This is a genomic window from Burkholderia sp. KBS0801 (assembly GCF_005937855.2).
GTDB lineage: Bacteria > Pseudomonadota > Gammaproteobacteria > Burkholderiales > Burkholderiaceae > Burkholderia > Burkholderia ambifaria.
On the sequence record NZ_CP042179.1, the window covers coordinates 459703 to 513806 of the forward strand.

At 65.3% G+C, this 54104-nt stretch carries 65 protein-coding genes and 2 pseudogenes (2 of these 67 only partly in view); 31 read left to right on the forward strand and 36 right to left on the reverse strand.

Going from position 1 to position 54104, the window contains the following annotated elements:
• Positions 1 to 1147, forward strand: partial view of an ATP-dependent zinc metalloprotease FtsH gene (ftsH, locus tag FFI87_RS31525; RefSeq protein ID WP_138850418.1) — the 3' portion only. It extends 761 nt beyond the left edge of the window; 1147 of the gene's 1908 nt are visible here — the last part of the coding sequence; its start codon lies off the left edge, out of view; the stop codon is at positions 1145 to 1147.
• A gap of 55 nt (positions 1148 to 1202) precedes the next feature.
• On the opposite strand, the gene FFI87_RS31530 is transcribed toward ftsH, so the two are convergent.
• The gene (locus FFI87_RS31530) at positions 1203 to 2999 is read right to left on the reverse strand and encodes an adenosylcobalamin-dependent ribonucleoside-diphosphate reductase (protein WP_138850419.1); all 1797 of its coding nucleotides are present in this window, start codon (positions 2997 to 2999) and stop codon (positions 1203 to 1205) included.
• A 196-nt stretch (positions 3000 to 3195) separates the two neighbouring features.
• Between FFI87_RS31530 and FFI87_RS31535 the strand changes: the two genes are divergently transcribed.
• The 9 genes from FFI87_RS31535 to FFI87_RS31575 all read left to right on the forward strand — a co-directional run bounded on the left by FFI87_RS31535 (position 3196) and on the right by FFI87_RS31575 (position 11258).
• Complete coding sequence (locus FFI87_RS31535) at positions 3196 to 4131, forward strand: 1-phosphofructokinase family hexose kinase (RefSeq protein ID WP_138850420.1); 936 nt, start codon at positions 3196 to 3198, stop codon at positions 4129 to 4131.
• A 118-nt stretch (positions 4132 to 4249) separates the two neighbouring features.
• Entirely contained in the window at positions 4250 to 5041 is a 792-nt protein-coding gene (locus tag FFI87_RS31540) for a polysaccharide deacetylase family protein (protein ID WP_138850864.1), read from the forward strand.
• On the forward strand, positions 5038 to 6294 hold the full coding sequence (locus FFI87_RS31545; protein ID WP_012372538.1) for a putative glycoside hydrolase: 1257 nt from the start codon (positions 5038 to 5040) through the stop codon (positions 6292 to 6294). The genes FFI87_RS31540 and FFI87_RS31545 overlap by 4 nt, the downstream gene beginning before the upstream one ends.
• Before the next feature lie 45 nt (positions 6295 to 6339).
• Positions 6340 to 6528, forward strand: coding sequence for a hypothetical protein (locus tag FFI87_RS31550; protein ID WP_041490257.1), 189 nt, complete (start codon positions 6340 to 6342; stop codon positions 6526 to 6528).
• A 258-nt stretch (positions 6529 to 6786) separates the two neighbouring features.
• Entirely contained in the window at positions 6787 to 7263 is a 477-nt protein-coding gene (locus tag FFI87_RS31555; RefSeq protein ID WP_012372540.1) for a hypothetical protein, read from the forward strand.
• Positions 7264 to 7374: 111 nt separating this feature from the next.
• Positions 7375 to 9753, forward strand: a complete 2379-nt coding sequence (locus FFI87_RS31560) for an exo-beta-N-acetylmuramidase NamZ domain-containing protein (protein WP_409995134.1) — start codon at positions 7375 to 7377, stop codon at positions 9751 to 9753.
• A 24-nt stretch (positions 9754 to 9777) separates the two neighbouring features.
• Complete coding sequence (locus tag FFI87_RS31565) at positions 9778 to 10059, forward strand: Hsp20/alpha crystallin family protein (protein ID WP_261378673.1); 282 nt, start codon at positions 9778 to 9780, stop codon at positions 10057 to 10059.
• A gap of 80 nt (positions 10060 to 10139) precedes the next feature.
• Positions 10140 to 10400, forward strand: a complete 261-nt coding sequence (locus tag FFI87_RS31570) for a hypothetical protein (protein WP_138850422.1) — start codon at positions 10140 to 10142, stop codon at positions 10398 to 10400.
• A 165-nt stretch (positions 10401 to 10565) separates the two neighbouring features.
• Complete coding sequence (locus FFI87_RS31575; protein WP_012372543.1) at positions 10566 to 11258, forward strand: CBS domain-containing protein; 693 nt, start codon at positions 10566 to 10568, stop codon at positions 11256 to 11258.
• 949 nt (positions 11259 to 12207) lie between these two features.
• Here FFI87_RS31575 and FFI87_RS31585 read toward each other — a convergent pair.
• On the reverse strand, positions 12208 to 12702 hold the full coding sequence (locus FFI87_RS31585) for a CreA family protein (protein ID WP_050772577.1): 495 nt from the start codon (positions 12700 to 12702) through the stop codon (positions 12208 to 12210).
• Between the two features lie 276 nt (positions 12703 to 12978).
• On the opposite strand from FFI87_RS31585, the gene FFI87_RS31590 reads away from it, so the two are divergent.
• The 5 genes from FFI87_RS31590 to FFI87_RS31610 all read left to right on the forward strand — a co-directional run bounded on the left by FFI87_RS31590 (position 12979) and on the right by FFI87_RS31610 (position 16692).
• A complete protein-coding gene (locus FFI87_RS31590; protein ID WP_138850865.1) occupies positions 12979 to 13395 on the forward strand; it encodes a DUF1924 domain-containing protein in 417 nt (138 codons plus the stop codon).
• Between the two features lie 72 nt (positions 13396 to 13467).
• A complete protein-coding gene (locus FFI87_RS31595; RefSeq protein WP_244110470.1) occupies positions 13468 to 13914 on the forward strand; it encodes a diheme cytochrome c in 447 nt (148 codons plus the stop codon).
• Positions 13880 to 14617 (forward strand): cytochrome b/b6 domain-containing protein, encoded by a 738-nt coding sequence (locus tag FFI87_RS31600; RefSeq protein ID WP_138850424.1) that lies wholly within the window; start codon positions 13880 to 13882, stop codon positions 14615 to 14617. The genes FFI87_RS31595 and FFI87_RS31600 overlap by 35 nt, the downstream gene beginning before the upstream one ends.
• Before the next feature lie 24 nt (positions 14618 to 14641).
• Entirely contained in the window at positions 14642 to 15307 is a 666-nt protein-coding gene (locus FFI87_RS31605) for a response regulator (protein ID WP_012372549.1), read from the forward strand.
• The gene (locus FFI87_RS31610) at positions 15304 to 16692 is read left to right on the forward strand and encodes an ATP-binding protein (protein ID WP_138850425.1); all 1389 of its coding nucleotides are present in this window, start codon (positions 15304 to 15306) and stop codon (positions 16690 to 16692) included. The genes FFI87_RS31605 and FFI87_RS31610 overlap by 4 nt, the downstream gene beginning before the upstream one ends.
• 117 nt (positions 16693 to 16809) lie before the next feature.
• Here FFI87_RS31610 and FFI87_RS31615 read toward each other — a convergent pair whose 3' ends face one another.
• A complete protein-coding gene (locus tag FFI87_RS31615; RefSeq protein ID WP_138850426.1) occupies positions 16810 to 17202 on the reverse strand; it encodes a hypothetical protein in 393 nt (130 codons plus the stop codon).
• A gap of 210 nt (positions 17203 to 17412) precedes the next feature.
• Here FFI87_RS31615 and FFI87_RS31620 point away from each other — a divergent pair, with 210 nt between their 5' ends.
• Together FFI87_RS31620 and FFI87_RS31625 are read left to right on the forward strand one after the other, a co-directional pair.
• On the forward strand, positions 17413 to 17760 hold the full coding sequence (locus tag FFI87_RS31620) for a carboxymuconolactone decarboxylase family protein (RefSeq protein ID WP_138850866.1): 348 nt from the start codon (positions 17413 to 17415) through the stop codon (positions 17758 to 17760).
• Positions 17761 to 17801: 41 nt separating this feature from the next.
• Positions 17802 to 18755, forward strand: a complete 954-nt coding sequence (locus FFI87_RS31625; RefSeq protein ID WP_138850427.1) for a cation diffusion facilitator family transporter — start codon at positions 17802 to 17804, stop codon at positions 18753 to 18755.
• A gap of 50 nt (positions 18756 to 18805) precedes the next feature.
• On the opposite strand, the gene FFI87_RS31630 is transcribed toward FFI87_RS31625, so the two are convergent.
• Complete coding sequence (locus FFI87_RS31630; RefSeq protein ID WP_012372555.1) at positions 18806 to 19423, reverse strand: VTT domain-containing protein; 618 nt, start codon at positions 19421 to 19423, stop codon at positions 18806 to 18808.
• Between the two features lie 229 nt (positions 19424 to 19652).
• On the opposite strand from FFI87_RS31630, the gene FFI87_RS31635 reads away from it, so the two are divergent.
• Positions 19653 to 21944, forward strand: a complete 2292-nt coding sequence (locus FFI87_RS31635) for a heavy metal translocating P-type ATPase (RefSeq protein WP_138850428.1) — start codon at positions 19653 to 19655, stop codon at positions 21942 to 21944.
• 12 nt (positions 21945 to 21956) lie between these two features.
• On the opposite strand, the gene FFI87_RS31640 is transcribed toward FFI87_RS31635, so the two are convergent.
• Entirely contained in the window at positions 21957 to 22907 is a 951-nt protein-coding gene (locus tag FFI87_RS31640) for a universal stress protein (protein WP_138850867.1), read from the reverse strand.
• A 298-nt stretch (positions 22908 to 23205) separates the two neighbouring features.
• On the reverse strand, positions 23206 to 23790 hold the full coding sequence (locus FFI87_RS31645; protein WP_138850429.1) for a hemerythrin domain-containing protein: 585 nt from the start codon (positions 23788 to 23790) through the stop codon (positions 23206 to 23208).
• 61 nt (positions 23791 to 23851) lie between these two features.
• Here FFI87_RS31645 and FFI87_RS31650 point away from each other — a divergent pair, with 61 nt between their 5' ends.
• Positions 23852 to 24040: a hypothetical protein gene (locus FFI87_RS31650; RefSeq protein WP_138850430.1), complete on the forward strand. Its 189-nt coding sequence runs from the start codon at positions 23852 to 23854 to the stop codon at positions 24038 to 24040.
• A gap of 179 nt (positions 24041 to 24219) precedes the next feature.
• Positions 24220 to 24453 carry a hypothetical protein gene (locus FFI87_RS31655; protein ID WP_138850431.1) on the forward strand — a complete coding sequence of 78 codons (234 nt, stop codon included), beginning with the start codon at positions 24220 to 24222 and terminating at the stop codon, positions 24451 to 24453.
• A gap of 162 nt (positions 24454 to 24615) precedes the next feature.
• Here the strand turns inward: FFI87_RS31655 and FFI87_RS31660 are convergent, their stop codons facing one another.
• From FFI87_RS31660 to FFI87_RS31670, 3 genes and pseudogenes are all read right to left on the reverse strand, one after another.
• Positions 24616 to 25980, reverse strand: a complete 1365-nt coding sequence (locus FFI87_RS31660; RefSeq protein WP_138850432.1) for an MFS transporter — start codon at positions 25978 to 25980, stop codon at positions 24616 to 24618.
• Between the two features lie 393 nt (positions 25981 to 26373).
• Positions 26374 to 26526: pseudogene (locus FFI87_RS35300) on the reverse strand (ISNCY family transposase); the annotation flags it as partial.
• 173 nt (positions 26527 to 26699) lie between these two features.
• On the reverse strand, positions 26700 to 28190 hold the full coding sequence (locus tag FFI87_RS31670) for an ISNCY family transposase (protein ID WP_138847460.1): 1491 nt from the start codon (positions 28188 to 28190) through the stop codon (positions 26700 to 26702).
• A 267-nt stretch (positions 28191 to 28457) separates the two neighbouring features.
• Here FFI87_RS31670 and FFI87_RS31675 point away from each other — a divergent pair, with 267 nt between their 5' ends.
• Positions 28458 to 28694 (forward strand): hypothetical protein, encoded by a 237-nt coding sequence (locus FFI87_RS31675; RefSeq protein ID WP_138850433.1) that lies wholly within the window; start codon positions 28458 to 28460, stop codon positions 28692 to 28694.
• Between the two features lie 218 nt (positions 28695 to 28912).
• On the opposite strand, the gene FFI87_RS34655 is transcribed toward FFI87_RS31675, so the two are convergent.
• From FFI87_RS34655 to FFI87_RS31775, 21 genes are all read right to left on the reverse strand, one after another.
• Entirely contained in the window at positions 28913 to 29080 is a 168-nt protein-coding gene (locus FFI87_RS34655) for a hypothetical protein (protein ID WP_175739520.1), read from the reverse strand.
• On the reverse strand, positions 29077 to 29280 hold the full coding sequence (locus tag FFI87_RS31680; protein WP_138850434.1) for a hypothetical protein: 204 nt from the start codon (positions 29278 to 29280) through the stop codon (positions 29077 to 29079). The genes FFI87_RS34655 and FFI87_RS31680 overlap by 4 nt, the downstream gene beginning before the upstream one ends.
• A 29-nt stretch (positions 29281 to 29309) precedes the next feature.
• Positions 29310 to 29612, reverse strand: a complete 303-nt coding sequence (locus FFI87_RS31685; protein WP_138850435.1) for a hypothetical protein — start codon at positions 29610 to 29612, stop codon at positions 29310 to 29312.
• On the reverse strand, positions 29612 to 29887 hold the full coding sequence (locus FFI87_RS31690) for a hypothetical protein (protein ID WP_138850436.1): 276 nt from the start codon (positions 29885 to 29887) through the stop codon (positions 29612 to 29614). Before FFI87_RS31690 ends, FFI87_RS31685 begins: the two co-directional genes overlap by 1 nt.
• 3 nt (positions 29888 to 29890) lie before the next feature.
• On the reverse strand, positions 29891 to 30262 hold the full coding sequence (locus FFI87_RS31695) for a hypothetical protein (RefSeq protein WP_138850437.1): 372 nt from the start codon (positions 30260 to 30262) through the stop codon (positions 29891 to 29893).
• Positions 30259 to 30927, reverse strand: coding sequence for a glycoside hydrolase family 104 protein (locus FFI87_RS35115; RefSeq protein ID WP_244100699.1), 669 nt, complete (start codon positions 30925 to 30927; stop codon positions 30259 to 30261). Before FFI87_RS35115 ends, FFI87_RS31695 begins: the two co-directional genes overlap by 4 nt.
• Complete coding sequence (locus FFI87_RS31705) at positions 30924 to 31703, reverse strand: hypothetical protein (protein ID WP_138850438.1); 780 nt, start codon at positions 31701 to 31703, stop codon at positions 30924 to 30926. The genes FFI87_RS35115 and FFI87_RS31705 overlap by 4 nt, the downstream gene beginning before the upstream one ends.
• 1 nt (position 31704) lies before the next feature.
• The gene (locus FFI87_RS31710) at positions 31705 to 32271 is read right to left on the reverse strand and encodes a hypothetical protein (RefSeq protein WP_244100698.1); all 567 of its coding nucleotides are present in this window, start codon (positions 32269 to 32271) and stop codon (positions 31705 to 31707) included.
• A 32-nt stretch (positions 32272 to 32303) separates the two neighbouring features.
• Positions 32304 to 32726: a hypothetical protein gene (locus tag FFI87_RS31715; RefSeq protein ID WP_138850440.1), complete on the reverse strand. Its 423-nt coding sequence runs from the start codon at positions 32724 to 32726 to the stop codon at positions 32304 to 32306.
• A complete protein-coding gene (locus FFI87_RS31720) occupies positions 32723 to 33061 on the reverse strand; it encodes a hypothetical protein (protein WP_138850441.1) in 339 nt (112 codons plus the stop codon). The genes FFI87_RS31715 and FFI87_RS31720 overlap by 4 nt, the downstream gene beginning before the upstream one ends.
• 3 nt (positions 33062 to 33064) lie before the next feature.
• Positions 33065 to 33478, reverse strand: coding sequence for a hypothetical protein (locus FFI87_RS31725; RefSeq protein ID WP_138850442.1), 414 nt, complete (start codon positions 33476 to 33478; stop codon positions 33065 to 33067).
• A 74-nt stretch (positions 33479 to 33552) separates the two neighbouring features.
• A complete protein-coding gene (locus FFI87_RS31730) occupies positions 33553 to 34347 on the reverse strand; it encodes a major capsid protein P2 (RefSeq protein ID WP_138850443.1) in 795 nt (264 codons plus the stop codon).
• A 362-nt stretch (positions 34348 to 34709) separates the two neighbouring features.
• Positions 34710 to 35327: a type IV secretory system conjugative DNA transfer family protein gene (locus FFI87_RS31735; protein ID WP_261378674.1), complete on the reverse strand. Its 618-nt coding sequence runs from the start codon at positions 35325 to 35327 to the stop codon at positions 34710 to 34712.
• A gap of 29 nt (positions 35328 to 35356) precedes the next feature.
• Positions 35357 to 35863: a hypothetical protein gene (locus tag FFI87_RS31740; protein ID WP_138850445.1), complete on the reverse strand. Its 507-nt coding sequence runs from the start codon at positions 35861 to 35863 to the stop codon at positions 35357 to 35359.
• The gene (locus tag FFI87_RS31745) at positions 35860 to 36171 is read right to left on the reverse strand and encodes a hypothetical protein (protein WP_138850446.1); all 312 of its coding nucleotides are present in this window, start codon (positions 36169 to 36171) and stop codon (positions 35860 to 35862) included. The genes FFI87_RS31740 and FFI87_RS31745 overlap by 4 nt, the downstream gene beginning before the upstream one ends.
• A 17-nt stretch (positions 36172 to 36188) precedes the next feature.
• Positions 36189 to 36389, reverse strand: a complete 201-nt coding sequence (locus tag FFI87_RS31750; RefSeq protein WP_138850447.1) for a hypothetical protein — start codon at positions 36387 to 36389, stop codon at positions 36189 to 36191.
• Positions 36349 to 37959 (reverse strand): replication endonuclease, encoded by a 1611-nt coding sequence (locus tag FFI87_RS31755; RefSeq protein ID WP_186381779.1) that lies wholly within the window; start codon positions 37957 to 37959, stop codon positions 36349 to 36351. Before FFI87_RS31755 ends, FFI87_RS31750 begins: the two co-directional genes overlap by 41 nt.
• Before the next feature lie 170 nt (positions 37960 to 38129).
• Complete coding sequence (locus tag FFI87_RS31760) at positions 38130 to 38369, reverse strand: hypothetical protein (RefSeq protein ID WP_138850449.1); 240 nt, start codon at positions 38367 to 38369, stop codon at positions 38130 to 38132.
• A gap of 2 nt (positions 38370 to 38371) precedes the next feature.
• Positions 38372 to 38578, reverse strand: coding sequence for a hypothetical protein (locus tag FFI87_RS31765; RefSeq protein ID WP_138850450.1), 207 nt, complete (start codon positions 38576 to 38578; stop codon positions 38372 to 38374).
• A 2-nt stretch (positions 38579 to 38580) separates the two neighbouring features.
• A complete protein-coding gene (locus FFI87_RS31770; protein ID WP_138850451.1) occupies positions 38581 to 38841 on the reverse strand; it encodes a hypothetical protein in 261 nt (86 codons plus the stop codon).
• Positions 38842 to 38947: 106 nt separating this feature from the next.
• Entirely contained in the window at positions 38948 to 39133 is a 186-nt protein-coding gene (locus tag FFI87_RS31775; protein WP_138850452.1) for a hypothetical protein, read from the reverse strand.
• Positions 39134 to 39495: 362 nt separating this feature from the next.
• On the opposite strand from FFI87_RS31775, the gene FFI87_RS31780 reads away from it, so the two are divergent.
• From FFI87_RS31780 to FFI87_RS31790, 3 genes are all read left to right on the forward strand, one after another.
• Entirely contained in the window at positions 39496 to 39876 is a 381-nt protein-coding gene (locus FFI87_RS31780) for a DUF3693 domain-containing protein (protein ID WP_138850453.1), read from the forward strand.
• Between the two features lie 425 nt (positions 39877 to 40301).
• Positions 40302 to 41117: a DUF817 domain-containing protein gene (locus FFI87_RS31785; protein WP_012372561.1), complete on the forward strand. Its 816-nt coding sequence runs from the start codon at positions 40302 to 40304 to the stop codon at positions 41115 to 41117.
• A 206-nt stretch (positions 41118 to 41323) separates the two neighbouring features.
• Positions 41324 to 42247, forward strand: coding sequence for a LysR family transcriptional regulator (locus FFI87_RS31790; protein WP_138850454.1), 924 nt, complete (start codon positions 41324 to 41326; stop codon positions 42245 to 42247).
• Between the two features lie 114 nt (positions 42248 to 42361).
• On the opposite strand, the gene FFI87_RS31795 is transcribed toward FFI87_RS31790, so the two are convergent.
• Entirely contained in the window at positions 42362 to 43624 is a 1263-nt protein-coding gene (locus FFI87_RS31795) for an MFS transporter (protein WP_138850455.1), read from the reverse strand.
• Positions 43625 to 44130: 506 nt separating this feature from the next.
• On the opposite strand from FFI87_RS31795, the pseudogene FFI87_RS31800 reads away from it, so the two are divergent.
• Positions 44131 to 44337: pseudogene (locus FFI87_RS31800) on the forward strand (MBL fold metallo-hydrolase RNA specificity domain-containing protein); the annotation flags it as partial.
• A gap of 132 nt (positions 44338 to 44469) precedes the next feature.
• Here the strand turns inward: FFI87_RS31800 and FFI87_RS31805 are convergent.
• The gene (locus FFI87_RS31805; protein ID WP_041490262.1) at positions 44470 to 45390 is read right to left on the reverse strand and encodes a LysR family transcriptional regulator; all 921 of its coding nucleotides are present in this window, start codon (positions 45388 to 45390) and stop codon (positions 44470 to 44472) included.
• A 95-nt stretch (positions 45391 to 45485) separates the two neighbouring features.
• Here FFI87_RS31805 and FFI87_RS31810 point away from each other — a divergent pair, with 95 nt between their 5' ends.
• From FFI87_RS31810 to aroE, 5 genes are read left to right on the forward strand one after another with little or no spacing between them, the layout of a single operon-like run.
• Positions 45486 to 46436 (forward strand): ketopantoate reductase family protein, encoded by a 951-nt coding sequence (locus FFI87_RS31810; RefSeq protein ID WP_138850456.1) that lies wholly within the window; start codon positions 45486 to 45488, stop codon positions 46434 to 46436.
• The gene (locus FFI87_RS31815; RefSeq protein ID WP_012372566.1) at positions 46433 to 46825 is read left to right on the forward strand and encodes a VOC family protein; all 393 of its coding nucleotides are present in this window, start codon (positions 46433 to 46435) and stop codon (positions 46823 to 46825) included. Before FFI87_RS31810 ends, FFI87_RS31815 begins: the two co-directional genes overlap by 4 nt.
• Positions 46826 to 46827: 2 nt before the next feature.
• Positions 46828 to 47286, forward strand: a complete 459-nt coding sequence (locus tag FFI87_RS31820; RefSeq protein WP_011661399.1) for a MaoC family dehydratase — start codon at positions 46828 to 46830, stop codon at positions 47284 to 47286.
• The gene (locus FFI87_RS31825) at positions 47286 to 48509 is read left to right on the forward strand and encodes a CaiB/BaiF CoA transferase family protein (RefSeq protein WP_105786879.1); all 1224 of its coding nucleotides are present in this window, start codon (positions 47286 to 47288) and stop codon (positions 48507 to 48509) included. Before FFI87_RS31820 ends, FFI87_RS31825 begins: the two co-directional genes overlap by 1 nt.
• Positions 48506 to 49339 carry a shikimate dehydrogenase gene (aroE, locus tag FFI87_RS31830; protein WP_138850457.1) on the forward strand — a complete coding sequence of 278 codons (834 nt, stop codon included), beginning with the start codon at positions 48506 to 48508 and terminating at the stop codon, positions 49337 to 49339. Before FFI87_RS31825 ends, aroE begins: the two co-directional genes overlap by 4 nt.
• A gap of 48 nt (positions 49340 to 49387) precedes the next feature.
• Here the strand turns inward: aroE and FFI87_RS31835 are convergent, their stop codons facing one another.
• The 4 genes from FFI87_RS31835 to FFI87_RS31850 form a co-directional block, all read right to left on the reverse strand.
• Complete coding sequence (locus FFI87_RS31835; RefSeq protein ID WP_012372570.1) at positions 49388 to 50275, reverse strand: ABC transporter permease; 888 nt, start codon at positions 50273 to 50275, stop codon at positions 49388 to 49390.
• A complete protein-coding gene (locus FFI87_RS31840) occupies positions 50272 to 51213 on the reverse strand; it encodes an ABC transporter ATP-binding protein (protein ID WP_012372571.1) in 942 nt (313 codons plus the stop codon). The genes FFI87_RS31835 and FFI87_RS31840 overlap by 4 nt, the downstream gene beginning before the upstream one ends.
• Positions 51214 to 51337: 124 nt before the next feature.
• The gene (locus FFI87_RS31845; protein WP_138850458.1) at positions 51338 to 52393 is read right to left on the reverse strand and encodes an ABC transporter substrate-binding protein; all 1056 of its coding nucleotides are present in this window, start codon (positions 52391 to 52393) and stop codon (positions 51338 to 51340) included.
• A gap of 47 nt (positions 52394 to 52440) precedes the next feature.
• Positions 52441 to 53367, reverse strand: coding sequence for a TauD/TfdA dioxygenase family protein (locus FFI87_RS31850; RefSeq protein WP_011661405.1), 927 nt, complete (start codon positions 53365 to 53367; stop codon positions 52441 to 52443).
• Between the two features lie 377 nt (positions 53368 to 53744).
• On the opposite strand from FFI87_RS31850, the gene FFI87_RS31855 reads away from it, so the two are divergent.
• Positions 53745 to 54104: the 5' end (the start) of an ATP-binding protein gene (locus FFI87_RS31855; protein ID WP_138850459.1), read on the forward strand. 1833 nt of this gene lie beyond the right edge of the window; 360 of the gene's 2193 nt are visible here — the first part of the coding sequence; the start codon lies at positions 53745 to 53747; its stop codon lies beyond the right edge, outside the window.

Consider the following 54104-nt stretch of genomic DNA (forward strand, 5'->3'; position numbering starts at 1 on the left):
CGAGCAGGCCCAGCAGAGCGCGCCGTGCATCGTGTTTATCGACGAGCTCGATGCGCTCGGCAAGGCGCGCAGTGTCGGCCTGATGTCGGGCAATGACGAGCGCGAGCAGACGCTGAACCAGCTGCTCGTCGAGATGGACGGCTTTCAGGCCAATTCGGGCGTCATCATCGTGGCCGCGACCAACCGGCCGGAAATCCTGGATCCCGCGCTGCTGCGCCCGGGACGGTTCGACCGGCACATCGCGATCGACCGGCCGGACCTGACCGGGCGCAAGCAGATCCTCGCCGTGCATACGAAGCGCGTGAAGCTTGCCCCGGAAGTCGACCTTGCCGAACTGGCGCAGCGCACGCCGGGCTTCGTCGGCGCCGATCTCGCGAACGTCGTCAACGAAGCCGCGTTGCATGCCGCCGAACTCGGCAAGCCGGCCATCGGAATGGCCGATTTCGACGAAGCCATCGATCGCGCGATGACCGGCATGGAGCGCAAGAGCCGCGTGATGAACGAACAGGAGAAGCGGACCATCGCGTACCACGAATCGGGGCATGCGCTCGTCGCGCAAAGCCGCGCGCACTGCGATCCCGTGAAGAAAGTATCGATCATCCCGCGCGGAATCGCCGCGCTCGGCTATACGCAGCAGGTGCCGACCGAGGATCGCTACGTGCTGCGCCGCAGCGAACTGCTCGACCGGCTCGACGTATTGCTCGGCGGCCGGGTGGCCGAGGAAATCGCGTTCGGCGACGTGTCGACCGGCGCGCAGAACGATCTCGAACGCGCGACCGCGCTGGCACGGCACATGGTCATGCAGTACGGGATGAGCGAGAAGATCGGCCTCGCGACGCTCGACGATGGCGCACGCCAGGGCGGCGCGCCGGGCGTCTGGACGCCGGGTGACGGACGCTGCAGCGAGCACACGGCGCGACTGATCGACGAAGAGGTGCGCGCACTGCTCGAGGATGCGCATGCGCGGGTCATGGCGACGCTCCGCAAGCATCGCGATGCGCTCGAACGGATCGCGCGCAGCTTGCTGCAGCACGAATCGATCGATCACGGCATGCTCGTGGCGCTCATCACGCCGCCGGACGATGCCGGCGAGGCGCCCCGGCCGGTGCAGGCCGACCCGGAAACGACCACGGTCGCCTCCGCCTGAACGAACGATCGCCGGATCGCGCCGAGCGCGCCTGCCGCCGCTCATCGTGTGTCGTTCAACAGCCGCTGCAGACAGGGCCGTCGCGCCGCGCTTGCGCCGCATCGTCGGTCACGACCGCCGCGAGCCGCGGATCCGGCCGGAATACCGTGATTCCCTTGAGCCCGTCGCGCCATGCCTGGAAGAACAGCGCGTCGACGTCCGCGAGCGAACACTGGCCGGGTATCGTCACGGTCTTCGAGATGCCGGCGTCGACGCACGGCTGCAGCGCCGCGAGCATCGCGACGTGATCGGCCGGTGCGATATCCGCCGCGGTGACGAAATAATCCGGCAGCTGGACGCTGTCGCCATGTAGTTCGCGAAACAGCCGACAGGCGTGATTCTCCACACGAAACCGGCGGACCCGCCCGTCCGCGGTGCGCACCACGCGATGCTGCGTCCAGCCGAGCGCCGGCTCGATCCCGTTCGAGCAGTTGTCGCAGAACGCGAGGCTCACGCTGCCGGCCGGCGCAAACGACAGCAGATGGCTGTTACGCAGCCCGTGCTGCGCGATCGCGTGATGCACCTTCAGCGGCAGGAGCATGCGGTAAGCGGGGCCGGCCAGATAGGCAGCGGGGTCGTAGGCTGGAAACGCGCCGCGCTCGCCGGCAAGCGCGGCCGATGCGGCAAACGCATGCTCGCGCATCGTCAGCACGATTCCGCGTGCAAATGCGCGGGCTTCCACGCTGTCGTAGCGCAGCTGCAGCATCGTCAGCGTGTCGCCCAGCCCGGTCACGCCAACCCCGATGCGCCTTGTCCGCCGCGCTTCGTGTTCGTGCGCGGCGAGCGGCCACGCGGTCAGGTCGAGCACGTTGTCTAGCAGGCGGACCTGAACGCGCACCGCATCGGCGAGCGTCGCGAAGTCGAAGTGCGGCTTGCCGTCGACCCCGAACGGATGGCGGACGAACCGCGACAGATCAATCGGCCCGAGCACGCAACTGCCGTAGGGCGGCAACGGCTGTTCGCCGCACGGATTCGTCGCGTCGATCCGCTCGTGCTCGCGCAGCGGATTCGCGTCGCGGATCGTGTCGAGAAAGAGCAGCCCCGGTTCCGCGCTGTCGCGCGCGGCGTTGACGATCTCGTGCCAGAGCGTCCGGGCCGGAACCGTAGCGTAAAGGTAACGCCCGTCCGGTCGGCGGGCCGGTGCGCCGGACGCGCCATGGCGTTGCGTCTGATGAACGAGCGCCCACGGCAGGTCGTGCGCGACCGCTTCCATGAACGCATCCGTGATGCCCACCGACAGGTTGAAGGTCGGCCAGCGAGATCGGCCGCGCTTGGCGTTGACGAACGCCACGAGGTCGGGATGGTCGCAACGCAGCACACCCATTTGCGCACCTCGGCGCGGACCGGCGAAGGGCAACGCACCGCACATTGCATCGAAGCGGTCGATCGCCGCGCATGCGCCTGATTCGGACGAGAAGCGTCGTTCGTATGCGTCGGCAGGCGGCGCTGGCGAGAAGTCGTAGCCGATTCCGCCGCCCATCAACAACGTGAGCCGTGCGTCGTCGAGCGCATGTGCGAGCGCTGCGTCGACGGCCTGCACGGGCATGCCCGCCGGAATCGCGAGCGGATGGACGAAGCAGTTGACCATCGTCCCGCCGGTATCGGCGCCGGCATTCGCAAGGATGCGGCCCGCGCCGATCGCACCGCGCTGCAGGTTCAGGAAGAACGCGCGCTCCACCTGCGCGCGGAAATCGGCCGGTTCGGCGAGCGACAGTGCATGAGCGACGCGATGGAATACGGCCGCGCGAGTCGTTTCGCCGGGTTGCGCATAGCGTTCGGCGAACACGGTGGTGCAAAGCGGCTGCTCGTCCATGGCGGGGTTCGGCAACGATGAATGCTTCACTGTATGAGCCTGCCTGAACGCGTCGTTGATCGAGCGCAATCCGGGCGCCTTCGCGGCATGGCTTGATGGCGGTCAATGCCGTGACGGGCGTCGCACGTAACGTGGAGCCACGCCCGGCACGCAGCGGCGGCCGAGCGGCCCTGCCATCGACCGCGAGCTACGCACCATGACCGACATCGCTACCGTCACATTGAATCCGGCCGTCGATGTCTCGACGTCGGTCGAGCACATCGTCGATACGCACAAGCTGCGCTGCGCACGGCCGCGGCGCGACCCCGGCGGCGGCGGAATCAACGTCGCCCGGACCATTCACCGGCTCGGCGGCGACTGCGTCGCGCTGTACCTGACCGGCGGGCCGACCGGTGACGTCTTGACGCAGCTGATCGAGGCCGAGCGCCTCCCGAGCATGCGAATCCGGATCGCCGGCGAGACGCGTGAGAACGTCTGCGTGACCGAGACAGCGACCGGGCGGGAATACCGTTTCCTGATGCCGGGGCCGCTCGTCACGGAGGCCGAGTGGCGCGACTGCGCGGCCCGCATCGAAGCGATGCAACCGGCGCCACGCTATCTCGTGTTGAGCGGCAGCCTGCCGCCCGGCGCGCCGGACGATCTCTATGCGAGGCTTGCGCGCAAGGCCAGGGCGAGGGGCAGCCGCGTGGTCGTCGATGCGGCGGGCCGGGCGCTGCAGGCGGCCCTCGAGGCCGGCGTCCATCTCGTGAAGCCCAGTCTCGGCGAACTGAGTGCGCTGGCCGGCGAACCGCTCGACGACACGTCGGCATGCCGGAAGGCGAGCGAACTCGTCGCGCGAGGCCAGGCCGACATCGTCGCGTTGACGCTCGGTCCACGCGGCGCATGGGTCGTCACGCGGGATCGCGCGCTGCGCCTGCCCGGCAGGCCGGCAGCGGTATGCAGCACGGTCGGCGCCGGCGACAGTTTCGTCGGCGGCATGGTCTGGGCACTGGCGCGTGGCATGCCGTTCGACGATGCGTGCCGCTACGCGCTGGCGGCGTCGGCTGCGTCGGTCGAGCATCCCGGTACGGCGCTGTGCACGCGCGACGATGTCGAGCGGATTCATGCCGAACTGGCTGCGCAGGCAAGCTGACGTGCAAGCCGTCCGACGCGTGCACGATCCCGTCGGTGCGCGATCGATCGTTGATCTGGCTCAGTGGCATGCGGGCCGCGATCGCGAAAAATGGGGCAGCCATTCCACGAGATCCGCCATGGCCTTTCGCCTGATCGCCTGCCTGCTCCTGCTGTCGTGCGCGCCGCCGGTTTCGTCCGCCGACGTCGCGACGGCCGTTTCTCCACCACGGTGTGTGCTGATCCTGGTCTACCACCGGTTCGCCACCGCGCGGCTGGATTCGATGACGGTGCGTACCGACACGTTCCGCAACCAGCTCCAGGCGATCGAGGCGAACGGCTATCGCATCGTGCCGCTCGCCGACGTCGTGCGCTGGCACAACGGCCAGACGGATGCGGTGCCGGCGCGGGCGATCGCGATCACCATCGACGACGGTCATCGTTCCGTCTTTGACGTGCTGCGCCCGCTGCTGGCGACGCATCCGGTGCCGGTCACGCTGTTCATCTATCCGTCGGCCATCTCCAACGCCAGTTACGCGATGACATGGGATCAACTTCGTACGCTTGGCCGGTCCGGCGGGTTCGACATCCAGTCCCATACGTACTGGCACCCGAATTTCCGCACCGAGCGCGCTCGGCTCACGCCGGACGGCTACCGGCGCTTCGTGGCGTTCCAGTTGAGCCGGTCCCGCGAACGGCTCGAGGCCGAAACCGGCCAGCCAGTCAGGCTGCTGGCCTGGCCGTTCGGCGTCCATGATGAAGACACAGACCAATCGGCCGCTCGCGAAGGCTACGTCGCGGCATTCACGCTCGACGCGCGCCCTGTTCGCGTCACCGACCCGGCAATGGCGCTGCCGCGCTATCTGATGACGGACGCCTGCGACACACGATGCATGAACGGATTGCTGCGAACTGCAGGAGGAAAACCGTGATTGAGCGCCTGATCGTTTGTCTGCTCGTGTCGCTCGCTGGTTTCGCCGCCCGGGCGGCGCCGGTGGCGATCACCGTCGTCGATGCCACGAACGGGCATCCGCTGGCCGGCGCGATCGGCCACGCGGCGGGCGTGAACCGGACCGCGGATCGCGACGGAGCGTTTTCACTGGAGATCGATGCGACGGGTACACGCGTGAGCGTGCGCGCGCCGGGCTACGCGCGAACCGAAGTCACGCTGACGCCGGCCACGGTCGCGCAGACGATCCGCATGACACCGGTGCGTCCGAAAGCGGTCTATCTGTCCGCTTACGGCGTCGCGGACCGCACGCTGCGCGAGGCGGCACTGTCCCTCCAGGACAAGACGGCGATCAACGCGCTCGTCATCGACGTGAAGGGCGACAGCGGCGTGACGCCCTATCGCAGCCAGGCGCGCGAAATCTCCGGCGCCGCGAACCATGTCTCCGGTGCAATCGTTCATCCGCCCGATCTGCCGGACCTGCTGCGGACTTTTCATGCACGCGGCCTTTACCTGATTGCCCGCATCGTCGTGTTCAAGGACGACCCGCTGTCGCGCGCTCACCCCGAATGGGCCGTGCGCGATGCAGCCGGCGAGATCTGGCAGGACCGCGAGCATCAGCGCTGGATCGACCCGACGTCGCGCGCGGCTTGGCAACACAATTACGATGTCGCCCAGGAGGCCGCCCGCATGGGCTTCGACGAAATCCAGTTCGACTACCTGCGCTTTCCCGACGCCAACGGTCTGCGGTTTGCCGAGCCCAATACCGAGGCCAACCGGGTCGCGGCGATCACCGGATTCCTGACCGGCGCGCGCGAGCGGCTGCGGCCGTACAACCTCTACATGTCGGCCGACATCTTCGGGTACGTCTGCTGGAACACCGATGACACCGCGATCGGACAGCGGCTCGACGCGCTCGGATCGACCGTCGACTACGTGTCGCCGATGCTGTACCCGTCCGGCTTTACGTGGGGGCTTCCGGGTTGCCGGAAGCCGACCGAGCATCCGGGCGAGATCGTTTCGCGGTCGCTGGAGGAGGCGAAGCGCCGGACCGGACTGGATGGCGTCCGATTCAGACCGTGGCTCCAGGCGTTTCGAGACTATGCGTTCGATCGCCGGCCATTCGATGCCGACGAGATTCGCGCACAGGTCGACGCGGCCGATGCGGCAGGCACGGACGGCTGGATGCTGTGGAACCCGCGCAATCGCTACGATCCTGCGGCGTTGCCACGCTGACCGGCATGTCCGGACAGGCGCAATCCCGTGCGAGACGATTCGACCATGCCCTGGAATGACGCGCGTTATCCGCCTTCGATGCGGAATCTGCCGCCGCCGGTTCGCGGCAAGGCGATCGAGATTGCCAACGCGCTGCTGCGGCAGGGACGTACCGAGGGCAGCGCGATCCGCATTGCGATCGCGCAGGCGAAGCGTTGGGGGAATGCGCATGCCGTCCTTCGCGGCCGGGGGTGAGGCTGAGTGCCGCGCCCCCGTGTTTTCAGGCTTGCTGCTCCGCTCGGGCAGATGGGGCGCGATGACCGTATCGCGGTGCGTCGTCCGGCTTCGTTCTGCGTCGACAGGAACGCACTTGACTTGAGTCAACGGGAAACCGGCGTTCCGCGCGACGCTGACATCGTCGTCGATACGCATGTGCGACGTCGCAGCACGCACCGCGTTCCGCGATCGGACGGGTGGCATCGCAGCCATGCGTACTCAATCAGGAGAGTGAAGATGTGGACCGGAACCGTGAAGACGCTGCTGCTGGCAGCCTGTTTGCTGAGCGTCGGCGCGAACGCGCTGGCTGAAACGTCGCCCGAGCCGATCATGCGCAACGGTGTCGCGTATATCACCGGAGGAATCGGCGAGGACGAGGTCACCGCGTTTCGCGACGTCGCCCCTCGATACAACCTGCGGATCACGTTCGCATCGAAGTCCGGCCACTATCTTGCAGATGTCGATGTCACGCTGTCGGCAGGCAAGTCGACGATTCTCGACGCACATACGAGCGGGCCGTTCCTGTTCGCACGCGTGCCGCCGGGGCGATATACCGTGTCCGCGCACGACAGGGCCATTCAGGAAGTCAGGCACGTCATCGTCCCGGCACGCGGCGCCATCGATGTGCGCTTTTACTGGCACGACCCTGAACGGCACGGGACGATGCATCTGTGCGCGACGTGTCCCGCCTCGCAGCAGCAGCCGGCCCGCTAGCCACGCGTCTGGTTGGCACCGACGAGCCAAGCGATGCGCGGGCGTTCCCGACGTCGGCGCGGCAGGCATCCGCTTGCAGGTTGGCGTCGCCGATGCTGTCGGCACGAAGGAATGGATCACGTGGAACGTGCTCGATCGCTACGATCCCGATTTGCTGCCGCGCTGACCGGCGCGCTGCTGTTCGCGCTTGCATCGACCGGTGCGCGAGCGGAACCCGACGAGGTCCGGGCACGGCAGCAGGCTGCCGCAATCGATGAGGCGATCGCCGCCGAGATCGCAGACGGCCATCTTGCCGGCGCGGTGGTCGTGACGGGCGACGCGGACGGCGTACGGGTGCGCGTGGCGCGGGGCCTGCGCGTGACGGGCGAGCGTGGCGAGCCGATGACGGCCGATACCGTCTTCGATCTCGCGTCGCTGACCAAGCCGGTGGCGACGGCGGTCGCGATCATGCAGCTCGCGGAGCGCGGCATGCTGAGCGTCGACGCGCCGGCTGCGCGCTACTGGCCCGCGTTCGGTGTGCGCGGCAAGTCCGGCATCACGATCCGCCAGTTGCTCGCGCACGTATCGGGGCTGCCGGCCGGTGTGTCGTCGTCCCGCGCGCTGCGCAGCCGCGCCGCGGTGCTCGCCGACATCGTCGCGATGACGCCCGACGCATCGGCCGGCTCACGGGTGCGCTACAGCGACGTCAACTACGTCGTACTCGGCGAGATCGTCGAGCGCGTGTCGCACCGGCCGCTCGACGCGTGGTGCGCCGCGCACGTGTTCGCGCCGCTCGGGATGGCGAGCACCGCGTTCCGGCCGCCCGCGCCGCTGCTCGCGCGCGTGGCGCCCACCATCATTCGCGATGGCCGTCCGCTGCGGGGCGGCGTACACGATCCCGTCGCGGCCGCGATGGGTGGTGTTGCCGGCAATGCGGGCTTGTTCGCTAGTGCGGATGATCTGGCGCGTTTCGCGCGCATGCTGCTGAACGGTGGCACGCTTGGCCCGGTGCGCGTGCTGGCTCGGCGCAGCATCGCCGAGCTCGAGACACCGGCCACGCTCGACGCAAACGGCGACCTGCACACGCCCGGCTGGGCGGTCGGGCCGCCGCTCGTCGCGAACCGCTACCGGCTGCCGCCCGTCGGCGCGCTGCAACACCTCGGCTACACGGGCACGGCGCTGTGGATCGATCCCGTGACGCGCCGCTTCGCGATCGTGCTGACGAGCCGGCTGTATCCCGATGAAGCCGGCACGGCGATGCCGTTGCGCGCGCTCGTGCTCGGCATCGTATCAAGCGATGCCGCGCCCGTGACGTCGTCGCAGATCGCGACGCGCGTGACCTCGATGGCGATGGCTGTCGCACAAGCCGTCCGGTTGCCGGAATCGCACGGGCCGGTGCTGGCCGGCATCGACGTGCTCGCGGCGAGCGGTTTCGCGGCGGTGGCGGGCAAGCGCATCGCGCTCGTCACGAACCGCGGCGGGTTCGACCGGTTCGGCCGGCGCACGGTCGACCTGCTCGCGCAGGCGCCGGGCGCGAGGCTCGTCGCGCTGTTCGCGCCCGAGCACGGGCTCGGCACCGACGTCGACGAGACGTTCGGCGACACCATTGATGTTGCGACCGGCGTGGTCGTGCACAGCCTCTATGGCGAGCGCCGCAGGATCGCGCCCGCGCTGCTCGCCGATGTCGACGTGCTGGTGATCGACCTGCAGGACGCGGGCGTCCGCTTCTTCACGTATCTGGCGACGCTCGGCTATGTGCTCGAGGCCGGCGCTGCCGCGCATCTCCCCGTGATCGTGCTCGATCGCCCGGACCCGCTGAGCGGCGACGTGTTCGGCGGTCCGGTGTCCGATGCCGGGCCGGCCACGTTCACCGGCTATTACCCATTGCCGCTCCAGCCGGGGATGACGCTCGGCGAATTGGCCCGGCTGTTCAACGACCGCCTGCATATCGGCGCGGCGCTGAACGTGGTGCCGATGGCGAACTACGCGCGCGCGATGCGTTTCGACGACACCGGTCTCGGGTGGGTGCCGCCATCGCCGAACCTGCGCGATGGCGCCGCGCTGTCGCTCTATCCGGAAACGGGGCTCGTCGAGGGGGCGGCGCTCAGTGTCGGGCGCGGCACCGCGACACCGTTCGGCGTGGTCGGCGCGCCGTGGGTCGACGCGCGCCTCCTCGCGAACGATCTTCGCGCGATGCGGCTGGACGCAACGTTCTCGCCGGTTAGATTCGTGCCGACGGAGGGGCCGTATCGCGGCAGGTTGTGCGAAGGGGTGCGCATCGAACGGCCGCCCGGGGCGGCGCGGCCGGGCGAGATCGGGCTGGCACTCGCGCTTGCGCTGCACCGGCGCTATCCGGCGCAATTCCGGATCGATGCGATACGGGCATCGGTCGGCTCGCGCGAGGTGGCGGACATGCTGGAAGCGGGGCGGCCGCTCGGCGAGATCGAGCGGGTGGTCGATGCTCAGGATACGGCGTTCGCAAGCGAGCGAGCTGCGTTTCGGCTGTACTGAACGAATTGCAAACAGACGGGAAACGTGGCGCCGATCGACTTGGGTCAACGAACGCAATGCATTGCGCACTGCCACGGCGGCTTGTCGATTCGCGGCGAAAAGCAGGAAGAGAAGGAGGAGCAGCACAAGGACTATTACGTCCACGAGCGCCGCTTCGGCTCGTTCGGCCGCTACTTCCGCATGCCTGACGGGGTCGACCGTAACAAGATCGAGGCGTCGTTCCAGAAAGGCGTGCTGACGGTCACGCTGCCGAAGACACAGGAAGCTCGCAAGGCCGGGAAGAAGATCGAGGTCAAGGCAGGCTGAGCAGGTTGCCGGTCATCCGTCGACGAATGAATTGAACGGACGAATGCGCCGCCCGACAGGCGCGCATGTGGGAGGTTGTCATGTATGCCGGCAAGTTACTCGTCGTGTTCTATTCGCGTACACGCGCGACCCGCCGGGCCGCGTCCGCGCTGGCCGGGATGCTCGACGCCGATGTCGAGGAAATCGTCGTGACGCGCGGTCGCGCCGGCCCGTTCGGATGCGGCTGGCACATCCGAGATCGGGGGCGACATGTCTTGCCGTCCGACTTCCGATTCGACTGTGGACGAAACTTGCGTCGCAAGTGCAATGAACCGGTGATCGCGGATCACGACCTGGCTTGAGCGGCTGGATCGCCATATCTGCTGTGCCATCGGCTGTCGGTTGATATCGCTCAAGCATATGCTGAATTTCCGAGTGCAGCATTCACCTTGTAGACCAGCCGGTCTCAGTGAGTGCGCGCAGCTTTCGCCGCAGACGAGGGGCCAGCGCATTGAAGGAGTAACCTCATGCGAGCGCGTGATGTGATGACAACTCCGGTCATTTTTGCTAGTCCGGAGATGAGCGTTCAGGAGACCGCGAAGCTGCTCGCGGAGCACTCGATCAGCGCGGTTCCCGTAATCGATGCCGAGGGAAAGCTGATCGGGATCGTCAGCGAAGGCGACCTCGTGCGCCGCGTCGAGATTGGTACTCATGCCAGGCGCCGCTCCTGGTGGTTGGAGTTGCTCGCGTCCACCCGTGAATTGGCCAGCGAGTATGTAAAGGAACACTCGCAGACTGTGAAGGACCTGATGAGTGTCGACGTCGTTACGGTCGCGGAGGACACGCCGCTGTCCGAAGTTGCCGAATTGCTGGAACGGCACCGCATCAAGCGCGTGCCGGTCGTCGATAACGGCAAGGTGGCGGGCCTGGTGAGTCGAGCCGATCTCGTGCGCGCGCTTGCCAGCGATACGCACGACAAACGAAATTCGTTCGCACATGCGGACGTCGAGATACGCGAGGCGATACTGAATGCGATGTCTGGCCAACCTTGGGCGCTAACGCGCGGCCAGATCATCGTCAAAAACGGAAAGGTACATCTATGGGGCGTGATCTTCAGCGAGGAGGAGCGCAAAGCGGTGTGCGTGGCAGCTCAGACTGTACCGGGCGTCAAACAGGTGATCAGCCATCTCGTCTATCCTGTTACGCTTCCCTCGATGTAAAAGTAGACGGTCGACAGCGCGGGCGACACACGTCATAGGACATCAGGAGAACCGACGGCCCCGGCGAAATGCGCAGCGGTGGTTTCGTCATCGGCTGGTCGGCACCAGACACCGACACGCTTGCGGAAAACACGCGGGTTCGCTTGCGCCACACGCAGTAGCGCGTCGGTCCTCGCGACGTTGCGAACATGCGCATGTGAGCCGGCCGGCGCATCCGATGCGCCCGACGGCTGCCGATGACGCTCTCGCACGGGGAAGGGGCCGGTGCTCACGCCGCTGCCGAGCGGTGTACGCGCGTGCATTCGCGCCGCGGGAAGCAGCACGGACGCGAACACGAGGTACTGCGTCGACCGCTCAGAATTGCTGATCGTAGTTGAGACGGACATGCTCCGGAAGTGCGAGGCCGTTTCTCGTGATAGACGCCCTTCCAACGTGCGTCGAACACGTTCCCGTACGTGACTGCATTGCCGTCCCGCGTCAGGTCGAGTTGTATCCCCGTCGACTTCGAATGGAAGGAACTGGCTTCGCTTCGCGGTCCCTGAACAACAGCAACGACGTGAGCATTTTCAATGCGCTTTCCGTTCGACCTGTCGAACAGGGCGACCGTGAGCCGGTACAGGTTCACATTGTTCGATGCCTCGCCGGAACTGCCGTCCGGAGTGGCGGCACGATCCGCCGGAACCACACCGTAGTGGACGACGAGCTTGCCTGTCGTCACGCTGCGCGTCAGGTCGTTCGCACAGGCGGGCGATACCTCGCCGACAAGCAATGCCAGCCACGCAATCAACACAAGGAAAATTCGCGATCGCAGCGGGTCCTCCCGGACGGCGGATGTACCGCATCGGCAATGCGCACGCGTAGCGACCGGTATCTTGCTTCCATGCTGACGTGGCGCGAAAACCCAGGCTTGATGCAGGTCATGCCGCCGCTCGAAAGACATGACGTCGCATCATTCGGCGGATGCGCCCGTTCCGCCCCAGTGCACCGGCAAGCGGACGACATCGACATGCCCCGGAAGATCGCCCGCCACGTCGCTTTCCATGTACGAGAAGTAGAGGACGACGAGACGCCGGATATCGACAATCCGGAACACGTGTATCGATCCAAACACGGGATCGACGGATTCGTCGAACACCTGAGCCAGCCGCGGCAAGCGGGCGGACGTGACGAGCGTTCCGGTCTGGTGGCAGGACACTGATGCTCCGGCGCCATGTCCGTCGCGGAAGGACGGTCGTTCGTCGCGCGTGTGCGGCTCCGAGACGAAGCACGTTACCCCGTTGAGCAGAGGGTCGTCGTACGCGGATATGCCGATATGGGTTCCGTAGCGCTGAGAGTGGGGGGGAATGCGCGCCAGTTCCTCTGCGTCGATGACCGATGCGCAGGAGATCGCCAGCGCGACAGAAGCAATCCATGTACTTGTTCGCAGCGTGATCATCGCCAGCATCCTCGACTGATCGGCAAAACTGTCTCGGCAGGACTCCCGTGCAACGAGACTGATTGAACTCCAGCCTAGGTTTCTGCCGGTATCGAACGCTTGACTTGCGTCAAGGTGGAGTGATCGAGTGGCCGGATGCTTGCTGCAAGAGCGGCCGAGCACCGCGTAATGCCCGATGTGGCCGACGGCAGCATCGCACCCGCGACGCGGCGCTCGGGTATCAGTGCGTTAAGAATCCGGTAAGGAATTCTCCCGAAAATGAACGCATCGTTCAGGAGAACCACGATGCGCATATCCGACTCGGTTCGCGTGCTTTGCCGGGCCTGCCTGGGGGCTGCCCTGTGCGTGGCCGCCATCGCCGGCGCTGGTGCCGAAACGCCGGCCCAGTTGCTGGCCGGCTACACGACACAGTCTGGCGTCGGCGCCATGCCGTCGCGCGGTCAGCAGTTCTTCACGTCCCGACATGGGCACGACTGGAGCTGTGCGACCTGCCACGGCGGCACGCCGACCGGTGCAGGCAGGCACGTCGTTACCGGTAAGGCAATCGAGCCACTCGCGCCCGCTTTCAACCCGGCCCGGTTCACGGACGGTGCCAGGACTGAAAAGTGGTTCCGCAGAAACTGCAAGGACGTAGTCGGGCGCGAATGCTCGGCGGCCGAGAAGGCCGACGTCCTGAGCTGGCTCATGAGTCTGAAACCCTGAAGGCGAACGATCATGAACAACATCGAATCGGTGGCGTCTGCGCGCAGACATGCACGGGCTAGCGTGCTCGCGATGCTGCTGATGTCGCTGCTGCCGTGCGCAGCACTGGCGGAAGACGAAATGCGCAGCGTCGCGATTCCGTTACTGCCGAAGTACCGGCAGGAATGCGCGACCTGCCATGTCGCCTATCCGCCCGGGGCGCTGCCCGCCGAGTCGTGGCGACGCATCCTGAACGGTCTCGACCGCCACTTCGGCACCGATGCGACGCTGGACCCGACAACGATCAGGCAACTGGAAACGTGGCTGACGGCACATGCGGCGACGGGCGCCGCGGCACGCCGTCCCCCGGAAGACAGGATTACCCGATCGGCGTGGTTCGTCGCCACGCACGACGAGGTTCCTGCGTCCGTGTGGCGCAGCGCCGCAGTGAAGCGGCCGTCGAATTGCGCCGCATGTCATACGCAAGCAGACAAAGGAAATTTCGATGAACGATTCGTCCGCATCCCGAGTACACGGTGAATCGGCGCGCTCGCGCGCCGCACGGATACTGGTGTGGGACGCGCCGCTGCGCGTATTCCACTGGCTGACTGCCATTGCCTTTGCCGGCGCGTGGCTGACCGCCGAAAGCGAGCGATGGCGGTTGATGCACGTCGCGTTCGGATACACGATGCTGGCGCTCGTCGCGTTTCGCATCGTATGGGGCGTGGCTGGCACGCGTCATGCGCGGTTCTCGTCGTTCGTGCGTTCGCCGGCGGCCGTTTTCCGCTACGTTGTGAGCCTTGCCAAAGGCCGGCCCGAACATCACGTCGGCCACAACCCCGCCGGCGCGGTAGCGATCGTCGCCATGCTGGTGATGACTGTCGTGACCGGGGTGACCGGCTGGGCGGCGTACGCCGGAAACGGTGAGTCGTTCGGTGATCTTCATGAGGGCGTGGCGAACGTCATGCTCGCGCTCGTCGTGGTCCATGTCGCCGCCGTTCTCGTCAGCAGCGTCGCGCATCGCGAGAATCTGGCCGGCGCGATGGTGACCGGCTACAAGCGCGGTGCGCCGATCGACGGCATCCGGCGTGCATGGTGGGGGATCGCTGCCGTCATGACGGCAGCGGTGATCGGCTGGTGGTGGACGCAATGGCAGGCGGCACCGCAGCCCGTTCAAGCGGACCGGCCCGTCGCGACGGACATCGGCCGCCCCGCCGAAGGGGCGGGCCGGGACGACGACTAACGGCCTCCGACGGAGTGCTCGATCGTGCGCATCCTGCTCGTGGAAGACGATGTCCTGCTCGGCGACGGGATCCGCGCCGGATTGCGCCAGCAAGGGTTCCAGGTCGATTGGGTGCGTGACGGCGACGCGGCCCAGCGCGAGCTGCGCGCGCATGTTCATGCCGCGACGGTCCTCGATCTCGGATTGCCGCTCGTGGATGGCATGGATGTCCTGAAGCGCATTCGCCGCGACGGCACAGCGTCGCCGATCCTCGTCCTGACCGCGCGCGATGCCGTGCCCGACCGCATCCGGGCGCTCGACGCGGGCGCCGACGACTACGTGATCAAGCCCGTGGACCTGTATGAACTCGGTGCGCGCCTGCGAGCGCTGGTCCGGCGGTCCCATGGTCGGCCGATGGAGCGGCTCCACGCGCAGGACGTCGAGCTGGAACCTGCGTCGCGAACCACGCGCCGCGCCGGCGTGGCCGTTGCGCTGTCCACGCGCGAGTTCGACCTGCTGCACATCCTGATGCTGAATGCCGGCCGGGTTCTGTCGCGCGAGCAGATCGAGCAATACCTGTACAGCTGGGGGCAAGAGGTGGAGAGCAATGCTGTCGAGGTGCACATACATCGCCTGCGTGCCAAGCTCGGCAGCGAACTGATCCGGACGGTGCGCGGCGTGGGTTACGTGCTGATGCGGGACGATGCATGAAAGCCGTGCTGCCCGCGCGTTCGCTGCATGGCCGGCTGCTCGCGCTCGTGCCGGCCGTGGTTCTCGGTGTCTGGTTATCGACGCTGATGCTGACCTGGTTCGATGCGCAGCGCGAGATCGACCGACTGCTCGACGGCCACCTCGCGCAGGCAGCGGCACTGCTCGTCGCGCAGCAGGCGCGCGGGCCCGATGATGACGACAATGCGATCGACGCGCCGATCCTTCATCCGTACGGGCCGCGCGTGGCCTTTCAGGTGTTTCATGACGGGCGGCTTGGCCTGCATTCCGAAAACGCGCCGTCGAAGCCGATGGTGAAGCCCGAGCTGACCGGACGCGATCGGGCTCCCGGATTCTGGACCGTCGTGATCGACGGAAATGCTTGGCGGGTATTCGTCGTGCACGGCGCGCGCAGCGACGTTCAGGTGTTCGTGGGAGAACGAATCGATTCGCGCAAATCGATCCTGCGCGCCGTCATGCGCAGCGCATTCTGGCCGATGGCGGCGGCCTTGCCGTTGCTGGTACTCGCCATCGGCTGGGCAGTTCGCCGCGGCACGGCGCCACTGCGCGATTTTGGCCGAGCGCTGGCGAAGCGCAATCCGCAGGGGCTCGACACGATTCGGCTGGACTGGACGCCGCTCGAGATGCGGCCGATGCTGGACGCGTTGAATCGCCTGTTCGAACGGATTCGTAGCGTCATGGACGCCGAACGCCGGTTCACTGCCGATGCCGCCCACGAGTTGCGTACGCCGATCTCCGCCGTCAAGGCGCAGGCGCAGGTCGCCATGGCGGAGCCAGATGACGAGCGACGCCGGCATGCGCTGCGGGGCGTGCTCGAAGGGTGCGATCGGGCCGCACGTCTGGTGGATCAGCTCCTGCTGCTTTCGCGTCTCGATGCGGGCGCACTGGCGGACCACGCGCCGGTCGACGTATCGGCCGTGGCGAAACGGGTGGTCGCGGAGGCTGCGCCACAGTCGATCGGGAAACGGCAGGGGCTGGAGCTCGATGCGCCATCGCCATGCATCGTCGGCGGCAACGAACCATTGATCGAGTCGATGATGCGCAACCTGGTCGACAACGCGATTCTCTACAGCCCGCCACATGCGCACATATCCGTTTCGGTTTGCCGACGAGAAGGGCACACCGTGCTACGGGTCGAAGACAGCGGCCCGGGCATTGGCGACGACGACCTGCGCAGGCTGGGCGAGCGGTTCTTCCGGCCACCGGGAACCCGGCCGGGCGGGAGCGGCCTCGGCTGGTCGATTGTGCGGCGAATCGCAGCCGCGCATGAAGCGGACATCCAGGTGGGTCGATCGCCAGCGCTCGGCGGACTGCGCGTGGCCGTTTCGTGGCCGGTAGCCGATGAAACGGGCGCGGCCACGCGCTAGTCGATCGTGTATGTCTACGATCAGATCGCACTGGTTCGGCGCGTCGCCGGAAATCACGAGAGCGGCCGATCGCGACCGGAACGACGTGCCCGGCGACGGGCACGCCGAACCACGCGATCACTGGCCCGCGGCGTCGCTTGCAGGGCCGCCAGGCTGGCCGTGCATGTAGCCCGGACCCATTCCCATGCCCATGCCTTGCCCCCGATGCATGCCCCACCTGGGCGGAACGTCAGGCAGCTTGATGCCGCGCGCCTTTGCGCGCTTCTGCATCTCGGCGTGATGCTCCGCGCGGATTTTCTCGCGCTCGGCATCCGATGCCGCGGCGAGCATGCGGGTACGGTATGCGTTCCGCTCGGCGGGCGTCATCAACTGGCTGCCGTACATCATGCCGCCCGGCTCGACGGCGGAACCGACAGCGGGCTGGCGTGGCTGGGCATCGGCCAGACCAGCCGTCATCGCGATCGCGACGCCGATCAGGCACGAAACGGTGAACCTGTTCACTGCGGACATGACGCTCTCCAGGTCGTTTGCATGGTTTCAACCGTACGCAAAGCCGGCGGTCGAACCTTTGCCGCAGATCAAGTACGCCGGAGTAGCCGCCAATACCATCGAATACATGCCGGCGATCACGCTGTTGTCAAACGTGCGGCGCATCGTTCGACGTCACGGCGACGAAGCGTGGTGCGCGACTCGATTCCTGTCATTTCGGAGCTGCCAGCCATGTCGAATTCACTGCATTATCGTGAAAGAACCGCGGAAGTTGCCGAGCAGATGCGCAAGCTTCGGCAGTCGCAGCCTGACTTCTTGTCCGCCTTCGGCGCGCTGGGTGCGGCCGGTACCAAAGAGGGCGCGCTGACGAAGAAGACCCGCGAGCTGATCGCGTTGGGCATCGCGATTTCGTGCCGCTGCGACGACTGCATCGGTTTTCATATGCAATCGCTGATCAAGCTGAAGGTGACGCGCGAGGAGATCGAGGAGGTCGCCGGTGTCGCCGTCTACATGGGCGGCGGCCCGTCGATGATGTACGCCGCACATGCGTTGATCGCGTTCGACGAGCTTTCGACGTGACGTCCGGCCTTGCTCGACCCTCGAATGTGACCTGAATCGTGATGTCAAAGAACCCTGACGTTGTTTCGGAAACCGTCGCCGACGCGACGCCCGCGATGGCCGCAGCGGCCACGCGAAGCACCTGGGTGAGCGTTGTGGTCAACCTTGCGCTGAGCATCGGACAAGTGGTGATCGGCATCCTGTCCCGATCGCAGGGTCTCGTGGCGGACGGCATTCACTCATTGTCCGACCTGATCGCGGATTTCGTCGTCCTGCTGGCCGGTCACCATAGTCGCAAGCCTGTCGACGAAAAGCATCCTTACGGCCATCAGCGCTTCGAAACCGGCGCGTCGCTCGCACTCGCGGCGATCCTGCTGCTGGTGGGTGGCGGGATGCTCTGGTCCGCCATCCAGAAGCTCGAGCATCCGGAAGCGATCGCGCGCGTCCACGTTGCGGCGCTCTGGGTGGCGCTCGTAGCGCTCGCCGCGAAGGAATGCCTGTTCCGTTACATGCTTGCGGTGGCAACGCGAGTGAAATCGGGCATGCTGGTCGCCAACGCATGGCACGCGCGCTCGGACGCCGCATCCTCGCTGGTGGTCGCGTGCGGCATCGTCGGCAACCTGCTCGGCTATCCGCTGCTCGATCCCGTCGCCGCGCTGATCGTCGGCGGAATGATCGTGAAAATGGGCGCCACCTTCGGCTGGGACGCATTGCACGACCTGATGGATCGGGCGGCCGATGCCGAAGACGTGCAGGCGATCCGCGCGACGCTGCTTGCGACGCCGGGCGTGCTCGACGCGCACGACCTGCGCACGCGAAAGACCGGCGATCTGATCCTCGTGGACGTGCATCTCGACATCGACGCCGATCTCACCGTTGCGCAAGGGCACGACATCGCCGTGGCGGCGCGTGCTCGCGTGATGCGGCATCACCGTGTCCTGAACGTGATGACGCACGTCGATCCGCGCAAGCGGGAAAGCCTCGCTGAAGTCGCATCCGTGATTCGCGGCCGATAGCAGACAACGGTCGGCCGACGCGGCCGTTCGACACGTCATGCAGTCTGGTGTCATTCAGAGCTGCGCGGACGATGGCCGCGCCGGAACGTCAAACGGCGTTCATCGACGAGCGCGCGCCAATCGAGCTTCATCAACGCGAACACGAGGCCGAGCAACACCAGTTGCGTGACCACGAAGTATCCGCCGAGGTACGTGCCTTCGAGTTGAGATTCCATGTCCAGCCGGCTCGACGCAAAGCGGCCGAGGTGCGCCCAGATCGCATAAGTCGTCGCGCGGCCGATGAAGAACGCCACCGCGATGATTCTGAGCGGCAATCTGGAAAGTCCGTACGCGATGAAGAGATAGTTCGACGGAAGGGGGCTCAATGCATAGAAGAAGAATGCTCCGGCGGTGAGCGTCCTGTGCTTTCGCAGCCAGCGTGCGGCGATCTCGATATTCTCTCGATCGGATTCCCGTATCCAGCGGGAGCGGACGAGCGATCGTGCGAAGGTCGCCAGAATGACGCGGCCGGTTGTCGCCGCGCCGGCCGCCACGACGGCAAAGATCAACGGATTGCCATCAGGCAGGTTGAACCCGACCCATGACATTGCCATCCACGTGGGCGGAGCGAACGCCGGCATGAGATTCAGCAGAAGAATCAGCAGAAAAAGCACGGCCAGCGTCAGCACGAGATCGCCTCCAGCCCATCCGGTATTACGACTCGATTTTGCTGAAGAAACGAGCCGACCGCTTGACTCACGTCAAGCAACTTGCCGCGCCCGGTAGCTCGCGGGAAACCCTTCGTCCTGACCCATGTCAACGGTCGAAGCGCGATGTTTTCTAGACTGATGCAACGCCGTCTGCAACCGGATTCGATCTCAGCGAATACGTCCAAGCGCGGCGCCCGGAAAAATCGTCGTGTCCCGAATCCGTTGGTCGACCGATCTTGTGTTACTTGTCGTGGCTGGCGTTGCGCTCGCCGCAGGGGGCGTGTGCGTGGCGTTCGGTCTGCCTTCATTCGCGCGAGTTGTCTGGCTGCTTGGTACATTGCCTGTCTTGCTCGCGTTGACTGTATCCCTTGCAAAGGCCGTGGCGAAGCGGCAGGCCGGCATCGACGTGCTCGCGTGGCTGGCGATCGGCCTGGCGATCGCGCTCGACGAGACGCTGACTGCCGCGGTAATTGCATTGATGCTGGCAAGCGGCCGTGCGCTGGAGCAGTATGCGCAGAACCGCGCGCAACGCGAGATGACCGCGCTGCTCGGCCGTGTCCCTTTGCAGGCAACCCGCTTCGAGAACGGTGAATGGCGTCCCGTTGCGCCGGAAACCATCCGCCCGGGCGACAGGCTACTCGTGCGAAGCGGCGAATGCGTGCCAGTCGACGGTACGTTGACCGATGACGCGGAACTCGACGAATCCATGCTGACCGGCGAGTCGTCCACCCAGCGGCGACGCTCCGGAGAAAGCGCATGCAGCGGCGTGGTCAACGCCGGCGCGCCGTTCGAAATGGTCGCCCGCACGATGGCAGGCGACAGCACGTTTGCCGGCATCGTCCGCATGGTCGAGCGTGCGCAACACGAGCGCAGTCCGTCCGTGCGCCTCGCGGATCGCTACGCCGCATTCTTCGTGCTCGCTGCGCTGCTCGTCGCGGGCATGTCCTGGCTGCTCACCGGCGACGTCGCGCGTGCACTCGCCGTGCTTGTCGTGGCCACGCCTTGTCCGTTGATCCTCGCCGTGCCCGTCGCCATCGTATCCGGTATGTCGCGTTGTTCGAAACGCGGCATCCTGGTCAAGGACGGAGGTGCACTTGAACGTCTTGCGCAGGCGACAATCCTCTTCTTCGACAAGACCGGGACGCTGACAGGAGGGCGGGCGCGCATCGTTGCGATCGAATGTGGCACTGACGTCGGAACGGACAATGTGCTGCGCTTCGCGGCGTCATTGGCCCAAGCATCGGGGCACGTCATTTCGGATGCACTGACGGTCGCCGCGCGGGAACGTCGGATCAATCTGTCGCTGCCGTCGGTCGTCATGGAAACGGCGGGTGAGGGCGTGACGGGCCGGGTCGACGACCGGACCGTCGTGATCGGGAAGTTCGGGTACGTGTCCGCCTGCTCGGCGGTTGCACTTTGGAGCGATGCATTCCTGAAGCGGGTCGGTAACGAGGGTGGAGCTGCCGTATTCGTCGGTGTCGATGGCGTCATGATCGGCGCGATTCAGATGGCCGACCAGGTACGGCTGGAAGCGCCACGGGCATTGCGGCTGCTGAAACGTGAGGGCGTCGAGCGCCTCATCATGCTGACCGGCGACCGGCGGGACATTGCCCAGGCCGTTGGCGAACTGCTGGGTGTCACCGACGTGCGCGCCGAGCAGACGCCGACAGACAAGCTTGCCGCCGTTCAGGCTGCTCGCAAGGAGGGCGTGACGATCATGGTCGGCGACGGTGTGAACGATGCGCCGGCGCTGGCGGCGGCCGATGTCGGTATCGCGATGGGGGCGCGAGGAGCGGCCGCGTCATCCGAAGCAGCCGACGTGGTACTGCTGGTGGATAGGCTGGATCGACTCGTGGACGCGATGCGCATTGCACGGCGGTCGCGCCGGATCGCGCTCGAGAGCGTGGTGGCCGGCATGTCGTTGTCGGTTGTCGCAATGACGATTGCAGCGGCCGGATTCCTGCAGCCGATCGCCGGTGCGGTGATTCAGGAAGTCATCGATGTCGTCGTCATCGTCAATGCGTTGCGCGTGTTGCTGGTTCGCCCACGGCTGACGGATGCCGGGCTGACCGATGTCGACGTCGAGCAACTCAAGCGGGAGCACACGGCATTGTCACCGTTGCTGGACCAGATCAGGGATCTCGCGGATCGCCTGCCGCAGTTATCCGGAGCGACCCTGACCCGCGAGCTTGGCCAGGTAATCGACTCACTGGAAGAACGGTTGCTGCCGCACGAACGCACCGACGATCTGGACGTGTACGCGCGTCTTGCTCCGCTTCTCGGCGGCGAGGACCCGCTTGCAGCGATGAGCGGCGCCCACCGGGAGATTTTCAGGATGGTCCGATCACTCAGACAGATGGCCGTGGACCTGCCGCGCGACGGAACGAACACCACGCAGGTGCATACGATTCAACGCTTGCTGTACGGGCTGGAGGCAATCGTACGCCTGCATTGCGCTCAGGAGGAAGAGCTGTTCCACGCCGTGGGAGGGGATGCGTGACGACGAAACATATCACGCACGTGGTGCGCTAACGAGAAGGACCGGCGTTTTCGCGATGCGCGCGACGCGCTCGGCCACGCTGCCGAAAAACCAGCCCGTGACACCGCGCCGCCCATGCGTGCCCATCACGATCATGTCCGCATTCCATTCGATAGCGTCGTGCACGATCAGGTGGGGAACGTCTGCGCCAGTCCGGTCCGTTTGAATCAGTTGCGACTGTGAGCGCCCGGTTCTGCCGTCGAGCAGGGCGGCGGCTTTTTGCAGGGCGCGATTGCCTTCGCTGATCAGTGCGTTTTCCAGCGTCTCGACGGGAACGAAATCACCCAATGATACGGGGCGATCGAGCACGTATATCGCACGAAATTCGGTGTTGGGTTGCGAGAATTTCAACCCCGTCCGCAATGCGTGGAGTGCAATCGGGCTTCCGTCGACGGCGAACAGCATCCGCCACGGCAGGTGCTCGGCAACCGACGCGAAACCTTCGGGAACGATGAGCAGCGGACAGTCGAGAAATTTGCCGAGCGGGTTGGAAACCGTTCCTTCGACCCATCCAAGCAGGCCATGATGCTGGCGTGCGCCGACGATCAGGAGATCGGCCTGCCAGGCTTGCGCACTGTCGACCAGCGCATGCACGACATCCCCGCCGTGAATGAACAGGTCGACGATCTCCGTGTCGATGGCGAGGTCGTCGCGATCCATTGCGGCTTTGGCGCGCGACAGCGCGTCGGATGCGTCTCGAAGCAACTCGTCGCGCGCCGATTCGAGAAATGCCATGGTTTTCGATCCGAGCGGCACGAGTGTTCTCGGATTTTCTGCGACGCTGACGATGCGCACCGCTGCATTCGGCGGAGCGAAAGCTTTGGCATACGCGAGTGCATGAGCGGATGCGGTAGAACCGTCGATGGCGATCAGCACCCGTTGGGGAGCGGGGGCTGGCTGGAGGGGGGAAGTCGTTGTGCTCATGAATGCCTCCCGATGGGAACCGGCGAACGTACCTGCGGCAATTTTTCGCTTGCGCTGTTTTTCCGGTTTGACCTTCGTCAAGCACCATCGTCGTCGCGATACCGGGAGCAACGTCGAAGCGTGGGACGGTGTGCCGATTCTGACGCGTTCAGCGGCGCGGGACGCGCGCAAATGCGCCGGTCATGACAGCCGTGGCGCACATACCGGGCGCCGATAAAGCGAAAGCCGTCGCGCAGCGGCTTGAGCCCTTGGTAACCATTATCGACTCCCGGCGCGCGTGACCGGGCGGATTTCGGTGCTAGCTCGCCTCCCGATCCGGGATCGCCTGGACGATCATCGAGAACAATCTTTCCAGATCGCCCTCGAGCCTTTCGTCTTCGAACGGATCGCGATTTGCTCCGAAGGCGGCGTCGATCCCGGCCCAGTTGTCCCTCGTCAACAGACGTTCGGCGGCCGGGAGGATCAGTGTCTCTTCCAGACACCGATGGTCTGCATAAAACTCCGCATACTCGTCCATCAGCGCGCCCAGCGTACGAAGCGCGGAGGCACCCTTCAACTCGTAGCGCGTCAGCGCATGCTCCAGACTTCGCAGCTTCATGTCGCCTCTTTCGTGCTGAGCATCCAGTTCGTCAAGGACGCTGTCGAACTCGTCGGTTCGATCCCGCAATGGCCTGAACAGGTAGAGATCCTCTTTGGGATGATGTATCTGCTGCGGGTATTCCCTGATGTAATAAAGCATTGCCCGAAGCACGATGAGGCCCGGAACGGGCGCGCCGGCAACAAGCAGATGGACAAAGCGCCGCATGCCGTCGATCACGGTAGACAACTGTTCGTGTTCCCGGCGAATGACGGTTACGGCGCTACGCGGCCCGAGCAATGGCATTTCGACCTCCACAGCGGTAGCGAACGACCCGGCGGCTCACGTCCGTACTCCGACGGCGCCCATGAAAACCTGGATCGTCACCTCAATATTGATCACGCGCCGCGCGCGATCAAAGCGCGCGAATACCGCGGCGTTGACGAAGATCAACGAGCGATGTGGCACCTTTGCCCGTCAGGCGTGCCGCGGGCAACAGCCTTTTCCGGCCGCCCGTGCTCGGCTGAAGGCTGCTGCCAGGTTTCAGCCGATCTGAGCCGATATCCTTCACCTGGCACGGGCGGGCCCCGATGGCGTTTGGGCCGCGGCGGCCGAATTCTCTCCGCAGTGCGGAGAGACTTCTTGGCGTGCCGACTGGGCAACGGAGCGGGCTGATCGCTCACTCGATCGTTACGACCAACTACTGCGTAACGAACTACCGGTTCGCAACTGACGGTGGCCGCGCTCGCCGAAGCACATGATCAAATCGGTTTTGAATGTGACACGCCGGCGCTTGACCACCACTTGCGCGAGACGGTAACGCAGGACACCTTGCAACGAACCGCCCGCTCGGAGATTCCGACCGTCGCTTTGACTGTTGACGCCAAGGAAGAGGGCGCTGAGCTACAAGACATGCGCCGATGCCAGGTCCTCGCCCAGGCTATGCCTGATAACGCTGATCGTGCTTGAGGCTGGCATCGCATTGAGAAAGTCGACGATCGTCCCGTCGTTTGACTCTGCAGTCAGGATAACTTATGAAAATCCGACATCCGTTCCGGGGAGCCGCGATGCGCCCGTGACGCCATGGGATGCGGCTGTCGTCGTCATCGCTTGCCTGAACCGGCGAATTCGTCAAGTCACCGGCGGCGCGTGCCCATGATCCGCCCCGGCGTCGTCGTATTCTCGCGAAATATCCTTGTTTGTATAGTCCCCGAGCTTCGATGCGGCGACCACGCTCAGCACCGCACACACCAGCACGTACGCCGCGATCGCATACCCCGAGTGGTAGTAGGCAAACAGCGCCGTTGCGATCAGCGGTGCCGGGCCACCGGCAACGACGGAAGCGAGCTGATAGCCCATCGACGCACCGCTATACCGCAACCGCCCCGTGAACGACTCGGCAATCAATGCAGCCTGCGGTCCATACATCATCGAATGCGGGACCAGCGACAATACGATAGCCGTGAAGATCCACACCGGATACCGACTATCGACCATTGCGAAGTAGACGAATCCGAATACGCCGGCGGTAGCCGCACCGATCATGTACATCCTCCGCCGCCCGATCAGATCCGACACGTGCCCGAACAGCGGAATGGTGAAGAACTCGACGACGGATGCGACCAGCACCGCCGCCAGCAGCAGTTCGCGCGTGACGCCCAGCGCCGTGATTCCGTAAGTGAACACGAACGCCGTATAGATATAGAACGGCGCCTGCTCGGCCATCCGCGCAAACGCCGACAGCACGATATCCCTCGGCTGCTTGCGCAGCACTTCGAGCATTGGAGTCTTCTCGATCCGACGCTCGGCCAGCAGCTTCGCGAAGATCGGCGTCTCGAGAATATTCAGACGGATATAGAGCCCGATCGCAACCAGCACGATACTGAGGAAAAACGGCACGCGCCAGCCCCACTCGAGGAAGGCGCGGCCGGAAAACCAGCTCATGGCCAGCACGGCAAGGTTGGCGAGGAACAACCCCGCAGGCACGCCGAATTGCGGCCACGACGCGACGAAGCCGCGATGCGTATTGGTGCGCGCCCACTCCATCGACATCAGGACCGAGCCGCCCCATTCGCCGCCCACGCCGACGCCCTGGATGAAGCGCAGTACCGTGAGGATAACGGCGCCCCAGATACCGATCGCAGCGTAGGTCGGAACGAATGCCACGGCGAACGTGGCGAATCCCATCAGCAACAGGGTCACGATCAGCGTGGCCTTGCGTCCGATGCGGTCGCCGTAATTGCCGAAGATCGCCGCGCCGACCGGCCGTGCGACAAAGCCGACGGCATAGATCAAGAACGCCTGCAGCGTGCCGACGAGTGGATGGGATTGCGGGAAATACAGCTTTGCGAAGACCAGGCCGGTGACCGTGCTGTAGAGGAAGAAGTCATACCATTCGATCGTCGTGCCAATCGTGCTGGCGATGACGGCGCGGTGCAACTGGCGCCGGGCTTCCTCGTCGGAGATGGGCGTGGCCGCGGATTGCATGGCAGCCATTTTGATATCCCCTGGAAAAGGGTGATAGAGAAATAAACCATACGCCCCGCGACAGGTTCCGGCAAGCAGCGAGCTGCGGATGTCTGCCACAACATCCGGGTCATTTAGTCAGTCATCTTTATATATCATAATACGATATATAATTACCATTCGCCGCGGAAACGATGCGGTTGGCGTGACGTTCGAACTTAACGCGCGCAAATGCCGAACTGGAATTTCACGGAGCGTTCGACGAGAGTACCTGATGCCGTTACGGCTCGCGGGGCGCGACCGTCGGCGCACGATATCGAACCGGCTAATCTGCATGCGCAACACGACGCTCAGGCTGCTCGCTACGCCACCGCGGTCGCGAAAGGTGTCCTGCCAGAGCCGGCTTCACCGGACGCAAATAGCAACCCTGGCGACCAGCCGGCGAACTTGCCGCGTCGTCAATTCCAGCCGTTCTGCCGCAGGTCATGGCTTGAGCTTGCCGTCCGCCACGTCCTGAATCACCTTGAATCGGTCCAGCTCGCGCATCGTCATCGTGATCCGTTCCGTTGCAGCCATCGAAGCCTCCGGCGCCGGACACCCGGCGGCCGGTCAGCCTACGCAGCCCCAAAGCGGACATTTCAATCTAGCCACTACAAACAATGTCTAGGCCAGATTCAAATGTCCGCTTCCCAGCTAAGTTGAAATGTCCGGGTTTGCGGGCTTGAGGTGTGTTTCTCTTGGGTTACAGATCACGCAGTGTCGAAGAGTGGATCCTGAACGGGCAGGGTGCTTACGCTTGCGTCGCTGTCCCTTGCAGACCGACGGCCAGGTTTGCGTGCGGGCTGTTGGTTCTGTCTGCGTTCAGCGAGATCCACGATCACTTTCTCGACGTCGGCCTGCGTGAACTCACGCTGCTTCTTTTTGTTCGGCTGAGAGGTGTTGCGGTTCGTCTTGGTCGAGTCGCCTCGATGCGTTCTGGATGGAGCTTTACCGATCCTGCTGTTATCGCGTTGCGCCTGGATCGCCTGAGCAACCTGGAGCACATGACTCAGGCGCTTGTGTTCGATAACAGCGGCTTGATCGATCTCGGCCAGCCGGTCGTACTGCCTGCAGAACAACACGCGACCCTCTGTTCGGAGTTCGATGCGCCCGTCCGGGTACTCCCAAACCTCAATCGTTCGATCGATCAGCTTCCGATTCTCCGGCGTATCGTCCAGCAAATACATCACTCGGTCGTACTGCACCGTCAGCGACTTCGTGACTTTCCGCGGCTCGCGCCACGTCAGCACCAAGTCGAGATTCTCATCGGCGCGCAGCGGCCGGTGTGCATTGAAGTCGCTCTTCGGCGGCTTTGCGAAGCGCGCGTTGTAAGCAGCCATGAAGGAGGGCGCGTAAGCGTTAGCGTCGGCCACCGTGTTGATCCCGCGTAGTCGCATCTCCTTGACCAAGCGATCCTGTAACGTCAGATGTGCTCGCTCGACTCGCCCCTTGGCCGGACTACTGTTTGCGCAAAACGTGTCGATGTTCAGCTCGTACATCGCTCGACCGAAATGCGTCACCCGATTACCAGTCTTGCCCGGCGTTGTATTGCGGAACACGCTGTACTTGTCGCTATAGAACGCACTCGGCTTGCCGTGGCGCTCGATGTACGCACGCGTCGCCTCGAAGTAGCTGAACGTCGATTCGGTCTGCGTGAAGTGCAGCCCCATCAGCCGGCTCGTCGCGTCGTCCACATACACCAGCAGCGTGCAGGCCGGCGCCCGTTCCTCGAACCACCGATGATCGCAGCCGTCGATCTGGATCAGTTCGCCCAGGCACGCGCGTCGTGCTCGCGGCTGATAGACCTTGGGCGGGCGTTGCCGGCGCGGCACCCATAGGCCAGCGTCGGTCATCAGCTTGCGAACCGTTTCCTTGGCCAGCCGAATGTCGTGGCATTCGTACAGCTTCTCGCAGGCCAACGTCGGTCCGAAATCGGCGTAGCGATCCCGGATGATCGACAGCACCCGATCAGTCATCATGCTATCCAGTCGGTTGTTGCTGGGCTTCGTGCGCCGTTGCGACACGAGACCTTGCGGCCCGTGCTCACGCAATCGGCCGACCAGTCGCCGGATCTGCCGCGTCGTCAACCCGAGTCGTTCGGCCGCGCGCCACGGCTGGAGCTTACCGTCCGCCACGTCCTGAATGACCTTGAACCTGTCCAGCTCGCACATCGTCATCGTGATCCGTTCCGTTGCAGCCATCGAAGCCTCCAGCGCTGGATTCCCAGCGGCCGGTCAGCTTACGATGGGTCGAAAAGCGGACATTTGAACTTAGCCAGAAGCGGACATTACAACTTAGCCGCTACAAACAAAAAATTCGATCATCAGCATTATGTCAAATAGGCGTCGCGCCCAACGGGCGGCCAACGACGGCCTTTTCCCCGTTTTCGCCTGACCCGTATTTCCACCTATTACAACAATCGGCGCCACGCCGTCATCCCATGTATTGGGATCGAAGAACGCACCGCCATGCTAGACCTATTCGGGGAAGTCATTGTCACGTTGGACGACGTGAGGCTATGGGTCGCGGCGCTCGCGCCCGCGTACATGTCCAGCGAACGGTCCTTCAACCGCTACGTTCGGCTTTGGGACGTAGCCGGCAAGGTGCGTGCCGCCAAACTCGCCGGCACGTTCGATTCCACCATCGCGCGGCACATCGAGCGCCGCGCGCACCTGTCCCGTCGGTTCGGCCTTCACCACCCATAAAAAAACCCGGCTCAGGCCGGGTTTTCTTCACGCCGCGGGTGTTGCGGCCGCACCTTTGTGCAGCTTCCACCACACGAAGCCGTACATCAGCGCCGCGCCAATGGCGGCCGACTTCCATTCGATTTTCGGCATGTCCTCTCCGTTATCGCTTGATGAATCGGCCCGTGCGCTTGCTGCGCGCCGGGGTCTTGTGGTGGCGCTTGTGCGCCGTCTTACGCTTACGAGTTGCCATGTGCGGCTCCTTTGGTCAAGTGGTCGAGCAGAAGCTTTTCGAGCGTCGCGAGACGTTCTTTCATGTTGCGCAGGTCTGCGCGCACCGCGCCGTAGGCGATCAGCGACGCCGCGACCTGCCCGCCGATCTGCACCAGCAGCGCGGCATCCATCATTGGCCCTGCGCCGGGGTGGCCCTGCCTTCCGACAGGAACACGCCGAGCAGCCCGAACAGGCTCGACAGTGCGGTTCCGACCATGCCGACGACGTGCGGATCGGCGCCATTGGCGACTGCTACCTGCGTTGCGACGGCCGACAGACCGGCCAGCGCCGCGTGCGTTGAGGGTTCCTGCAGTCGTGCGAAAAATGCGCTCATCTCGATCAATCTCCGTGTGGTTCGTTCTACTACAGTCCGGCCGGGATCATGTCCCACGCCGAGGTTGGAAACGGCATGTTGATGCCCTGCTGCACCTGCGGTAACTGCGCCTGCTGCTGCTGCATGCGATCGTTCGCGAACGAGGACATGTCGACCAGCAGCGACGAGCCCGCCGACGCCGCGGCGCCGGCCGCGTTGTCCCAAATGACGGATGCGACGTTCGACGCGATGCCGGTCGCCCCGCCCGCTTGGGTGTACTTTCGATCGATGTACACGCCCACGCCGATCAGCGTCAGCACGCCCGTAAGCATGAGTGCGGTTTTCGGGCTCATCACATGTGTCCGAATACGCCGGAGTACGACTGCGGCCCCGCGACGGAATCACCGCCCGGTGCGTCGATCGTCCCGAACATGTACGCCGGTTGCCCGCTGACCGGGTCCCACAGACTTTGTGTGAAGTTGGTGCCTTCCATCGCTGCGAAGTTTGCTTCTTCCCGCTGAAACGCGGCTTGTGCCGCGCTCCATGCGCTGGGGCCGGCTGCTGAGCGGTTGTGTCGGTCCCACGCCCACAGCACGACGAACAGCGCGATCAAGTGGTCGGTTTTCATGCGTCAGAACCCATAAGTGTTGGGAGCGAGGATGTTGTACATGCCCGAGAAAGGCGACTCCTGCACCTGTCCCGTCTGGCTGTTGTACGTCACCTGACCCGGGTCGACGTAGATGCCGCCCGCGTCGAATGTGCCGTTGCCGAACACCGTGACGCCGCCCGGCAACTGCATGCCGCCGGCGGTCGCGCCCGTCGTCGCGATCGGTGCGCCGCCGATGTTGCTGATGACGTTCGACCAGAACGGCGCCGCGCTGCTGCCGATGGCACCTTGCCCGCCGCTCGCCGGCGCTCCGGCCTTCGTTGACTTGCGCGCGACCGCATACAGCACGGCCGCCGCGCCGACCACCAGAATCAGGCCCGTCTTGTCGAGTTTCATACGCTCGTCCCTGCGTCCGTTTGCACCCCGCCGTATGCGGCGAAGTTGGTTTCGTCCTGCGCGAGTGACAGCGTCGGTTGCCCGTAGGGGCTGCCGGCGAGACTCGCCCATTCCTTGTTGCACTTCCCGATCGCCGTCGCGACCGCGCCGTTTTGCACGTCCGCGAGCGCGCCGCGCCGCTTGATCAGCCAGCACGCCGCAAGGTCTTGCGACGCCGGCGAGAAGTCAGGCAGGTTGAGCGCGGCTTGCGCTTCCAGCCACGTCGAGTAGAGGATTTGGTACGCGCCGGCCGCCGTCGAGGTGTAGCCGTTGCGCGTCACCTTCACGTTGGGATGGCGCGACATGTCCGAGAACTGGCCGCCCCCGAACAGCGTGTTGTATCCGTTCGGCCCCGACGTGCCTTCGCCCACGCGCACCATGCGCAGGAACGCCTGTACGTTCGTGTTGCTCAGGGCTGACGCCGGGTCCGTGAATGCGTTCTGTACGCTCGAGTTCAAGTTGCTCACCATGTCCGTGAAAAAGCCGCCGCCGGTATCGGTTGCGCTGCCCCCGTCTACCGCGTTCGGGTCGTATGTGACGCTCGCACCGTCGTTCGCCCACACCACATAGGCCGCCGCCGCGAGCGCGCCCGCCGCGATGATGTACAGCGGCCCCGGCGCGTTCATACGTTGGGTTCCTCGTACCACTCGAACGCCGCCCCGATGCCGAGGTTCGTAATCGAGCTCCACACCGTCAGGCCGAATCCCGGCGGAATCACCATCGGCTCCGTCGGCGTCCACCCTGCGATGGTGACCGTGGTCGACAGTCCGAAAAGCAGGTCTGCCGCCGCGACAGTCGGCCCCGTGACCGTGGAATCGCTGCGAATGGACGCAAGGCTCGCGGTCCCGCCGAGCAGCTTCGGCTGCCCCTGCTGCCCAAGCGTCGCGAGCGCCGCCGTCTGCCCGTAGAGCAACAGCGAATCCGCCACGTTGCCCGAGCCCATCTGCAGCAGCGCGCGCAGCACGATCCGGTTCGGGTTGTTCGCCGGGTTCCAGAGCTGGACGCGGCTGAATTGCCCCGATACCGCAGCGATGGACGTGAACCCCACATAGGCGTTGTTCGCCATCGTGCGCGCCTTGCTGCCGTCCACGACTGCGACGGTCCCCTGCAGCGTGTTGTCATCGATGCGGCCGTTTCCGATGACCACCGAGCCGGCAATCTGCCCCTGCCCCACCGCGTTCGCGATCGTCCACGCGTTCGGGCCGGCCGTGCCGTCTGGCGGCAACGTGATCGCCTGCCCCGGATACAACAAAATCTTGCTGCCCGGCTTTCCGCCCGGCGTGACGATCAGGCCGGTATCGTTGCCGCCCGCGTTGCCCGTGACGTATTTCAGGTATCGCCCCGGCGCGTTGACCTGCTGCGGAGCGCCGCTGGCCGGCGCCGTGAAATCGAATTTCTGCATGTCAGGCCTTGCCCTTGGAGAACGCCATGACCCCGACAATCGCCACGACAGCCATGCCGGCCGCGATCAGATAGCGGTTGTCGTTCGCCGCGGCGACTTGCGTTTGCGCCAGTTGCGACGCGATGCCCGTGACGGCCTGCGTCGCTTGGTTAAATCCGCCCGTCAGATGGTCCGCGAGCGCCGTGCTCGTTTGCAGCATCGACAGGCCCACGTCCGCCAGATGGTTCGACGCCGCGATCGTGCTTTTCGCCACGTCCCCCATGCTCGACGTTGCCGCAGTGGATACCGCGCCGTTTGCGTTGATCGCGCCGAGCGCCAGCGCACCCTGCGCGTTGAGCGCGCTCGTTGCGACCTGCCCCGCGACGCCGGCACCGCCGAGCGCCGCGCCGATGCCGGCTTGCACTGCGCCCTGATCCGTCGCCACGATCGACGTGAACATGGTGTTGTTGTCGCCGCTGATCGCGGCCCCGCCCTGCACGGCGTTGCGTCGGTCGTTGTAATTGTTCTGCGTGCTGCTGGCTGATTGGTTGCTGTCCGATCGGTTCGCCGGCGTGTCCGGCAAGCCCATCGCGAGCAACCGAATCTGTTCGGGTCGCTTGATCATTTCAATTCCTTCCGCAGCACCACCGAGGCGCGCGAGTATCCGCAGTTTTCGAGTTTCCGCACCAGCCCGCCCCGCCGCGTCTGCACGCGCACACTGGCGCAGCCGACCATCGCGCACTGTCGTTCGATCAGCGGCAGCACGTGTGCGACCAGATCGAAATCCGCGCGGCCGTGCGCAAGCACAATCTCCGCTTCGCGCCGCTCGCCGCGCACGCGCAGCCGCAGCACGTAGAACGCGACCGGCACGCCGTCATCGAGCACGCGAAAGAACGTGGCGCCGTCGAGGCAGTCCGCCGCGTCGACCATGCCGTCGCTCGTATCGGTGCGCGCGCGATCGCGCGGCGACGCGTCGAACGCGGCCGCGACTTCGGCGCGGTGCGCGTCCGTGATCCGTTCGGCGTGCGCCGCGATCTTTTTCATTTTTTCCGCATCACCACGATGGCGAGGCCGATGACCGCGAGCAGCACCAGCGGATCACCGAACGCGCCAGTAGCTGCCGCCGTGAGGCCGCCGACGCCGCCGGCCAGCCCTTGCGCCAGCGTCGAAACCGGGTTCGCTGTCGCGTTCGCGCTACCGCTGCCGAAGTTGACCGACCAGCCCGAGTCGTCCGCCGTGAACGGGTTGAACGGCGCATTCGATGACGTCTGCGGGCCGCCGCCGCCGAGCAGCGACGACAGCGCCTGCCCGGCCGCCATCGCCGCAGCGCTGTACGGGTTCGAGTAGGCAAGACCCATTGCCGGGTTGGTGCCGTTCATCGATCAGCCCTTGTGGATCGCGAGCGCAATCACCGCGAATATGCCGAGAATCAGGATGGTCCGATTGCTCTGCGAGCCGTTGATCTGCGCGGCGGCGGCGGAACTGGCCGCCTGCCCTTGCGCGACAAGCCCCGCTTGCGTGGCTTCGTAGCGGCGGTAATCGAGGTTTTGACCATTCGTATAGATGCCCGTGAATGCGCCCAAGCCCTGCGACAGCAGCCCGAACACCTGCGGCGCGTAGCTGGCGCCATAGCCGGCTTGATCCGCGCCCGTGATCGCCTGCCCGGTTGCCGGCACGATGTTCGTGCCGTCCGACTGCGGCCCGACTGACGAGTCGCCAATCGAGAAACCGTAGGTATTGCCGCCCACGCCGAGCTGCGAGGGGTCGAAAATGATGGGGTCTGCGATGGGATCCATGAGGCGTTTCCTGTAGGTGTCGAAAAAATGGCGCGCGGGGCAGCGCAATCAAGCGGCCCGCGCGCCCCCGGCCCTTACATGTTGCTCAGGATATCCAGCACCTCGACCACCGCCGTCACCGTGTCGGCCGCCGAGAACGTCGGGTTGAACTCCAGCGCCGTCGCGTCCGCCGTCTTGACGGCGTTCGCGTAGTTGTTGTCCGCGCACGGGTCGTAGCTGTAGAGGTTCGTCTGCGCGGTTTTCTGATACTCGCCCTGCCAGAACGAGTTGACCGCCGTCGTGACGTTGTCCCAGATCACGATGCCATTTTTCTTCACTTCGAGGGCCGTGAGGTTGCCGCCGTGCGCGAAATGCACGCGCTTGATGATCGCGCCACGGTTCGTGATATCGATAAGCTTCATCGGGAACTTGCCCGATGCCGCGAACGAGCCCGTGAACGGAATGTGCTTCGCCAGCACGCCGAGCTGGGCCGGCGGCCCGAGTTCCGCGTAGGAATCGAGCGTCGGCGCAGTCGCGCCCGAGATATCGACCTCGACGGTCAGCGACGAGACGCCCTTTGCCGTGTTGAGGTTTCCGACATACTGTTCCGTCATCGTCTTGGCACGGGGTTCCGTGAAGTCGATGGTGAGGAAGCCGGCCGAGGCCGTGAGGCCGCGATACTGGTTGATCAGATCGAGGCGCGAGCCGATCGCGTTGACGATGATCTTGCCGTTCAGCTTCACGCGGATACCGGTAATCATCGCCTTGGTGAACGTGGTGCCGCCCAGCGCGAGAATGATCTTGTTGTACGACATGCCAACCGGAAGGTTGACGGTTGCCGTGCCGGTCGCGACGACGTTCGTAAAGGGGACGTTTTTGACGAGAAGCATGCCGGCCCCTTAGGAAACGATGGTCGTGAGCAACGGCACGTTCAGCGACGTGGCGACCGGGCGGATGACGATTTTCGTCACGGCGTTCATCGCGAGAAACATCGCGTAGGCCTTGAGCAGGTCTTTCATGGTTTCGACTCTCCGAAGTGAGCCGCCCCATGCGGCCCGTCTGTGAGCCTCAATGCTCAATGCGGGGGGCCGAAAACCACGAATCCGCGACCTATGGGACGCGACCTATAGGGCGCGTCCGAAGTGCCAGAAATGGCACCAAAAATATTTGCGTGGTGTCGCGCCTAGACCACGGCCGAGCTGGCATAAAAAAACCGCGCCGAAGCGCGGTCTATGGGTCGCGGTCTAATGGGTTAGCCGCGCTTTGTCTCGCCGGTCGCCATGTCGCGGCGAATCCATGCCAAGTCCGGCAGGTTGGACACGTCATCCTCTGGCACGCGCAGCGCGCGCGCTACGGCCTTCACGTCGTTGTCGTAGGTCAGGCGGCCGGTGCGCACGAAGTTGCAGTTTCCGAGAAAGTCTTTGTCGATCGACGCCGGCCGCTGCGACAGGCCGTAGATGACGATGCCGCGCTTTCGGCCGCGACCGGTCAGCATGCCCCACCCTACCGGCGAGCGCGAAGGCGTCGTGACCAGTTTCAGCTCGTCCACGATGAACGTCAGCCGTTCGGCCGCGAACGCGATCCGGCAGATTGCGTCGAACTGCCGCACGGCCACGGCCGGGTCAGGCGATGGGTGGAACACGACGCGGCACGCGCCGTCCGGGTGCGCCGCCTTGAAGCCTTCCAGCACATCGGCCACTCGAGTGGCCACCGTGCCGAACGCGCCCCACTCCATGTCCGGATCGAACACGATCAGCCGGCGCGGTCGCGCGCGCTCCATCAGCCGCTTGACGTAGCTCGACTTGCCGCTTCCGGTCGCGCCTAGCACCGCCTCAATGTGCGCCTTCGCCTCAACGCCGTAGGTCGGCATTTGCGATGCCGTTCTCCGTTTCGTCGCCATCAAATGTCCGGGAAAACGGGCGTTTGCCCGGTCGCCTGCCGCAGCGCGTCGGCCGCGCTCGCTGGCTGCTCGCCACCGCGCACCGTGTGCGGATCGTCCAGCCCGCGCGCGGCGCGCGCCAGCGCGAGCCGGTCGGTCTGGATCTTGAGCGCGACCACCTTCGCAGACTGGTAGAGCGCCGGCCCGCACACGGCGAGCGCCATCAGTTCGCACGGCATCGTTCCCTCGATATCCCAGCCGTACTTTTCCAGCACCGGCGCGATGCTGGCCGCCATCAGCGCGCGTTGCTTTTCCGACCAGCCCGCGCCCGGCGCGTATCCGTCCAGCATGGACGACACCAGCTCGACCATTCCGGCCGCGCCGCGCGCGTAATCCGGCCCGGCCGCAGCCGCTTCCGCCGCGGCACCTGGATTCAGCGTCGCCGCGGCCTCCGCATCGATCCCGGCCGCCACGCCATCGAGCGCGGCGAAGCCGCCGCCCACGTCCAACTGTTCGCCGTCGATCATTGCCGCCCCGCCAGCACGTCAAACACCGAGCGCGTCGCGGCCCGCGCGGGCCGCTCCTCCACGACCACATCGGGCGCACCCGGCACCGAATCCGCGACCGGCTGCGCGATCGGCCCTGCCTCGAACAGCGTCACGCGCTCCATCAGGCGCTTGTTCGCCTCCGTTCCCTTCTTCGCGTACATCGGCAGATCGCACCAGCCGCACGACATATCCAGCGTGCCGATTTCGTTTTGCTTGACCGGGATATCCCGCCCGCAGCAGTGGCACTTCGCCGTTCCGATGACTTGTTTTTTCGGTTTCACTCGCATGGTTCCCCCGTGTTGATCTAGATCGCCTCTACCGCTTCCACCAGCCGCCTCACGGCGTCGATTTGCTTCGCCGCGAGCATCCGCTCAACCGGCGTCAGCCGATCGAACAGCGAGCGCAGCGCGCGCGCTTCCCGCCGCGCTGCCGCGATTCGTGCCACTTCCACCGGTTTTTGCCACTCAGCAGACGGCGAACCCGCCGTATCGCCCTGATTTTTCATAATCCGAAAGCCAATCCGCTATCCCGTCGTCATCGGCAGCATCGCCGCGCGTACAGTTATTGACACAAGTCCAAGCGCGGGCGATGCCCGCGTGAACACCCTCGCTCACTCGACGCGAGACGATTTCCCATGCGTGGCGCACGCTTTCCACCAGCACCGTAACGAGCTTGCGCCGATCGCCTACGATGCCGTCGCGATACGTGACCCACCCCATCGCGCGCACGCCGCGCACTACCTGCCCGAGCGGCTCGCCATACCTGCCCTCGCGCGAGTCCCACTCTTTCGCGAGTTGTACTGGACGGGCATCACGCGGCGCATGGATGCCGCCGTTCGCTTGAATGAACTCAGCCCACGATGCCGGCTTCGCCTCGCCCGTTGCACTTTCCATCTTGTTGACGGCGCGGTGCGCGGCCGCCAGTTCCGCTGGAGCGCCCTCAGGAAGTTCGGCAACACGGCGCAGCTCGCGCCATACCGTGACCGGCGGGCCGCCGACCTGCTGAAACTGCCGGATGCGCCACGTCGACGCCCAAGCTTCGACGCGCGCCGACGATTCAAGCGCCGGATTTCCATACAGGTCATCCCCCACGGCATAGCCGTCGATGTTTTTAGATACGTATTTCGCGACGTAGCCCGCCGCGCTTCCCTTGTTCCAGTCGATCGGCTCGAAGTCCGCGCGGTGCTTCTTCGCGCCGCGCTCGTCGGGCGAGTCCTGCAGCGCGTAGCCGCGCACGATCGCGCACACGCGCGGCAGCGCCGCCCGGCGCACGTCGCCGCGCCAGCCCGGCGCGAAGAACACCAGCACGTGCCAGTGCGGGGTGCCGTCGTGATTCGGCTCTGCAATGCGGAAGCCGTACCACTGCAGCCCGACGCGCTGCAGCTTCGCCCGCAGCCGCGCGAACATGCGCGCCAGATACGCCTGCGCCTCGTTCGGCTTCGTGCCGTCGTACAGCGGATTCGCGCGGGCCTTGTCGCCAGCCTTCCGCCATTTGTGCATGCGCGACGGGCAGGTGATCGTGAAGAACAGGCCGACATGCCCCATGTCTCGCGCGATCTGCTCGAACCCGGCAATGCGCGTCATCAGTTCGGCGCGCCGGATCGCCTTGTTCGCGACGCCGCGCGCGGCGAGCTCGGCCAGCGTGAATTCGTCGCCCTGCTCGTTGCGCGCGATGGTCTGCTCTAGCATCGCGGCATTGCGCTTGCGCTGCTGCGTCCGGCGCCCGAGCGATTCTTCGCTCACGTACATGTCGCGCGCCGCGTTGACGTATCCGAGCGAGATAGCCGCCGCCTCGACGTGGCGCGCGTGCATGCGGCGCAGCGCGCGACGCCACCAGAGCGCGTCCGTCATGCGCTTCACCGCCGGCACGTCGCGCACGCCCTTGATTTCGCCCGTGCGCGGGTCGATGCGCTCCGGCTCCGGCGCGTCGCACTGGTGCGCCTCAACTATGCGCGTCATCGCTTCGCGCGCCGCGCGGGGTTCGTGGTACAGCTCCGCGAGCGCGGCGCACTCAGCCGCCAGCACGCCCGCGCGATCGCAGATCACGCCGTCGTTCGCGCCGAGCGGCAGGCGCACGGCGTCGAGTTGTTCGGTGAGGGAAAGCAGGAACAGGTTGGATTCGCGCCGGTCGCCGCCGGCGCGCCGCTCGTCGTACTGGCCGAGGATGCGATCGCGCCAGCGCGGCGGGAGCCCCGCGACGCGCGACGCGCTCCATTCTTCGTCCGACGACAGGCGGCTGTAGGTCATCAGAGATCGAACGCCAGTTCGTTGTCCGGGACGATCAGGTGCAGCGGCGCATCACCGTTCACGACCTCGACCAGCGCGTGTCCGCCCGGGATCGAGCAGTGGCACGCGTTCGCGTCTTTCGGGCCGACCTGCGCCACCTTGCCGCGCCATCCGTCGCAGTACGAGTAGAACTCGCCGCGCGCATCGATCCGCACGCTGTCGCCCGTGCGGAATCGCGAACCGATGAAAGCGCCGCTCATGATCAGTTCACGTTGTGGACAATGACGTCGTCCGGCGTCGCGTTGACGATCTTCGCGGGCGAGCCGTCCGGCAGTTCGTCCAGACGGATCGTCAGCACCTTGTCCGTGCCGTCCATATTGCGCTCGACCGCCTGCACGACGCCCGCGCGGCCCTTGTCCGGGTGATTCGCGTCAGCCTTGATGACGGCCGTATCCCATGCCTTCGACATTTTTAAGACTCCTGAAAGAAAACAGCACGCGCCGTAACGAGGGATGCCGAACGAGCCGGCGCGCGCCGTGGTTGGTCCGTTCGGTGTTTGGAAAGCAGCGCCCGGATCCGGGCCAGCTCAGCGTCGCCGGCCGCCGTCGCGCGAATGTGCGCGACGCGCGGCACTTGGCGCGCGACGTATGACAGGTGGGACGATCCCGCGTAGCCGATATCACCATCCTCGACGCGGTAGCCGATTTCAGCGAAGGCGGCCGACGTGCTCATGATTTGTCGTCCGGCCAATGGGCCACGATAGCGGCCCCGATGAGGATCCCGACCAGCAGGCCGACCAGCAGCATCAGGCCGAGCAGCGCCATCACGATGGAGTCGGTCATTGCGGGTACCTCGCCACGTAGGCGCGCGCCCACGCCTCAACGGCGTTCGCCACAACCCCCTTTTCGAACTTCGTCGCGTCGGCGGGCAGGATCAAGCACGCGATGGCGTGCGGATCGGCTTCGGTCGGGTTCTCGGCATAGATCGAGATCGATTCATGCATGTAGTCGGCTAGGGTCGTCATGGTCACGCCCCCAGCCAGTGGAAAAACGCGTCCACGACGCGCGCAACGCGCGAGCGGCGGCGGAAGTACGGCCCCTCGAGCGTGAACCCGCCGAGTGCCGTTGTTCGAACCCCACAAATTTGTAACGATTTTTTGCGCATTGCCGCATCCCCTGTCTAACCCATCCCCGAAAGAAACCTCGCCCCGCGCCTTGCTGGATGGCCGTCCAGCGCCGTTGGGATGGGTGAAAACGGGGGCGCGTTTGGGGCGAGTGATCGGAAGAATAGTCTCACCAACTGTAACGTGTCAATGTCGATGTAACGTTGCGGAGTATGTTACGTTCCACTAGCCTTGACATCGGGTGAAGTCAACAGGGAGGGTGTATGAAAACAACAATCCAATATCTGGACGCGCTGAAGAAGCGCCTTGACCTGCCGTCCGACTATGCGGCGGCGAAAATGCTGGGCGTGACGCGTGCCGCAGTCAGCCGTTACCGCAACGGTCTTTCCGTGTTTGATGAGGCGACGGCAATCCGGGCGGCCGATCTGCTCGACCTCGATCCACTCGAAGTAATTGCCGCGTGCAAGGCAGAGAGCGCGACGGACGCGCGTGCGCGCCGCGTGTGGGAGAACGCATGGGGAAAAGCGACGGGAGCGGCGGCCACGGCAGCGATAGCCGTGGTTATGGTCGGGCTAGCCGGCGCTCCCTCGCCCGCGCAATCAGCGCCAATCCGCGCTGATGTTCCCAGTCTCAGCATTATGTAAAATTAAATTGGTTTTGCAAATCAATGACATCGGCTGTGTCGAAGTTGGCCGGCGCCGTCTCGAAGCATTCGATGACGAATACCATATTGTCCGGTGAACGACACGAATGACCGGTCACGTCGACGATAGGCACGAAGCTTGGAAAGCGGAGTTCTTGCACCACGAAAGCGCGTCACAGTGCGTAGTTTCTGAGGCGGTAGCGGGCACGAGGCCGGGATAACAGGATTGGAAAGCGTGGAGCGACTATCATACTGGCTGCCTCGTTATTCTGAGCGAATTTGATGCTAGGTGCTTTGTGGGCATGATGCACAGCTCACACTCGACCTGTCTTCAGTGCCTTTCCCCCATCTATGCCCCATTCCAATTCGATTCAATGCTCGCCGCGCGCATCCCGCCCTCGTCTGAACGCCTTGGACGAATGGCTCATGGCGCCGCCGTTACCCGGCAGGCTGGATGGATTCAGGCGCTTTGTTCGAGAGTTTTTCTTCTTCGGCCTGAAGGAAGCGCGTAGTTGTCTGTTCGCGGGGCTTTTCTTCCTGGCGGTGTTCGCCACGCCGCGCGCCGGGCTCTGGGGCGTGGCGCGTTACGATGTACTACTAGTCGCCGCACTGCTTATTCAAGTGGCCATGGTTTGCACGCACCTGGAGACGCTGGACGAACTCAAGGTCATCTCGCTGTTTCATTGCGTGGGTTTTGCGCTGGAGGTGTTCAAAACCTCGGGCAGCATCCAGTCCTGGGCTTATCCCGACCCTGCCTACACGAAACTATGGGGCGTGCCCTTGTTCTCGGGCTTTATGTATGCCGCCGTCGGCAGCTACATCATCCAGGCCTGGCGGCTATTCGATCTGCACATACGTCATCATCCCCCGCACTGGATGGCGGCGCTGATCGCAGCGCTTATCTATGTCAACTTTTTTACCCACCACTATATTGGCGACTATCGCTGGTATCTGGCAGCCTGCGCTCTGGGCCTGTATGCTCGGACCACCGTGGTGTTTCGTCCGCTGGATCGAAACTACCAGATGCCCTTGCTTCTGGCATTCGTTCTCATTGGCGGTTTTATCTGGCTGGCCGAAAACATCAGCACCTTTGCGGGTGTATGGCGCTATCCGAATCAGATCGGAGCATGGTCGGCAGTGCACGTGGGCAAATGGAGCTCATGGTCCATGTTGGTCATCATGACCTTCACTATCGTGGCCAATCTCAAGCATATCAAGGAGCGCATCCACGTGCCGCGCTGAGGTAATCGTCAATGACCGATCCTGGTGACGCGAGTCGCGGCGGCGGCGATGGGTGGCATTCCTTCTTCGACGATCGTGTTCACGTGTCCGCTGGTTGCGACATTCCAAATGCGCTCTATGGCTGGCCCCCCGTCCCGGAAAACAATGTGGCGAACCGATTTTGTCGTCTTCCAGAATAGCTAAATTCTTCTGATTATCGAGGGTCTATGGATTTGCTGGCGGCCATGCGAATTTTCGTGCGGGTAGTCGAGCGTGGCAATTTATCGAGGGCCGCGAAAGATCTCGGCCTCGGCCAACCGACCGTTAGCGATCGCGTCGATCGACTCGAGCGGTTTCTCGGCGTCAAATTGCTGCTCCGGAACACGCGTGCGGTGTCGTGCACCGATGAAGGCATTCTGTTCTATCAACGCAGCAAGATCGTGCTCGACGCGGCCGACGAGGCGCGGGCCGTCGTCACGCTCGGCAACAACATCGTGCGTGGGCGCATTCGCATTGCCGCACCACACGGGTTCGGCGAAGTCGTGCTGCCGGAAATCCTCGCGGTAATCCGCGAACAAAATCCGCAGCTCCATATCGATCTCGTCCTGAATGACGAAATCACCGACCCCGTCACCGAGGGCGTCGATATTTCATTGCGGCTCGGCCAGATCGGCGATGGCAATTTCGTCGCGCGTCGATTGGGTTACGTACGACGCGTTCTGGTCGCGTCGCCGCTTTATATCGAAAAGCACGGGCTGCCAGAGGAACCGACCGACATCGTCGGGCATCCATTCATTCGCGTCACGGGGCTCTTCAACGACGGCCAGCTTCGCTTGATGAGCTCGTCGAAATCGGTGCGGCCGACGCCGATCAACGTCGTCATCAGCACCAGCCACTGGCGGCCGGTCTATGAGCTGTTGCTGAACGGCGCGGGTATCGGCGTCCTTCAGGAACACGTCTGCATCGACGCACTGGAATCCGGCCGGCTCGTCAGGCTGCTGCCGGATTACACGGTACCGGGATTCGACCTGCATGCGCTGCTGCCGGTCACTCGGCCCGTCCCTTCGAAGACACAGGTCGTCATGAAAATCATCGAGGAGTATCTGCCAAAAGTGATGGCGCGAACTGCGGACGGCGCGCTCGATATGTAGCGCGCCGCGCAAGCAAGCAGCGCGGCGCCGATGGCCCGGGCAGGCCACCGAAGCCTGCGAAGGTCGCGCCCGGGCCGCATCGCGGCAGCGATGCGCGCACCGGTAGAACACACATCAGTCGTAGGCGCGCGAGCCGACGGACACGATCGGCACGGACCACTTTCGGCCATACGCCAGCATCATCACGAAGCTGAGGACAAAACTCAGGCCGCCGACCATCAGCAGGCCAAGCTCGCCGAGCACGGGCAACAGGTTGGTGAGGAAGCCCGTCACGACCCAGGCGATCGCCATCACGGAGCCGGCGACGCCGAGCGCCCAGCCCTGCCGGTCCGCGCTCACCGCGTCCGAATACGCGGTGTACATGGTGGTGTATGCAACCATGTCGAAGCAGCCGACCACCATGCCGAGCACCCAGAGCGTGTTTTCATGCGGAAACAGCGCCGACAGAACTTGCCCGATGCCCGCGATCAGCAGGCCCGTCTTCGCGATGTCGACGACGCTCCAGATTTTCAGCATCAGCCGCACGATCACCATCAGCCCGAACACGAAGGACATGCCGATCAGGCCGCTGAACAGGCCGAGCTGCGAGCTGGTGTAATGAAATTTCGTCTGCAGCACCAGCATGATCGTCTGCAGATACAGCCCGTAGCCGACCTGCATCAGGAAGAACACGATCGACAGGAACGCGACGCGGCGGTGCGTGCCGGCCTGGTAGATGATCCGCAGCGGCATCAGCAGGTCCACGCGCGTGTTGCCGGTCGGCGCGACCACGTTGCGATATGACCAGAACGTCCAGAGCCCGCAGACGACCGACAGCGCGGCGACCAGCAGGAACGGCGTGCCGTAGTTGAAGAACGGTGCGATCGTGCGGTCCGACGTGACGCCGCCGAGCACGGGGCCGACGATGACGCCCGCGCTGAACGCGATCGACATGATGCTCATGTTGTACGCCTTGGTTTCCGGCGTGCTCACGTCCGTGATCGCGGCCTGCGCGATCCCCTGGCAACCGGCCATCAGCCCGCTCAGGCCGCGGCCGATCAGCAGCAGCGCGATACTCGGCAGCAGCGCGCCGACCGCCATCAGGAAGTAGCTGAGCGCCAGGCCGAACACGCACAGCAGCAGGATTTTCCGCCGGCCGTAGCCGTCGGACAGCTCACCCATCAGCGAAGAGCCGAAGAACATGCAGAATGGATAGACGCCGTACCCGAGCCCCAGGTAGAAATTGCGTAGTTGCGGACTCGTATCGGCCCCGATGATGCCGGATTGGGGGTCGGTGAAGATCGCCGCCATGATCGGGTACACGAGCCCGAATCCCATTGCGTCGATCGCAATGGCGAGCAGGCATGGACCCAGTAGTTTGATATTGAGTTTGGACATGAATGGCCTCGGTAGCAACGTGACGGCTACAGTAGTCGAAGGCCGGTTTTGCGAGTAGAGAGGTATCTGCAATAGAAATTATCGTAGTTACCGATAACCCGCGATTTCCTTTCAAAAATGCAGGGAAGGCTGACCGCATTCTCCGGGGACGCTCACGCAACAACGACGAACACCAGCACCGCACGTGATGCATCGATCGCGCGATGGGCGCTGAGATGAATCTGCATCTGCCCTACCCGCCGCGCCAGCCCAAGCCGCCCTGTGAGGCCAACGAGCGCAACGGCGCCCAGCGGCAAATCCCCCCAACTTGCTGATTTCGGTCAACCGTCTCTCGCAGGTTCGGGCTGCAATCGAATTACCGTCCCGTCGACCCCGCTGAGGCGATCCATGAAACTGACCTTTCTCGGCGCGACCGAAACCGTGACCGGCTCGAAGTACCTGATCGAACACGGCAGCCGGCGCGTGCTGGTCGATTGCGGCCTGTTCCAGGGTACGAAGAACCTGCGGAGGTCCTCACGTGGCTCGGCACGATGCAGTGCGCCCCCGTCCGGACCTTCATCACGCATGGCGAACCCGCTGCCGCGGATGCGTTGCGGCGGCGTATTGCGGAGCGCCTGCATTGGCCGTGCGAGGTGCCGGCTTACGCGCAATGCGTCGATCTGGACGAAGTTGCAACCGGCGGTGCGCAGGAATCCGCCGTGCTTTCGTCATGACTGACGGCAATGCGGCGAATCGCGGAATGCGCGTGACGGGAAGCAGATGCTTGCGCCAAATCCCGTCGCGCGCGATGCACTCCGAGCGCGTGATCCGCGCCACGACCGACGACAACCGAGCGCGCGCCCCACTCACCGCGCATTCGCGAACAACTGCACCACGACGCCGCGCAGCCAGCGATTGCCTGCTTCATGGTGATATCGCGAGTGCCAGTGCTGTCGAACCGCAAAGCCCTCGACCTCGATCGGGCAAGCATGCACGGTCAGGTCATTGGCCTGGGCCAGCGTCTCGCCGATATGGCGCGGCAGCGTCGTGATCAGGTCCGTGCTCTGGATGATCGCGCCCAAACCCAGAAACCCCGGCAGCCCCAGCACGACCTGACGCTCGATGCGCTCCCGCATCAGCGCCTGGTCTAGAAGCTGCGCGCCCGTTCCGGCCGTAATGGCCACATGGCCTTCCGACCGGTACTGTTTGACGCCGAGGCGCCCGCGAATCCTCGGATGATGGCGATTGGCCAGGCACACCCAGTCCTGGTCGTACAGTTTCTGCTGGTAGATGCCACCGCCGAGCCACGGCACATAGCCGATCGCGAGATCGGCTTCGCCCGACTCGAGCGCCCGTTCCGTGTTGCCGTCGATTCTCGCCGCCTCCAGCCGGACGCCCGGCGCCTGCGCGCGAACGTGTGCGAGAAGCCGCGGCAGCAGCGTGATGTGGCTCGCATCGGTCATGCAGATGCGAAACCGGCGCTGGGCAGTCGCCGGGTCGAACGCGATTTCCCAGGCCGCGAAGCGCCGCAACGATTCGAGGATTTCCCGGCACGGGCCGATGAGCGCGTCGGCCTGCGGCGTCGGCGCCATGCCGCCGGGCGTTCGGATGAACAGCGGATCGTGAAGGTGTTCGCGCAAGCGCCCGAGCCAGATGCTGACGGTCGGCTGGCTTTGTCCGAGTTGCTCGGCCACGCGGGTGACGCTGCGCGCGTCGTACAGCAAATCGAAAAGCTGGAGCAGCTTCAGGTCGGGAAGATCGGTCGGAATCATCGCATTATTGTCCATCGCAATAACGTCATTGTAGTCATTGCATTGTCAGCATGACGGGCAACTTCTATCGTGCAGCGATACGTCAACCCTGCATGACATCGGAGAAACCCATGAAGATTGCAATGCTGGGCGCCGGCGCGCTGGGCTGCGCGATTGGCGCCGCCCTGACCGAAGGCGGCCACGAGACCTGGCTGATCGCCCGCTCGCCGTCGCACGTCGGCGCGATGTGCCGCGACGGCCTCCAGGTCGACGATACGAGCGGATCCCGGCGCGTCCGCGTCCGCGCGACGACGCAGGCGGACGACGTCGGCGTGGCGGATCTGGTGATCGTGCTGGTCAAGTCATTCCACACCGACGCGGCCATGCGCGGCGCGCAACGGCTGATCGGGCCCGATACGTTGGTGCTGTCGCTGCAGAACGGCCTCGGGCACGAGGACATCCTCGCCGACGTCGTCGGCCGCGAGCGCGTGCTCGCGGGCAAGACCTACGTCGGCGGCGTGCGGCGCGGCGACGCGCATATCGAATCGGGCGTGGCCGGCAAGCTGACCTTCATCGGCGAACTCGACGGCCGCATCACGCCGCGCGTCCAGGCAATCGCCGATGCGTTCAACGCCGCGGGCCTCGCGACGACCGTCAGCGACAACATCGTCGGCACGATGTGGGACAAGCTGCTGGTCAACGTCGCCACGGGCGCGCTCACCGGCATCACCGGCCTGACCTACGGGCAGCTCTACGGCGAGCCGCTGCTGAAGTCCACGTCGCTTGCGGCCGTCGCCGAGGCGATCGGGGTCGCGCAAGCGGCCGGCGTCAAGTTGTCGATGACGGACCCGGAGCAGGCGTGGACGCTCGCCGCGGAGGGCCTGCCAGCCGCGTTCAAGACATCGATGCTGCAAAGCCTGGAGAGAGGAGCGATGACCGAAATCGACTTCATCAACGGATCGGTCGTGCGCTGGGGACAGCGGTACGGCGTGCCCACGCCGGTCAACGCGACGCTGGTCGCATGCATCACGGGAATCGAGCGCGCGATGACCGATCGCCAAGCGAAGGAGGTGATCGCATGAGCGCCACGAAAGCTTATCTGGAGCACGTCGCCATCTGGGTGAAGGACATCCATTGGCACATCCGCTTCTTCGAGGACGTGCTCGGCATGACGATGCGCGAGGTGGACGGCACCGTCGACGCGCCGCGGCAGTACTGGACGCTCGGCGGCCTGCAGTTCATCCATGCGCCGGGCTGGGACGGCCCCGAGGGCCGGCTCGGCCATCTGGGCGTGATGTGCGAGGACCTGGAAGCCGCGCTGGCCGCGGCGCAAGCGTACGGCGTGACCGACATGCCGCAGGGGCGGAACTGGCTGCGCTTGCCGGATGGCCTGGCAGTCGAACTCATTCAGGCAACGCCCGCCTCCTGTGTCGCGCAGGCGCTGGCGATCAACCCGCGGACGGAGGCATGACCATGACGATCGTCGAAAAGTACTGGGACGATGCCCGGGAGGGCGACGCATGCACGAGTCCGACCTACACGGTCACCCAGGCGCGCATCCTCGCGTACGCCGACCTCACCGGCGACCACACGCCGGTGCACGTCGACGAGGCGTACGCGAACGCGAGCCACTTCGGCTGCCTCGTCGCGCACGGGCTGTTCGGGCTGTCGATCGCCGACGGCCTCAAGACGCAGAGCGACTACCGTTTCCTGCCGGGCATGTCGCTCGGCTGGACCTGGGACTTCCTGCTGCCGATCAAGGTGAACGACGTGCTGCACGTGACGTTCCGCGTCGGCTCGATGCGGGCGAGCAAGAGCCGCCCGGGCTGGGGCATCGTCGTGCTGCCGTCGGAGCTGATCAACCAGGACGGCCAGGTCGTCCAGCGCGGCGAGCATCGGTTGATGGTGCCGCGCCGGCCGGGAGCGTTCTGATGCAGGCCCGCCCTCTCGAAGGTATTCGCGTCGTCGACTACAGCCATTTCCTGGCCGGCCCCTATGTCGGGCGCTGCCTCGCGGCGCTCGGCGCCGAAGTGATCAAGGTCGAACGCCCCGGCACCGGCGACGCCGGCCGCCAGCATGCGACGGTCCTCGACGACCAGCAAAGCGGCTATTTCCTGCAGCTCAACATGGGCAAGCGCGGCGTCAGCGTGAACATGAAGGACGCGCGCGGCAAGGCATTCATGCAGCGGCTGTGCGACTCCGCGGACGTGTTCATCGAGAACTACCGCCCAGGCGCGCTGGACAAGCTGGGGCTCGGTTATGCGGAGTTGTCGGCCCGCAATCCGGCACTCGTCTATTGCTCGATCTCGGCCTACGGACATACCGGCCCCGATGCGCATCGCGCGGGCTTCGGGCTGATCGCCGAGGCGAAGAGCGGCATCATGCAGATGGTCGGCACACCGGGCGAGCGGCCGCCGCTGCTGCGGATCTCGCTCGGCGACATGTACACCGGCATTCACGCGGTCGCGGCCATCAACGCCGCACTGTTGGGACGCGTGAAGAGCGGCCGCGGGCAGCACATCGACATGGCGCTGTACGACACGCTGGTCTCGATGCACGAATACGCGGTCCAGTGCTACACGCTGCAAGGCGTGCTGCCCGAGCAGACCGGGCACGACATGCCGACGTCGACGCTCTACGGCGTGTTTCGCGCGGCGGACGGCGATCTCGTGATCGCCGCGCAGGTCGACGATGCATGGAAACGCTTCGCGATCCTGATCGAAGCGCATGGCGGACCGGCCGGCTTCGGCGCCGACACGCGCTTTCACGACAGCGTCGGACGCAACGCGCACCGCGTCGAGATCCTGTCGGTCGTCGAGCCGTGGGTGGCCGCCCGTTCGGTTGCGTCGGTGCTCGACCTGCTCGATCGCATCGACGTGCCGTGCGCGAAGGTACAACGCATCGACGAGGTACTGGCGGATCCGCAGATCCAGGCGCGTGGCATGGTCGTCGAGCAGGAGCACCCGCGCTACGGCACGCTGCGCCTGCCGAATCTGCCGTTCCGGTTCTCGGATTGCGATACGACGATTCGCGACGTCGCGCCCGATCTCGGGCAGCACAACGCCGACGTCGCCCGTTCGCTCGGGTTCGAGCCCGCTGAAATCGACGCAATGCAGGCCGATGGTGTTCTCTACTCAAAAGCGAGCCAACGATGACTGACCAGTACGCGGTGATCGGCAACCCGATCGGACACACGAAATCTCCGCTGATCCACGGCATCTTCGCGCAAGCGTCGCGGCAGGACCTGCACTACTCGGCCATCGAAGGGCCGCTCGAGCCGGAAGGCGCGTTCGTCGACGTGGTGCGGGCATTTGCCGCGCGCGGCGGCAAAGGCATCAACATCACCGCCCCGTTCAAGCTCCAGGCGTTCGCGATGTCGGACGAACGCAGCGAGCGCGCCGCGCTCGCCGGCGCGGCCAATGCGCTGAAGTTCGAAGGCGGACGCATCCTGGCCGACAACTTCGACGGGATCGGGCTCGTGCGCGACATCGAAATCAATCTCGGCCTGCCGATGGCCGGCAAACGCGTGCTGATGCTCGGCGCCGGGGGCGCGGCGCGCGGCGCCCTGCTCCCGTTCCTCGCGGCCGGCCCCGCCGAGATGGTGATCGCGAATCGCGACGTCGACAAGGCGCGCGCACTGTCCGCCCAGGTCGCCGGACGCGGGCCGCTGGCGGCGTGCGGCTATGCCGATCTCGTCGCGATGGGACGTTTCGATCTGGTGGTCAACGCCACGTCGGCGAGCCTTGCCGGCGATCTGCCGCCCGTCCCGCCGGGCGTGTTCAGCCCGACCGGAGCTGCGTACGAGCTTGCTTACGGCAAGCGGCTGACGCCCTTTCTCCGGCTCGCACGCAATGCGGGCGTGCGCCGCGTCGCGGACGGCGTCGGCATGCTGGTCGAGCAGGCCGCCGAAGCGTTCGCGTGGTGGCGCGACGTGCGTCCGGAGACGGCTACCGTGATCGAGCGGCTCACGGTCCCGCTCGACTGAATGCGGTGCGCGAGCGCAGCGCGCGCGCTCGCGTTCCGATCAATGCGGTCAGTGCTGAATGCCCCAGCGTCGCACCGTCACACGCTCGAGCGTGTCGAACACGAGGTGCTCCACGAGCAAACCGATCACGATGACGGCCGCGAGGCCCGCGAACACGCGATCGGTGTACAGCTCGTTGCGGTTCTGGAAGATATACCAGCCGAGCCCGCCCTGCCCGGCGCTCGCGCCGAACACGAGTTCCGCCGCGATCAGCGTGCGCCACGCGAATGCCCAGCCCACCCGCAGCCCCGACAGGATCGACGGCAGCGCGGCAGGCACGAGGATCAGCGCGATCTGCCGCGCGCCGGTGAGGCCGTAGTTGCGCCCGGCCATCTTCAGCGTGGCCGGCACGCCGGCAAAACCCGTGTACATGCTGAGCGCGAGCGGCCACAGCACCGCGTGCACGAGCACGAACAGCAGGCTGCCGGTGCCGAGCCCGAACCACAGCAGCGCGATCGGGAGCAACGCGATCGACGGCAGCGGATTGAACATCGCCGTGAGCATCGTCAGCACGTCACGGCCGATGCGTGTCGATACCGCGAGCGACGTCAGCACGAACGCGAACACCACGCCGAGCGCATAGCCGCGCAGCAGCACCGACATCGAGATCCCCGTCTTCACGAGCAGTTCGCCCGACGCGATGCCTTGCACGAACGCGGCCAGTGTCGCGCCGACGGTCGGCACGAGCAGATCGTTCGCGACGATGCGCGCGATGACTTCCCACGCGGCGATCAGCACGAGCGCGACGACGAAGCGCCGAAACGCGCTCGCCCCGGCGATGCGGCGCACCAGCGGCGCGGGCGCCGCACGTTCGGCGTCGGGCGGCGTATCGAGCGTGCGTACGTATTCGGCGCGAACGGGCGGCAGCGGCGGCAGAGCCGGATCGATCGTGCTCATGATGCCGTGGCCTCCGTGGTCGATGCAGGATGCGTTCCGCTCGCCACGTCGGTGTCGAACAGCAGATGATGAATCCGCGCGACGCTGTCGCGGAAATCGCCGCCGCCGACGCTGTCGAGCGAATAGTCGTGGCTGTTGAGCTCCGCGCGCACGCGGCCCGGATGCGGCGACAGCAGCAGGATCCGGTTGCCGACGACGAGCGCCTCCTCGATCGAATGCGTGACGAACAGCAGCGTGAAGCGGAATTCGTCCCACAGGCGCAGCAATTCTTCCTGCATCTTGCGGCGCGTGAGCGCGTCGAGCGCGGCGAACGGTTCGTCCATCAGCAGCACGCGCGGCTGCATCGCCAGTGCACGCGCGATCGCGACGCGCTGCTTCATCCCGCCGGACAGCGTATGCGGATACGCATCGGCGAACGCGCCGAGCCCGACCTTGTCGAGATAGTGCAGCGCACGCTCGCGTGCTTCGGCGCGCGACAGCTTCGCGGCCGCGCGCAACGGAAACGCGACGTTCTCGACGACCGTCTTCCACGGCGGCAACTGATCGAACTCCTGGAACACGACGATGCGGTCGGGGCCCGGCCCGTGCACGGGCCGGCCGTCGAGCGCGATCGAACCCGACACGGGCTCGATGAAGCCGGCGATCGCCTTCAGCAACGTGGACTTGCCGCAGCCCGACGGGCCGAGCAGCACGAAACGGTCGCTGCCGTACACGTCGAAGCTGACCTGATGGGTCGCGCGGACGATCCGCGCACCGCTCCGGTATTCGAGGCTCACGCGATCGATCGCGAGCAGGCGCTCGCTGTGCGCGCCTGCCGGTGCGGCCTGCGGTGCGGGCCGGCTCGCGGCGCGCGCGTCGGTGGCGGGATGGGCGGCCGGCGCAGCCGCGCCGCGCGCCGCATACGGCGGCAACCCGATTCGGGGAGAAGTGGCGTTCACGATCGAAACTCTTGGCGGGAAAGCATCAACATACGGCGGCGCGGCGCGGGACCCAACCAACGATTGCGCATATCGAAACCGCGTCGACGCATAAGCATCGATCGCGATGTCGCAACGACATCGCTCAACTGCCACCGGCCGTCGCCGGATCGTCGAAGAAGTAGTCGCGCCACGACTTCGGCTCGTTGCGGATCGCGCCGGTGCGATACATGAACTGCGCGAGCTTCAGCGTGTTCTGCGGGGCCGTCTTGAACTGCACCTGCGGATTGCGCAGGATCTTCAGCAGCAATGCGCGATCGATCTTCGACCCGTTCACGCGGATATAGGTATCGGCCGCGCGCTCGGGATCGGCGGCGATCTGGCGGGCCGCGTCGGCGAGCGCGGCGACGAACGCGCGGTACGTCTTCGGATTGTCGTCGCGGAATTTCCCGGTCGCATACAGCACCGTCGCGGAACTCGGGCCGCCGAGCACGTCGTAGGAATTCAGCACGATGTGCGCGTTCGGATTGCCCGCGAGTTCCTGCTCCTGGAACGGCGGATTGCCGAAGTGGCCCGTGATCACGTTGCTGTTCGCGAGGATCGCGGCCGTCGCATCGGGATGCGGGATCGCCTGGGTCAGCGGATCGAGCCGGTCGAACTGCTTGTCGCCCCACTGCTTCGCGGCCGCGTACTGCAGCACGCGCGACTGCACCGACACGCCGACGGCCGGCACCGCGATGCGGTCCTTCGCGCCCAGGTCGGCGATCGTCTTCACGTTCGGGTTGCTGCTGACGAGGTAATACGGAAAATTGCCGAGCGACGCGACGCCCTTCACGTTCTGCCGGCCGCGCGTGCGGTCCCACACGGTCAGCAGCGGCCCGACGCCCGCGCCGGCGATATCGATCGCGCCCGACAGCAGCGCGTCGTTCACGGCCGCCCCGCCCGACAGCCGCACCCAGTCGACCTTGATGTCGACGCCGGCCTTGCGTCCTTCCTTCTCGATCAGCTGCTGGTCGCGCGCGACGTTCAGCATCAGGTAGACGACGCCGAACTGCTCGGCGATGCGGATGCGGCCTTCCGCGTGCGCGGCTTGCGGCGTGCCGGCGGCGGCGAATGCCAGCGCGCCGGTGAGCGTGGCGGCCAGCGCGCGGCGCGCGAGCCGGGTCGTGCGGCGCAGAGCCGGCGAAAACGGAAACGACATCGGAACTCCAGTCAGGATGGGGGCAGCGGGACGACGACGCGCGACGCTCAGAACGGCGCGTCGCCTTCGATCGTCGTGCGGTACAGCTTGCGGCGCAGATGGTCGGGCGTGCCGGCCGCCAGATGCATCAGCGAGCGGTTGTCCCAGAACACGAGGTCGTGCGCGCGCCAGTGGTGCCGATACAGATGCTCGGCACGCACGCTATGCGCGAACAGTTCGTCGAGCAGCGCGCGGCTTTCGTCTTCGGGCAGATCGACGATGCGCGTCGTGAAATGCTCGCTGACGAACAACGCCTTGCGGCCCGTTTCCGGATGCGTGCGCACGACCGGATGCACCACCGCCTCGACTTGCGCGATCTGCTCGGCCGACAGGTTCGGCCGCCACGGGCTGCGCGCCTGCAGCTCGGCATAGCGCGCCAGATACGTATGCTCGGCACGCCGCCCTTCGACCGCGCGACGCAGGTGCGCGGGCAGCGTATCCCACGCGAGATGCATGTTCGCGAACAGCGTGTCGCCGCCTTCGGCCGGCAGCTCCTGCGCATGCAGCAGCGAGCCGAGGCTCGGCTTTTCCTTGTACGACAGATCGGAGTGCCAGAAATGGCCGGCGTCGCCGAGCCCGATCGGCCGGCCGTTCTCGACGATGTTCGACACGATCAGCACTTCCGGATGCGCGGCCAGCGCGAACTGGTGCAGCACATGGATCTGCAGCGGGCCGAAGCGGCGGCTGAACGCGACGTGTTCGTCCGGCGTGATGCGCTGGTCGCGAAACACCAGCACGTGATGGTCGAGATGCGCGCGATGGACGCGCGCGAAATCGGCGGCGCCGAGCGGTTGCGACAGGTCGATGCCGACGACTTCGGCGCCGAGCGGCGCATCGAACGGGACGATGTCGAATCGCTGCGCGCCGGCTTCCGGCGGCAACGCGGCCCGATGGCCAGCGGACGTCGATGCGGCGCGGATGGCGGAAGTCGTCACGATACAGCCCCTGATTCGGTAAAAATGCGAATCTACGAGCGCGTGCCGGATTGCGTCAACGAAGCGATTCCGATACGTTTATCTGCTGCGGCGATAAAGGATCGGTGCTCAAGCGACGGGCCGTGCCGGCCGGATCGCGCACCTATCTTGCACACCGCGTTTCCAGAATTTACAAAACCGGTGGCGTCCGGCACCGCCCGCGGGCCGCCGAGGCCCGCGCCGCAAGGCCGCCGGACCTCCCCCGAGCAGGCGGCACGCAGCTTGCTCACATCGGCCCGGATATGGCGACGGCGACGGCAGTGGGACGCCGGCCGCCACCGGCAATCGCCTGGTCGTGAGCTATGACACCTGACTCTCCCCTGCTGGAATCGGCCCTGATGCGGGCCGATCATTTCGTCCAGTTCTACGAATCCGACGAGCAGCTCGTGTCGGAGGTCGCGTCGTTCGCTGCCGATGCGTTGCGCGACGGCGGCAGCGCGATCGTGATCGCGCGAGCCGACCGGCTCGCGGCGGTGCACGAACGCCTGGATGCGCTCGGCACGGCCATCGGCGCCGCGGCCCGCGACCGGATCTTCATGTCGAGCGCGCAGGCCCTGCTCGACAGCTTCATGGACGGCGACCTGCCCGATCCGGCGCGCTTTCGCCGCTCGGTCGGCACGATCGTCGAAGCCGCGGTCCGCGCCGGCCGCCCCGTGCATGCATTCGGAGAAATGGTCTCCCTGCTGTGCGCGCAGGAC

Coding starts and splice junctions, on each gene's coding strand:
- FFI87_RS31530 (WP_138850419.1), bottom strand. CDS start 2,999: ATGGACGAGCAGCCGCTTTGCACCACCGTGTTCGCCGAACGCTATGCG.
- FFI87_RS31535 (WP_138850420.1), top strand. CDS start 3,196: ATGACCGACATCGCTACCGTCACATTGAATCCGGCCGTCGATGTCTCG.
- FFI87_RS31540 (WP_138850864.1), top strand. CDS start 4,250: ATGGCCTTTCGCCTGATCGCCTGCCTGCTCCTGCTGTCGTGCGCGCCG.
- FFI87_RS31550 (WP_041490257.1), top strand. CDS start 6,340: ATGCCCTGGAATGACGCGCGTTATCCGCCTTCGATGCGGAATCTGCCG.
- FFI87_RS31555 (WP_012372540.1), top strand. CDS start 6,787: ATGTGGACCGGAACCGTGAAGACGCTGCTGCTGGCAGCCTGTTTGCTG.
- FFI87_RS31560 (WP_409995134.1), top strand. CDS start 7,375: ATGGATCACGTGGAACGTGCTCGATCGCTACGATCCCGATTTGCTGCC.
- FFI87_RS31570 (WP_138850422.1), top strand. CDS start 10,140: ATGTATGCCGGCAAGTTACTCGTCGTGTTCTATTCGCGTACACGCGCG.
- FFI87_RS31575 (WP_012372543.1), top strand. CDS start 10,566: ATGCGAGCGCGTGATGTGATGACAACTCCGGTCATTTTTGCTAGTCCG.
- FFI87_RS31585 (WP_050772577.1), bottom strand. CDS start 12,702: ATGCTGGCGATGATCACGCTGCGAACAAGTACATGGATTGCTTCTGTC.
- FFI87_RS31590 (WP_138850865.1), top strand. CDS start 12,979: ATGCGCATATCCGACTCGGTTCGCGTGCTTTGCCGGGCCTGCCTGGGG.
- FFI87_RS31595 (WP_244110470.1), top strand. CDS start 13,468: ATGCTGCTGATGTCGCTGCTGCCGTGCGCAGCACTGGCGGAAGACGAA.
- FFI87_RS31600 (WP_138850424.1), top strand. CDS start 13,880: ATGAACGATTCGTCCGCATCCCGAGTACACGGTGAATCGGCGCGCTCG.
- FFI87_RS31610 (WP_138850425.1), top strand. CDS start 15,304: ATGAAAGCCGTGCTGCCCGCGCGTTCGCTGCATGGCCGGCTGCTCGCG.
- FFI87_RS31615 (WP_138850426.1), bottom strand. CDS start 17,202: ATGTCCGCAGTGAACAGGTTCACCGTTTCGTGCCTGATCGGCGTCGCG.
- FFI87_RS31620 (WP_138850866.1), top strand. CDS start 17,413: ATGTCGAATTCACTGCATTATCGTGAAAGAACCGCGGAAGTTGCCGAG.
- FFI87_RS31625 (WP_138850427.1), top strand. CDS start 17,802: ATGTCAAAGAACCCTGACGTTGTTTCGGAAACCGTCGCCGACGCGACG.
- FFI87_RS31640 (WP_138850867.1), bottom strand. CDS start 22,907: ATGAGCACAACGACTTCCCCCCTCCAGCCAGCCCCCGCTCCCCAACGG.
- FFI87_RS31645 (WP_138850429.1), bottom strand. CDS start 23,790: ATGCCATTGCTCGGGCCGCGTAGCGCCGTAACCGTCATTCGCCGGGAA.
- FFI87_RS31650 (WP_138850430.1), top strand. CDS start 23,852: ATGAAAACCTGGATCGTCACCTCAATATTGATCACGCGCCGCGCGCGA.
- FFI87_RS31660 (WP_138850432.1), bottom strand. CDS start 25,980: ATGGCTGCCATGCAATCCGCGGCCACGCCCATCTCCGACGAGGAAGCC.
- FFI87_RS31670 (WP_138847460.1), bottom strand. CDS start 28,190: ATGGCTGCAACGGAACGGATCACGATGACGATGTGCGAGCTGGACAGG.
- FFI87_RS31675 (WP_138850433.1), top strand. CDS start 28,458: ATGCTAGACCTATTCGGGGAAGTCATTGTCACGTTGGACGACGTGAGG.
- FFI87_RS34655 (WP_175739520.1), bottom strand. CDS start 29,080: ATGATGGATGCCGCGCTGCTGGTGCAGATCGGCGGGCAGGTCGCGGCG.
- FFI87_RS31680 (WP_138850434.1), bottom strand. CDS start 29,280: ATGAGCGCATTTTTCGCACGACTGCAGGAACCCTCAACGCACGCGGCG.
- FFI87_RS31685 (WP_138850435.1), bottom strand. CDS start 29,612: ATGAGCCCGAAAACCGCACTCATGCTTACGGGCGTGCTGACGCTGATC.
- FFI87_RS31690 (WP_138850436.1), bottom strand. CDS start 29,887: ATGAAAACCGACCACTTGATCGCGCTGTTCGTCGTGCTGTGGGCGTGG.
- FFI87_RS31695 (WP_138850437.1), bottom strand. CDS start 30,262: ATGAAACTCGACAAGACGGGCCTGATTCTGGTGGTCGGCGCGGCGGCC.
- FFI87_RS35115 (WP_244100699.1), bottom strand. CDS start 30,927: ATGAACGCGCCGGGGCCGCTGTACATCATCGCGGCGGGCGCGCTCGCG.
- FFI87_RS31705 (WP_138850438.1), bottom strand. CDS start 31,703: ATGCAGAAATTCGATTTCACGGCGCCGGCCAGCGGCGCTCCGCAGCAG.
- FFI87_RS31710 (WP_244100698.1), bottom strand. CDS start 32,271: ATGGGCTTGCCGGACACGCCGGCGAACCGATCGGACAGCAACCAATCA.
- FFI87_RS31715 (WP_138850440.1), bottom strand. CDS start 32,726: ATGAAAAAGATCGCGGCGCACGCCGAACGGATCACGGACGCGCACCGC.
- FFI87_RS31720 (WP_138850441.1), bottom strand. CDS start 33,061: ATGAACGGCACCAACCCGGCAATGGGTCTTGCCTACTCGAACCCGTAC.
- FFI87_RS31725 (WP_138850442.1), bottom strand. CDS start 33,478: ATGGATCCCATCGCAGACCCCATCATTTTCGACCCCTCGCAGCTCGGC.
- FFI87_RS31730 (WP_138850443.1), bottom strand. CDS start 34,347: ATGCTTCTCGTCAAAAACGTCCCCTTTACGAACGTCGTCGCGACCGGC.
- FFI87_RS31735 (WP_261378674.1), bottom strand. CDS start 35,327: ATGCCGACCTACGGCGTTGAGGCGAAGGCGCACATTGAGGCGGTGCTA.
- FFI87_RS31740 (WP_138850445.1), bottom strand. CDS start 35,863: ATGATCGACGGCGAACAGTTGGACGTGGGCGGCGGCTTCGCCGCGCTC.
- FFI87_RS31745 (WP_138850446.1), bottom strand. CDS start 36,171: ATGCGAGTGAAACCGAAAAAACAAGTCATCGGAACGGCGAAGTGCCAC.
- FFI87_RS31750 (WP_138850447.1), bottom strand. CDS start 36,389: ATGAAAAATCAGGGCGATACGGCGGGTTCGCCGTCTGCTGAGTGGCAA.
- FFI87_RS31760 (WP_138850449.1), bottom strand. CDS start 38,369: ATGAGCGGCGCTTTCATCGGTTCGCGATTCCGCACGGGCGACAGCGTG.
- FFI87_RS31765 (WP_138850450.1), bottom strand. CDS start 38,578: ATGTCGAAGGCATGGGATACGGCCGTCATCAAGGCTGACGCGAATCAC.
- FFI87_RS31770 (WP_138850451.1), bottom strand. CDS start 38,841: ATGAGCACGTCGGCCGCCTTCGCTGAAATCGGCTACCGCGTCGAGGAT.
- FFI87_RS31775 (WP_138850452.1), bottom strand. CDS start 39,133: ATGACGACCCTAGCCGACTACATGCATGAATCGATCTCGATCTATGCC.
- FFI87_RS31780 (WP_138850453.1), top strand. CDS start 39,496: ATGAAAACAACAATCCAATATCTGGACGCGCTGAAGAAGCGCCTTGAC.
- FFI87_RS31785 (WP_012372561.1), top strand. CDS start 40,302: ATGGCGCCGCCGTTACCCGGCAGGCTGGATGGATTCAGGCGCTTTGTT.
- FFI87_RS31790 (WP_138850454.1), top strand. CDS start 41,324: ATGGATTTGCTGGCGGCCATGCGAATTTTCGTGCGGGTAGTCGAGCGT.
- FFI87_RS31795 (WP_138850455.1), bottom strand. CDS start 43,624: ATGTCCAAACTCAATATCAAACTACTGGGTCCATGCCTGCTCGCCATT.
- FFI87_RS31805 (WP_041490262.1), bottom strand. CDS start 45,390: ATGGACAATAATGCGATGATTCCGACCGATCTTCCCGACCTGAAGCTG.
- FFI87_RS31810 (WP_138850456.1), top strand. CDS start 45,486: ATGAAGATTGCAATGCTGGGCGCCGGCGCGCTGGGCTGCGCGATTGGC.
- FFI87_RS31815 (WP_012372566.1), top strand. CDS start 46,433: ATGAGCGCCACGAAAGCTTATCTGGAGCACGTCGCCATCTGGGTGAAG.
- FFI87_RS31820 (WP_011661399.1), top strand. CDS start 46,828: ATGACGATCGTCGAAAAGTACTGGGACGATGCCCGGGAGGGCGACGCA.
- FFI87_RS31825 (WP_105786879.1), top strand. CDS start 47,286: ATGCAGGCCCGCCCTCTCGAAGGTATTCGCGTCGTCGACTACAGCCAT.
- aroE (WP_138850457.1), top strand. CDS start 48,506: ATGACTGACCAGTACGCGGTGATCGGCAACCCGATCGGACACACGAAA.
- FFI87_RS31835 (WP_012372570.1), bottom strand. CDS start 50,275: ATGAGCACGATCGATCCGGCTCTGCCGCCGCTGCCGCCCGTTCGCGCC.
- FFI87_RS31845 (WP_138850458.1), bottom strand. CDS start 52,393: ATGTCGTTTCCGTTTTCGCCGGCTCTGCGCCGCACGACCCGGCTCGCG.